The following is a 57323-nucleotide window of genomic DNA, read 5'->3' on the forward strand; positions in this document are numbered from 1 at the left end:
TCATGTCAAACATCCAGCAATTTGTACTCAACAATCAACGAACGTTAAAGAAAACCTTGAGTTACTATATTCTCCATATTAGTGTTGCCATGTTGGTCGCCTATGCCATTACAGGAAACTTGCTCATGTCTGCAACCTTGAGCTTACTTGAACCGACCGTACAGGCATTTGCTTTTTTCTTCCATGAAAAGATTTGGAATCGTTTTTAGTTGAATCTCACTCAATAACGACTTACCTTAAATTTTAGAATGCTCTTGGATAAATCAATATGAATCTCGCTGCTTTTGAAGCATTTGTCAAAGTCATGGAAACCAGTTCAATTTCTTTAGCAGCTGAACAACTTTTTATTACTCAACCTGCGGTTACCAAACGAATTCATACGCTTGAAGAATATTTTGGAGTAAAACTATTTGAATCCGCAGGACGCGGTATTCAACCGACCCATGCAGCACATTCTTTATTACCGAAAGTGAGAACATGGCTCAATGAACTGGGCGAAATTCACCATACTCTCAGCCATGAGCAGAATCAGGTACAGGGTCGTTTAAAAATTGGGACGAGCCATCATATTGGACTACATCATTTGGCAGAACCATTGAAGAACTTTGTGCAATGTTTTCCACAAGTCAGGTTAGATGTGCATTTCGTTGATTCAGAGCAAGCCCATGAACTAGTTTTAGCAGGTGAACTCGAATTGGCATTTTTAACTTTGCCGCCAGTTGGAGATGATCGCCTCAACTATTTGACAATATGGAATGACCCTTTGGTTTTTGTCGCATCACCCTTTCATCCATTGGCTCAACAAACACAACTCACATTAGAAGATTTAATCGCTTATCCAAGCCTCTTACCCGCCGCACATACCTATACCAGTCAGATCACATTGGCTGAATTTGAAAAGAAAGGCTTAAAACCTAAAATCAGCATGAGCAACAATCCTTTAGAATCAATCAGGATGTTAGTTTCTATTGGCTTAGGTTGGTCGGTATTACCTAAAACATTGGTGAATCAAGATTTAAAACAACTTGATCTGAATCTCGATATGCAACGCCAACTGGGTATGGTGTGGCATCCTGCACGGATTCAATCTAAAGCGGCGGAAGAATTAATTCATATGATGCAACTTGGCTAGGCTAGCTAAAGCTAAGTTAATCACCGCCTCCGCCACAACTGCTACAGCTACTGCCACAACTGGATGAAGATGATGATTGATCTTGCATATATTTTGCAAAATCTTTGGTCATTTGCGCCAGTTCAAACGATTGTCCATTTTCCCAACCCAACACCTGATCAACCGTAAATAGTCGTGGCAATTGCATTGTATTGCTTGGATTATATCCATGTAACATACAGCTATATTTCCAAGCTTCAAATAATTGCTTTGTTTGTTCTTCTGGTCTCGTTGTTCCGTCATAAGGGCTATGATTCAACGTTCGACCTATGGTTTGCTCACATAATTGCTGATATTGGATCGGATATTGCAACATCACATGCCATAAAGCATCGACTGCATGTGATGGCATGGCATAGGCTTGTTTTTGCATCACATGTAATGCTAAGTAATCTTTAAATCCAAGTTCAATCAGTCGACGTTGTTTTAAGCTCAGTCCGGGATACTGTTGTTTTAATTTATTCCAAAACATCGGATCAATTTTGAGTTGCTCAATCCTCTCTAATTTGTCTCGTCTCGTTCGAGCAATCAGCGCCTGATTCACAACAATCACGGTCCAAATGAATGGAATTAACACCCAAGCCGTAAAAAATTGCTGTTGCCAGCTATACATGACCAATAAGACTAAGATGGGTAACATGATCCAGCGTGTTTTGATCGTAGGTTGCTGGCGTTTTAATTTGAGTAATGCATCAAGCATATTGGAAGTCTGTTCTTCCTGATTTGTTTTTATTTTCATACTGTCATCTTAAGAACAAAAGATGACAGTTATATGACATTAAAACCTCCCAAGATGGGAGGCATCGATGATATAGATTATCCTATTTTTAACAAACGGCGAATTTGTTGCGTCACTTGATCCACATCTAATTGCTGATTTGGAAGTGTCATTGTCAATAGCTGATCTGAACGCAAGGTTCGATCCACTTCTAACATCACATGCGTTTGATGTGCTTCTGCAACAAATGACACTTCAACCTCATTAAAGCCACTAAAAAGATGTGAAGAAACAAACTCTAATTCTTGGTAGCAACCAATGGTTGATCGAAAATTACGTGCCGTGAGTTGTCCTTTTTCTACATCGACACTCGATAAGACAAAACCACATTGTTGCATTGCTTGTAAAAACACTTGCATGGTTGGTGTTGGTAACACGCTTAAATAATCACGATCAGTTGCATCTAGTCCCCAATCAACATCCATATGTGTATTGATCCAAACGCGAGTCCCATTACGGCGACAAGATACCTCTGTTATCGGCGTCTCCTCAGGTAACTGCATCGTAAATGGAATATGATGGGATTGATGTGCAGCTAATAAAAAATTTGAACTGATTAACCACTGATCCAAGATCAAAGGCTGATTAAATTCATGATCTCCTGACTCAACTTCGGCGATGGTCATCAATTGTAAATACAAACTATTGATTTCTTTATCAGATGAGCCGCCTTTAAAACTAATTTCCCCTTCTAATGTTCCACCCGCTTGTAAAGTTGGATTATGCAAACGTGTTTCCACAGTCACACCTTGCACACCCAAACCTGACATAATTTTATTAAACATCTTCTTAGAACCTATCCAGAATATTTTCTATGCAAAAGTAGCCTTAAAAAGGCTAAATTAATGAACTGAAGGCTCGTATTTAGGTGCTTTTCACAGTTTTTCCAAAGCCTTCTACATTTTTCTAACCAAGCAAATGATCTTTCCACAACCCAGCGTTGTGGTATGACTGCAAATTTATGTAATTCACTTCGTTTAGCAACTTCAACTCGCGCTCTGATTAAATCATTAACAGCCAAAGAAAAGGGTTCGCCTGTATAACCACCATCAACAAGTACAACCTCTACATTTTGTAAGGTGTCTCTATGTAAAGTTATGGCATCTAATGCACCTTGACGATCTGTTTTATCTGCTGTCGTAATAAATATTCCATGAGGCAGACCTTGAGTATCAACAATGATATGTCTTTTAATCCCTGAAACTCTTTTACCAGCGTCATAGCCTTTATTACGTGCGGTATCTGTGTTTTTTACACTTTGTGAATCAATGATGATAAAGCTCGTTTGTTCTTTCCGTCCATTGTTGATACGGGCCTCGCCAACCACATTTTTTTAAAGCCTGCTCAAGTATGCTAGGTTCAGTTTCTGATGGTTTTCTATTCCAAATCGAGAAGTAATAATGCACAGTGCTTTTAGGTGGAAAGTCTCGAGGAAGCATACTCCATTGACATCCACTTTTTAGAATATAGAGCAAGGCGCAAAACACTTCATAGACATCAACGACTCTTGGACGCGTTTGTTTTCTTCCGCTCAATAGTAACGGTTCAATTTCTTTAAAGGCTTCTCGACTAATGTCGCTGGGATATGGTTTTCTCATGGGGGAGAATTTAACAAATTATTTTTCCAATTGCCAAAAAAGAATGAAATTAATATTGGATAGGTTCTTAAACCTTTTAAATTATTTCGATAAATCTATAACTGGCTACTTATTTTTAAAGTGCTTCATCCCCAGCGATTTGAAGCTTGCCATCTGCTATCTCGTTCATAAATTGCTGATAATCATTCAAATTGCGCTCTGCATATTGTGTTGCATACTGTTGTAAGACTTCTACAATGGTGCTTCCCTCACCGAGATAACCCATCAAAACATCAGCATTTCCTGCTTTTGCATGCGCATGCGCTAAAGCTAAGCCACAACTTTCAGCATATTCATAAAAATAGTCATCATCCATATCCGCTAAATCAACTGAGATTTTCATATCACGGAGCTGACGCACATGGAAATGTTTTTCTAAGGTAGAAAAACCGAGGAAAATGTCGCTTGCCGCTTGCATCAACTGCTGACCATGTATGACACGCTCACCTTCATGTTTCACTTTTTCAAGGAATAAAGGACTCAAGATTGAAGGATTAGCTTCTTTCATTTGCAAGATCAAAGGCTCTCGATCTGCATCCTGAAATAAAGCAATCGCCGATCGTGTTCCAACACTCCCCACCCCAACCACTTTGAGTGCAACGTCTGTACGTTGATAACGATCAAGTAAAACTTGTCGATCAAATTTCAATGAATCTCGATAACATGAAAAGAATTGATCAAGATTGTGGGCAAAAGGTTCATTTGTCTGAGGGTGCCATAAAAGTGGTTTGTCATCAATAAAATGCCTAAAACCTGTATCCTCATTTTTTTCAGTTAACTTTGGCAAAACCGAATGTGCATTTCTCTTTTGTGCTGAATCAAGATGCTTCTCTCTTTTCTTTCTGAGCTTTCGGCATTCCGTATTCTCTAGTAATGTCGTGGCATCGACCTTGTCATACCAAACTTGTAGCGGTGATAATTCAGTATTTTGCAGTAGATGTTGGCGATAACTATTCAGCATGGTTTTAATGGCTTTTAAACCCACTTTATCAGCAAGATCAATATCACGTGCTGCAATCACAAAACTGGTCGCTAAACGTTTTAAATCCCACTCAAATGGCGCAACTAAAGTTTCGTCAAAATCATTAATTCCAAATAACAGATTACGTTCAGGGCTAGCAAAACCGCCAAAATTACTTAAATGACAATCCCCACAGATCTGTTGAAATAATCCTGAGTTATGCTGTTCCCAAGCTTGATCAAACAACATTAAAGAAGGCATACCACGATAGAACGTAAAGGGTGAAACACTCATACGCTTGGCACGAATCGGCTTAAGCTGCTCTAAACGCCCTTGATTGCTCCAATCATAAATCATTAAAGCCGTTGTATCTTTTGGTCGTTCTGACAATTGTGATAATTGCTCACGCGGAATTTTTTTGCGTTGTGTTTTGCCTAATTTAAAACCTTCACTTTTGGTGAGTAGCTTACCTTGATAGCTGTGTCTGGTAAGATCAATGCTCTCTTCTGTCCATAGTTGTTTTGGCAGTTTAAGTTGTTGTTTTTTCATAACACCCCCGACATAAATTCAGTAGTGTTATAACAATAAATTGAATGGATCAGATAAATAATTTTTATTTTTCACTCAATTCATAATTTTTATCATGCGCCTTTTGTTTTTGCACATACTTTTTTGCTGCATAATAAATCAGCATTGCAAAAGGTAAAATCAAAAATAATGCGCCAAAACCAAATACAACATAAGCAAAATAGACATTGGTGATGAGAAAAAAAGCGCCGAATAGGATAAGTTGTCCCACCAATTCACCAAAAAATGCTGTGCAAACCTGCCTACATGTTGGCTGTTTGCTAGGTTCGTTCTTCTGTGGATGATCATTCATTTTTATTTTTTCACAAATTTCCTAACAACATAATAAAGCAGCATCACAAAAGGTAAAACCAAAAATAATGCGCCAAATCCAAACGTTATGCAGGCAAAAATAATGCCACCTATTGCCCCCCCAAATAAAAGGATAATCAAGTAGAATAACAATTCACTAATCAAAGCATCAAAACCTTGGCTAAGGAACTGTTCACCCCAATCTGAGCGGCGATATCGTCTACGCTCTGAATTCTTATTATTCACGATATTTCCGATTCACATAATACCTATTCTTCTAACATCATAAGTACTATGTGAGCAAAGTAAAGATTATACGGATACGATCGACCAGTCTTGAATATCCCAACTCTGTTCTTGCGCTAATTTTTCTAAACGATCGTCTGGATTCACCGCAATCGCATGGGTTGCATACTCAAGCAAGAAACGATCATTAATCGAATCTGAATACGCCCAAGACTCATCAACTGCTCTTCCCTGTAACCATTGATCTAAACGAGCAAGCTTACCTTTCTGATAACAAGGTAAACCTGTCACCTTACCCGTATACTTCCCATCAAGAACTTCGGCATTGGTGGCAATAATTTCTGTAATCCCAAATTCACGAAAAATCGGTGCAGTAATAAAATCACTGGTTGCAGTAATCCCAACAATCGCATGACCTAAATCTTGATGCTTCTTGATTGCATCAAATCCTTTTGGGCGCATTTGGGGACGAATCACTTTTTGCATAAACAACTGATGTAGTTCAGTTAAATAAGTATTGTCATGCTTGGTCAAAAATTCAAAGACAAATTCGTTATAGGCAATCGGGTCAAGCTGCCCTGCCTTATAGTCCTCGTAGAATTTATCATTCATTTGACGATGATGAACTGGATCAACCAAACCTTCATTCACTAAAAACTCACCCCATGAGTGGTCAGAATCGGTATTTAACAGGGTGTGATCTAAATCAAACAAAGCCAATTTCATATAAATGCTCATTTAAATGCAAATTAAAGAAAAAAAACGTAAATCTATTTCCGTAAGTGACTAAAAATTCGTTAAGATCATAGCAATTTTAAACATTTTACTTTGACCTTTTTCGAGTTGGACGTGAAGAGTGACTGTCCCCGAGATCAAAGTCAACGATATAGAGAAAATTTAGGTAGCCAAATGATCGACTCAGAAGGTTTCCGACCCAACGTCGGGATCATTTTGGCAAACGATGACGGACAAGTTTTATGGGCAAAACGCATTGGTCACAATGCTTGGCAATTTCCACAAGGAGGGATCCAGTTTGGAGAAACCCCTGAACAGGCACTTTATCGTGAACTGAGAGAAGAAGTCGGTTTATTGCCCGAACACGTCCAAATAGTAGCGCAGACTAAAAGTTGGCTGCGTTATCGTTTGCCACATCGGTACATTCGGTCAGATTCTGATCCGGTATGTATTGGACAAAAGCAAAAGTGGTTTTTACTGAAATTAACGGCATCGCCGCATCATATTCAGTTAAATCTATCAGACCCACCCGAGTTCGATGAATGGCAATGGGTGAGTTACTGGTATCCATTAGGTCAAGTAGTGAACTTCAAAAGAGATGTTTACCGCAGAGCCATGATGGAGTTGTGTTTACAATTACCGTAGCGTTAATCGTCAACAAATCATCACTTTAAGCAATGATTTTTGATTATAGAGCTGTTATAACTAGACCGATAACGATTTATAAATTGGAGTAAACATCCATGTCAAACATGCAACTCGACACGCTTAGACGCATTGTGCAAGAAATTAATGCGTCCGTCAGTTTGCATGATTCTTTGGACATTATGGTCAATCATGTAGCTGAAGCGATGCATGTAGATGTATGCTCCATTTATTTATTGGATGAACGAAACAAACGCTATGTGCTCATGGCTTCAAAGGGTTTAAAACCTGAAGCTGTTGGACACGTTTCTTTGAGTGTTGGTGAAGGCCTCGTCGGTTTAGTCGGTAAACGTGAAGAAATTGTAAACCTAGATAACGCACCTAAGCATGAACGCTTTGCTTATTTGCCCGAAACAGGTGAAGAGCTATTTAACTCATTTCTTGGCGTACCCGTGATGTATCGCCGTAAAGTGATGGGCGTTTTAGTTGTTCAAAATAAAGAGTCTCAAGACTTTAGTGAGGCGGCTGAATCATTTTTGGTCACCTTATGTGCGCAACTCTCAGGGGTAATTGCCCATGCGCATGCGGTCGGAAATATTGATGTTTTCCGCAAACCGACCAGTGGTTCATCTTACAAAACATTCCAAGGGGTTTCAGGTGCTGGAGGGATTGCATTAGGTCGTGCCATCGTGCTCTATCCCCCAGCCGATCTTGCTGCAATTCCTGATCGTGAGGCTGAAGATATCAGTGATGAACTTGACCTATTAGATCAAGCGATTGCAGCAGTACGTTTAGATATCCAATCTCTAGATGAGAAAATGCAAGATTCATTGATGTCAGAAGAACGCGCATTATTTAGCGTATTTTTACGAATGTTAGATGAAAATGTATTGCCAAGTGAAATCAAAGATCATATTCGTGCAGGTAGTTGGGCACAAGGTGCGGTTCGTAAAGTCATTGATAAGCATGTAGCACTTTTTGCACAAATGGAAGATGATTACTTACGTGAACGCGTCTCTGATCTCAAAGACCTCGGTCGCCGTATTTTAGCCTGCTTACAAGAAAATGATTCGAGCCACCGTGAACTTAGCCCAGACAGTATTTTAATTGGTGAGGAAATTAGCACGGCGGCTTTAGTTGAACTTCCTGTTGATAAAATCGCTGCGATTGTGACTTCTGAAGGTGCAGCGAATTCACATATGGTGATCGTTGCACGTGCGTTAGGTATTCCAACTGTTGTCGGTGTGACTGAGTTACCCATCACCACGCTTGATGACATTGAAATGATTGTCGATGCTTATCAAGGGCGTATCTTTGTTAATCCACCACGTCGTTTGCGTCAACGTTATAAAGAAGTCCAGAAAGAAGAAGAACAAATCGCAAAAGATTTAAAGCAATACGAAACCAAGGATGCAATTACACCTGATGGTGTTTCTATTCCGTTGTTCGTCAATACAGGTTTGATGATTGATGTGGTTCGTGGGGTGCAACGTGGTGCAAAAGGTGTCGGTTTATATCGTAGTGAAATTCCATTTATGCTACGCGAACGCTTCCCAGGTGAAGAAGAACAACGTGCCATCTATCGTCAGCAGTTGAGCCATTTTGCCAATAAGCCCGTGATTATGCGAACTCTCGATATCGGTGCAGATAAAGATTTGCCTTATTTTAGTATTGAAGAGGAAAACTCGGCATTAGGTTGGCGTGGTCTTCGCTTTACTCTGGATCATCCTGAAATTTTCTCAGCGCAGATTCGTGCGATGCTAAAAGCCAGTATTGGTTTGAATAATTTGCATATTTTGTTACCGATGGTGACAAGTGTCAGTGAAGTTGAGGAAGTCTTGTATCTATTGGAACGAGACTGGTTAGCTGTACAAGAAGAAGAACAAGTCAAAATCACTAAGCCTAAAATTGGGATCATGGTTGAAGTACCGAGTGTACTTTTACAAATTGGTGAGTTTGCGGAGCTAGTCGACTTCTTTTCAGTTGGCTCAAATGACTTAACCCAATATTTATTGGCTGTTGATCGTAACAATCCTCATGTTGCTAACGTATATTCGCACTTTCATCCGTCTGTATTACGTGCTTTAAACCGTTTGGTAGAAGATTGCCATATTTATCAAAAACCAGTCAGTGTCTGTGGTGAAATGGCAGGAGATCCATTATCTGCCATTTTACTGATGGCGATGGGTTTCAATACACTTTCCATGAGTTCTAGCAATATATTAAGAGTTCGTAAAGCGATTTGTCATGTCCCAATGAGTGATGCAAAACAACTCTTAGATGATGTTTTACACATGAATAACCCTCTGGTCATCAAAAGTTGGCTTGAACACTACTTTAAAACTCATGGCCTTGCAGATATGGTCAAATCAAATCGTTTAGTCAGTTAACATGATTGTAGAAAATAAAAAAGCGATCATTACTCAGTTGATCGCTTTTTTATTTTCAGTATTTATTGATTCTGTCGTAAAAAGATCTGTTGTTTGGTTTTATTCAGGCTAACCGCTGGGAATTTACGATCATAATCAATTGCAATCAGATCTTTACCAGTTAAATTTTTAACATCAGGTTCCCATGTAATATAGTAATTCAATTCTGTATTATCTCGAACTGATGGCTGAATAGTTTGACGATGATTTGCAGGAATATTCAAATCAACTGTAAAAGGCACCTGAGATACTTGTATTTTCTTTTGTGTGATTAAGGTCGCTGGAACATCTGCCATACGGTTTTCAACCGCATATAAACGAACCGTACCTTGTTGTTGCACAACGTTATAAGTACCTTGTCCCACAAATTCAACACTGAGTGATTGAGCTGCATCCGCTTTAGTTTGATCTGACTGCGGCATAATAGATGTACATCCTGCTAAGACGGTTAAAGATAGCCCTAAACCGAGCACTAATTTCTTCATTTGTTTTAATCTCTGCAAAATTAAGCTCAAAATAACATAGCAAATTTTAATATCATGGGGTTTTACATATCTCCAACCGAGTTTATGTTTTTAGATACCAAAATTGAATATAAAAACAGGTATTAAATCCGCTCATTCACGTCAAAAAAGATTAAACAAACGCATTCTCAAATGACTATTTTTAGGTGATTTTACATAACTCCAACATGGCAAAGATGTCTCTGAATGAAAGAAATTAATCAAAGCTTGTTTCTGAATGTCAGCTTTTTTCCTACTTCTAGTTAAAACCTAGCAATCCAGTAAGTCTTTATTTTTCCATTATCTTTTATCTATTCTTAACAAATTTCATATCTACAAAAACTCAGTTGATCTTTAAGCTTTAAACAGCTTCAATCGGATAAAGCATTTATGACATCAACTTTAATCCATTGGAAAAAAAACTTTCATCAACCTAGAGTAAAAATACAAAGGATGTAAACCTCATCATTAAAAATCAATTTAGGCATCTTCATTTTTGATACCCATTTTGTAGCTGATACGGTTAAACATTCATATCTTTGAACGGTCAAACAGTTCGGATGACCCAACTCACAGGTCATCTTGATGGAGATAGAACATGAGCCAAGACGATAAAAAATGTCCTTATAGCCACTTAACCACTGATTTTGGCGCACCCGTGGTGGATAATCAGAATAGTATGACAGCAGGTGCTCGGGGTCCTTTATTAGCCCAAGATTTATGGCTAAATGAAAAACTTGCCAACTTTGTCCGTGAAGTGATTCCTGAGCGTCGTATGCACGCTAAAGGTTCTGGTGCCTTCGGTACATTTACAGTTACCCATGATATTACTCAATATACTCGCGCTAAAATCTTTAGCGAAATTGGCAAAAAAACAGAAATGTTTGCTCGTTTTACCACGGTTGCAGGTGAACGTGGCGCAGCAGATGCTGAACGAGATATCCGTGGTTTTGCCTTAAAATTTTATACTGAAGAAGGTAACTGGGATATGGTGGGTAATAATACCCCTGTATTTTTCTTACGTGATCCACGCAAATTCCCAGATCTCAACAAAGCAGTAAAACGCGACCCAAAAACCAACCTTCGTAGTGCCACCAATAACTGGGATTTCTGGACTTTATTGCCAGAAGCACTGCATCAAGTCACGATTGTAATGTCAGATCGCGGTATCCCTGCTAGCTACCGACATATGCATGGTTTTAGTAGTCATACCTATAGCTTCATTAATGCAGCCAATGAACGTTTCTGGGTGAAATTCCACTTTAGAACGCAACAAGGAATTAAAAACCTAACTGATGCAGAAGCTGGTGAATTGGTGGGTCAAGACCGTGAAAGCCATCAACGCGATTTATTCGATGCCATCGAACGTCAAGACTATCCAAAATGGACGCTTTTCGTACAAGTCATGCCAGAACAAGATGCTGAGAAAGTTCCATATCATCCATTCGATTTAACTAAAGTTTGGCCTCATGGCGACTATCCACTGATTGAAGTTGGTGAGTTTGAACTCAATCGCAACTCTGAAAACTTCTTCCTAGATGTTGAACAGTCGGCTTTTGCACCAAGTAACTTAGTGCCAGGTATTAGCGTTTCACCTGACCGTATGTTACAGGCACGTCTATTTAACTATGCGGATGCGCAACGTTACCGTTTAGGTGTGAACTATCAACAAATTCCAGTGAATGCTGCTCGCTGCCCTGTTCACAGTAATCACCGCGATGGTCAAGGTCGCATTGATGCCAACTATGGTGGTTTACCACATTATGAACCCAACAGCTTCGGCCAATGGCAAGAACAGCCGCAGTACAAAGAACCACCATTGAAAATCAATGGCGATGCAGACTTCTGGGATTATCGTGAAGATGATAATGACTACTTCAGTCAACCTCGTGCCTTGTTCGAGTTAATGACTCCTGAACAGCAAGATGCCTTATTTGGCAATACAGCACGCGCGATGGGCGACGCGTTGGACTTTATCAAGTATCGTCATATCCGCAATTGCTATGCTTGCCACCCTGCTTATGGCGAAGGTGTTGCAAAAGCACTCGGTATGACTGTTGCTGATGCGCAAACTGCCCGTGAGACTGACCCTGCTCGTCACTTACCAAGCTTTCTTTAAACCCTAAAAGATCCAAATAAAAAGCCATCTTCAGATGGCTTTTTTTATGAACTTGGGTAACAATTTAGTCAATTTCTTAAGAAAAATAATCATGTCAAAACAATTAGATCAACTGATTCAAAACCATAATATTATCTTGTTCGATGGCGTGTGTGTTCTTTGCTCAGCATGGGCAAATTTTATGATCAAGCATGATCCACGTTATCAATTCAAACTGGTTTCTGTGCAATCAGACTTGGGGCAACAAATCTTAAAAAAGTATCATTTCCCAACTGACCATTTTGAAACCATGCTCTTACTTGAGAAGGGACAATTATTCACTGAATCAACAGCTTTCTTACGTGTGATGGAATCCCTTGATTTTCCTTACAACACATTACGATATGGCAAGTTTGTTCCAAAATTTGTACGTGACTTTACTTATCGACGCATTGCCCTTAATCGTTATCAACTTTTTGGTAAGACTGAAGATTGTTATGTGATTCAAGCGAGTGATAAACAGCATTTCTTATTGGATGATGTTTTAAGATGAGAAATGCTGAACTTACAATTGCACAGATTTTAAAATTCTGTCAGCTGATTATTGCCTTTCTTTGGATTTATCAAGGTTTAATTCCTAAATTAATTTTTCAGGTAGAGGGTGAACAATACGTTTGGCAACAATTACATATTCCTGATGTGTATATACCATGGTTAGTCTCGCTTTCAGGGATTAGCGAGATCATTTTTGGTATTCTCTTTCTGTTTATAAGACATCAATATTTGCACTGGCTCAGTATTTTGAGTTTAGTTGGGTTATTTATTTTTATTCTATTCATTTACCCAAATCAAATTTACCAAGCATTTAATCCCGTCGTGATGAATATTGCATTAGGGAGTCTTTCGCTGATTTCAATCTGGTGTCTCAACGCAAAGACTCACACTAAGCCCGAATGAAATGTCCTTCACGAATACAATAAAATGGATTGACTAATTTAGATGAGGATTTCATTGCTTGTTGTAACTCATGTTCAGGAGCATTGCGGTCTTCATCAGTAAGTTGGAAAGTACGAAAATGAATGGCCAATGAACGATGCGCATGTAAATCTAAATGAGCGTGAAAAGCATCTTGTGGATTCATATGCACATATCGCATTAACTTTCGTGGCTCATAAGCACCTATGGGTAATAATGCAATACGTGCATCACCATAGCGTTCATGAATTTTTTTGAAATGCCCTGCGTAACCTGTATCACCCGCAAAGAAGCAATGTCCTGTCTTTGCTAGAAGCGAAAAACCACCCCACAAAGCTCTATTTTGATCCCGTGCTCCACGTCCAGAAGCATGTTGTGCTGGGGTATAGGCTATCTTGATTTCGTCATGAAAAGGAATTTCTTGCCACCAATCCATTTCAATCACATGTAAATGTTTTGCTAAGTAGTAACCATTACCTAAACCCGTATAAATCGGCATTTTAAATTTCTGATGCAGCCACTCCAACGTAGCCAAGTCCATGTGGTCATAATGATTATGGCTTAATAATACTGCATGAATCGTTGGAAGCTTTTCTAAAGCGATCCCTGCCGGGCAAACTCGTTGTGGGCCTTGACCTTGCTTTGGACTAACATAGTCACACCAAACAGGATCGGTTAAGAAGTTGTAAGGGCCTATTTGGATCAGAACCGTTGCATGTCCTACAAACCAAATCTGCCAATTATTTAAATCTGCGTGTGGTCTATTTTGTGGTAACTCAAGCATTTGATTACGCAAATTAGCTTCATGCGCACGATCAACATTCCAAGTATAAGATTTTCGTGTCGCTAGCCATTTAAATAAACCCTTACGATCAAAAGGCGTGAGCGGTTTTTCCAAGTTATAAAAGCGATCAATGCCACAATGGTCAGAAGACTCATGCGGAAATGGAGGTTTTCCCCAAGTATGGCTCAAGCAAGATTTGGTCGGCAATTGATAGGTTAATGTCGGCTTATCTTTCATGTACTTCTTCTTTGCTGGAATTAAATCGCACAAAATTCCGATAGAATTGGGATAATGAGCAGTCTTACTCTAACTTTTAAAATCAATCTAATTGTATGATTTTTTTAGAGGGTTTAACCACCTCTCAACAATCGAACTTGATCCTAACATAAGCTTGTTAGTTATGCTGATTTTATCTAGTCGAGTCAATACAATTTTAGGGTACATATCAAACTTTTCCACTATTTAGCTTATATAGTTTTTTTATTTTTCTAATACATTTTTTATATTTTAAGATAAAGTATATTGTTTACAAAAACAGCTATTATATAATGGACATCGAGAAGTACTTTCTAACACCCATACTTTACAATAATAGTAAGACATATTTGGATCAGTCTAATGGAATTACGTCATTTACGCTACTTCATTACGGTTGCAGAAGAGCTTAGTTTCAGCAAGGCTGCACTAAAGTTACATACAGCTCAACCCTCTTTAAGCCAACAAATCAAAGACTTAGAGGATGATATTGGTGTTCAATTATTTTATCGCACCAAACGTAAAGTTGAATTGACTGAGGAAGGTCTGGTTTTTTTAGAACAAGCACGCTTAACCTTAACTCAAGCGGACAAAGCCATTACTATGGCGCGACAAGTTGCGGCAGCAAAAGTACAATGCCTAAGAATCGGATTTGTACCTTCTGCTGAAATTAGAATTTTTCCCTACATTTTCCCTAGGTTACGTATAAAAACCCCTAAACTGCAAATCAACACATTAAACTTAAAAGAAAGTGATCAAATCGCAGAATTAAAAAAAGGTGATTTAGACATTATTTTTATTAATCAAGACTTTCAAAATGAATATTTTGCCAGTCAATTGGTTTTGAAAGAACCGTTAATTTTTATCTTGCCGAAACAGCATCCTTTAGTGGAGTTTAATGCATTAAATATTGAACAACTGAATGGATTGGAACTGACCATTCTATCACATAAAATTTCTCAACCATTGGCTCAAACGATTCTGAAATACAGCGATCAGCATCGAATTAAATTTAAATCGGTCAACGAAACCAACACGATCGCTGAATGTATTCAAGCAGTACATAGTGGTTTGAGTTGCGCGATTTTACCTTCTTATATGCAAGCACTTGCGACGGATCAAATCGTTGTTCGCTCATTAAACTACCCTCTGCCGAGTCTCGATGTATTTATGAGTTTCCATCGAACCTCACCAAGCCAAGCAGCAGAACAATTTTTGGAAGAAATTAGACAAGTTTTCGAACTAGAACAGTTAGCACTTTATGCAAGCTAAGAAAAAAGCCGATTTAAATCGGCTTTTAGTTTGTCTACTTAGGCTGGTTCACTAAAAAACGCTACAAATTTTTGATAACTTTCACGCTGTTTTACATTTTCTAAATATTGTTCTATTACGGGATGAGTCTGTATTTGACCAATTTTCAACTGCCAAAATAACATTGCTGCAACCATCACATCTGCTGTGGTAAATTGTTGCCCACATAAATATGGATCAGCCTCATTTAAGCCCTGAATAAAGGCATGATAAGCTTCTTCATAATCACCATAGCCCACAAACATTTTCTGATCAGATTTTATCTCTACACCCAACATTTTGTTGGTCGATGCTGCTTCCCAAGGTCCAGAAATAAACATAAGCCAACGATAGTACAACCCTCGCTTAGGATCATTGAGTGCTGGTGCTAAGCCCTTATCCGCGAACTTATCTGTCAAATATGCACACACTGCTCCAAGCTCATAAATCACTATATTTCCATCGACTAGAACAGGAACTTTTCCAAAAGGGTTTATTTTTAAATATTCTGGTGCCTTCATTTCTGTCTGGTAAGCCACTTCTATTCGCTCACAGGCAACCCCCAGCTCAATGAGCAACCAATCAACAACCATACCGCGAGACTGAGTATTTGTATAAAATTTAAGTGTCATTTTTCATATTTCCTTGTTTATTGGTGTTATTAAAATTTAATCGTTCACATTGTCAGTTTTTGTCAGTAGTCGAACGGCATACTTCCTGAGTCCACCATTGTTGAAAAAGTTGTTGTTTGAATTGTGGATAGAGCTCTTGGCTTAAATTTAAACTTTGCATACGATCAAGTCGAAAATTTCGAAAATCATTGCGTAATTCACACCAAGCAGCGAGCACAATCTTGTCATTAAAATACCCAAGTGCAAACGGCCAAACGGTTCTCGCACTGGTACGTTGCTGTTCATCAACATAATCAAAGAAAATTTTAACTTGAGATCGAATCGATACTCTGACTTGCTCAACCAATATTTGATTGACAGGTAGCCATACGTTAAAGGCTCTTAATGTGGTTTGCTGTAATAAACTTTGCCGATGTTCAGGTAATACCGCATTTAATTTTGCTAACACTGAAATTGATGCTTCATTCAAAGCTTGGTCAGGAATACTTTTGAGCCAATATAGGGCTAAAAACATGGCTTCAATTTCATTTTCATTCAAGGTCATTGGAGGAAGCAAAAAATCTTCTTTAAGCTGAAACCCCAATCCTGCCGCTGCATCAATTTGAACGCCTTGTTCACGCAAAGTGTCTATATCACGATAAACGCTACGCTGACTAATCTGCAAACGCTCAGCCAAAACTTGTGCGGTGACTGGATAACGATATTGTCGAAGGAGTTGTAATAAATTCAGTAATCGAATAGAACGACTCATGCTATCCCTATTGTTATTATTGATGATGAGAAAATCAGCTTTCTCACCATCTTATCTTTGCAAATAATGTGAATCGCTTAACTTTCAGTAATCACTGCGCGTTCCAATATACTTTGCAAATAAGCATGTAAATCCTGCACATTATGAGCAATCGTTAAAGGCTGGTATTGTTGCAAAGTTTCAATACTATGCACCCCATAGCTGACGCCAATACGTGGCATATTCAGATTTCGAGCCATCTCTAAATCGTAACTGGTATCCCCCACCATAATGGCGCATTCAACGGCTACATCCAACTCAGCAAGAATCTCCTGCAACATCAATGGATCAGGTTTAGATTTGGTCTCACTAGCTGCACGGGTAATATCAAAAATCTGATGACTATTGGTTTGACTTAATACACGATCTAAACCTTTACGACTTTTACCCGTCGCAACTGCAAGCTTGATCCCTTGTTGTTTTAAGTCAGCCAACAACTCTGCCACACCACTAAACCATGCATCGCCTTTTGAGTTTGCAACATAATGATCTGCATAGCATTGCAAAATATCTTGCTGCAAATCTGGAACCTGCGGAAATAAGATTTGCATCACTTCAGGTAAACCTAAGCCAATGATACTTTTTGCAGCTTCATTCGTTAAAGGCTGCTCAAACTGCTGCGCCGCATATTGCAAACTCGCCACGATTTGTCCAACCGAATCGAATAAAGTGCCATCCCAATCAAAAATCACCAATTCGATATTTTGACTCATTTCTGCTTTCTCAATTCATTGATCACTTGTTGCATATCTTCTGGCATTGGCGCTTCAATCACTGGATAGTTTGGTATTTCTAAGCGCATGGCATGTAGGCATAAACGACGTGCTTCAGGACCTTTATAGTCTGTATTGTGTCCATATTTATCATCACCAACTAAAGGATGACCAATACTTAAACCATGTACACGGATTTGATGGGTACGTCCCGAAAGCGGTGACGCATGCACCAAAGTCGCTGTCTTAAAACGTTCAACCACTTTCCAGTCAGTCTTACTCGGCTTACCGTCTTTGGTCACACGGACACGACGTTCACCATTGGCAAGCTCATAACGCAATAAGGGCGCATCAATCAATTGCTGATCCAAACTGACTTGTCCTTTGACAATCGCCGCATACGTTTTTTGAATTTTATGCTCGCGTAGTAAATCCTGAAGCAGTTTTAAGGTACTACGTTTCTTACTGATCATAACCAAGCCCGAAGTATCTCGGTCAATACGATGGATCAGTTCCAAATATTTTTTACCTGTCGCAGCACGCAAGGCTTCGATTAAACCATATGCCACACCACTGCCACCATGGACGGCAATACCAGACGGTTTATTCACGACCAATAAGCCTTCATCTTCGTAAACCACACGACTAAGCAGGCTTTGCGCCACGCCATCACTCACTGGTGCCGCGCTTTCATCCTTTTGTTCATAACGAATTGGTGCGACACGAATCTGATCGCCAATATTCAAACGTGTTTCCGCTTTTATTCTTTTTTTGTTTACACGTACTTGTCCTTCACGAATCAAACGGTAGATTCGACTCTTCGGTACACCTTTTAATCGGGTAAATAAAAAATTATCTATTCGCTGCCCGTCTTGATGCTCATCCACGTCAAACCAAGTGACACTTTGCCATTGTTGTGTAGAATTCATACGCTCGATTAATCCAAGATTTGCTAAATATGATTAAAAATTGATCATTTAGCTAAGTTATTTCACAAGAAACCTAAACTTAGCCCATAGGCAGATGCCGCAAGGTTTGATATATTCAGCGCACGGATACCACCGTAAGTGAGCATCAGATCAGAAATTTTATTTAGATAAAATTTTAAATCGACGAGATATTCACCAACAACTCGGATAGGTCCTAAAGAATTATGCCGACGCCGAAGGCTTATTATATCGGCAAAATGGCAAACTGTTGCGTTTAATTGTGCATCAGCACATACAGTTTGTTCAGAAAAAATATGTTGCCAACAAATTTGTTGGTTATTAAACGTAAACTGATCCACATCAGACAATTTGCTCCCTGATGTCGCATTCAGGCTAAAGCGTTGATGCATTGGAACTGCTAAGCAGAGATACGATGATCATTCCGTATCACGAGACTTCCAGATGGATCGACTTCAATGCTTAATGACAGTGAAAGTCACCATCCAATGCACCGCTCACCCGCCAGTGAAGCGTCTAGGAACTTTGATTATGCTGGGTCTAACGATATTTCACAGATGCAAAACATGGATGAAATATCATTAGACTGAAGATTAAGGCACTATTGCTGACATCGAAATAAACGTATCAAAGCACAAACTGAATATTTACAGTCAGTGGTTTCAGAGCATCATGTACAAAGCTGCTTCTGAATCTTGATCGCGCCAATTTGATGTTTGCTCAAAAGTATCGGGCTGGTTGTTTGTGTGCATCACTATTAGGTGTCACACCCATGAAACGTATGTTGATTAATGCAACCCACGCCGAAGAAGTTCGCGTTGCACTGATTACTGGTAATCGTCTTTACGATTTCGATTTAGAAAATCGTACTCGTGAACAAAAAAAATCAAATATTTATAAAGGTCATGTCACTCGCGTTGAACCTTCTTTAGAAGCAGTTTTCGTTGAGTACGGCGCACAGCGTCAAGGCTTTTTATCTATGCGAGAAATTGCAAACTCGTATTTCAAAGCAGATCCTCGTCAAACTTCAAATATTCGTGAACTCATCACTGAAGGCACAGAATTATTGGTTCAAGTTGAAAAAGAAGAACGCGGCAATAAAGGTGCTGCGCTTTCGACTTTTATTTCTCTTGCAGGCCGTTATTTAGTACTTATGCCAAACAACCCGAAAGGTGGCGGTATTAGCCGTCAGATTTCAGGCTCTGTGCGCGAAGAACTTAAAGAAATTCTATCTTCTTTAAATGTACCTCGTGGTATGAGCGTCATTGTTCGTACTGCGGGTATTGGTCGTACACAAGAAGAATTGCAACTTGATTTGCAACATTTACTTGACCTTTGGGCTCAAATCCAAGGTTCAGCAGGTTCTGGCCCATCACCAATGTTAGTTCACCAAGAAGCAGGTGTGGTGACACGTGCGATCCGTGATTATTTACGTGATGACGTGGCTGAAATCCTGATTGATAGTGAACAAGCCTACAACGAAGCGTATAACTTCGTAAAAGCAGTGATGCCACGTCAACTTGATAAGTTAAAAACTTATACCTTGAATGAGCCTTTATTTGCTCATTTCGGCATTGAAAGCCAAATCCAAACCGCTTATGAACGTGAAGTTAAACTTCCGTCTGGTGGTTCAATCGTGATTGACCAAACCGAAGCATTGGTTTCAATCGATATTAACTCGGCGAAATCAACACGTGGTCATGATGTCGAAGAAACGGCTCTAAATACCAATTTAGAAGCAGCAGAAGAAATCGCACGCCAACTTCGTTTACGTGATATCGGTGGTTTAGTGGTCATCGACTTCATTGACATGACCAAAGACCGCAACCAACGTATGGTTGAAGCGAAACTACGTGAAGCGACACAAAGTGATCGCGCGCGTATTCAGTTCGGTCAACTGTCACGTTTTGGACTCATGGAAATGAGTCGTCAACGTTTACGTCCTTCTTTGGAAGAAGCAACAGGTTATGTCTGCCCACGCTGTCATGGCACAGGTATGGTACGCGACTTACGTTCGCTGTCACTTTCAATCATGCGTAAAGTGGAAGAAATTGCTTTGCGCGAGCGTCAAGGTGAAGTTCAAGTTGAAGTTCCAGTTGAAATCGCAGCATTCTTATTAAATGAAAAGCGTCACAGTCTGGTATATCTTGAGCAAACATCAAATGTTCGTGTGACCATATTGCCTCACCCGCACTTAGAAACCCCACATTATCAAATCCAGTACAATCCTGATGGCTTTGCACCATCAAGCTATGAACGTACCGAAGCAACACGTTCAAGCGAAAAAGAACTCGGCTATGAGTCTTCTGACTGGCATTTAGAAGAAGCAGAGCACACGCATGCTGCACCTGCACAAAACAATGCCGCAGCGCAGCAAAAGAAAGCTGCACAACAGCAAGCAGCTCAACCTAAACAAACACAACAAGCAGTTGCACAAAAGTCAGCTAGTCCTTGTGCTTGGTTAGAAAATTTATTTGTTCAAAAGCAAGCGCAAACCACTGATCAATCACGTTCAGCACAAAATGCAGCAGCATCAATTGAACAAATGATTAATAACGGTGCGGTAAGCCGTGGTCAATTTGGTCAGGTCAAACCTGTTACAACGACTGAAGCAGTCGCACCCGTTGCAAATAATGCTTATATTTCACAATCACCAGTGAAACAAGAAGCACGTGAATCATTTGAGAAGGATGAGAAATCTCATCGCCCAAATCAATCGCAAAATCCGAAGAAACGTAAGCATAAAGAACAACGTGAACATCATTCACATGCACATGAGCAACAAAATCAAGTGCAGGAAGAAAATGTTCAAGCTTCTTCTCGTCAAGAGCAACCATCACGCCAAGAGCAACGTGAGTTAAAGCGTCAGCAAAAACGCCAACAACCACAAGAACATCAAAACCAACAGCAACATCATGATGCTGTACATGGTAATGATACAAACGCGTTACCACGTCGTGATCGCAATAACCAACAGCGTCCAAATCGACCAAACCGTCATCGTGACCAAAGTGTTTTAAATGAAACTGCTGCGGTTACACCTGAAACTGTAGCGAATCCTCAACAAATTAAAGTTGATGTGATTGATGCACCTCGCGCAGAACCAATGAACACAGCATTGATCGTAAATATTGATCAAGGTCAGAGTGAAATTGTTGCATTAAACCAACAACAGGCTAATCCAGTTACAAAAACTGAAACAGCACCTGTTGCTGTAGAGCAAGCTGAAGTCCTTGAACCTGTTCAAACAGAACAAGTGGCTACAGAAGTTGAAGAAGTGACATCAACTGAAGCTGCTCCAGCACCTGTAAAACGTGCTAGCAATGATCCACGTTCACGTCGTCGTCATCGTGATTCGCAATCATCGCCTAAAAACATTGTGCCTAAAGTTGTACCGTCACAAATTCCAACGTTAGCTCAGTACACGATGAGTAGCCTGATTCGTCATATATATGGTGAAGACTGTACTATTTTGACTGAGCAATTCGGCTTAGTGACAACATTTAATCGTGCATTACAGAAGTTTGCTGAGCAATATGCAAACACTTTAGTGGTTGAAGCTGTTACTGAAGAAAAACGTCCCGTAACCCGTGATGCTGAACTTCCAACTCAAAAGCAAACTGAAGAAGTTGAACCTGCACCTGTATTGGCACTAACTCCACCAGAAGCACCTGCTACTCGTGTTGCAAATGATCCTCGCGAACGTCGTCGCTTGGCTAAACTTGCAGCTGAACAAGCTAAGGAAGCTCATATCGCTGCAAATACGACTGCTGCACCTGTTGAAAGTACTGAATCGAAAGAAGAAGTGCCAGAAACAGTCGTTCATATTATTGCAGATGAAACAGTAGCGACCACACCAGCGCAACAACCACTAGAACTAGACAGCACTGATGTTACGCCAGCAGAAGCCGCACCAGTTGAAGTTTCTGAGCCAGTAACATCGACTGAAACAGCTGAAGTTGAAATTGTAGCTGAAACGGTTTCTGAAACGACTGAAACTGTTCAAGCGGTTGAAAAAGCTGAGCCAACTGAAGCAGAACTAGAGGATGAAGCAGCGAAGGCAGAAAAGGAAAAATCTAGCCGCCCTCGTCGCCCTCGTGGAAGACCACCTAAAAAGAGCACAACTGGCAATGAATAATTTGCTAAATTGCACTCAATAAGGCAAAGCCTAGTCATTTCGATGACTAGGCTTTTTTGTTATTTTGTCAGATTAGGTTGATTGCTCTAGGAACTTACCAGTAAAAATAGCATTAACAACAATGATGTTAATGGTTGTGTTCTAACAGATAGCCATTTTTGGACTAATCGAAAAATAAAACAGGATTGATATGAGCCAAACTACGCAGACCGATATTATTACCCTTAGTGATGTTGCTACTAGACTTCCAAACTTCATCACCAAAGTACCTCATATTCTCAATGGACTTAAACAAGCATATATACGAACGCCAACTTCACCTGCTGGTTTAGGCATTGCCTTTGAAAAAGCAGTCAAGCGTAACCCTCAAGGCATCGCTCTGTTATTTGAAGATCAAAGTTACAGCTACCAAGCACTGAATGAATGGGCAAACCAAATTGCGCATTACTATTTATCGCTTGGCGCTAAAAAAGGTGATGTAATTGCAGTGATGGTTGAAAACCGTCCTGAACTGATTGCTACGATTGTTGCTTTAGCTAAAATTGGTGTCACGATCGCACTCGTAAACACATCACAAGTCGGTAAGGTCCTTGCTCATAGCATTAATTTGGTTAATCCAATTGCAGTGATTGCAGGTGAAGAAGTCCGTGCTGCGATTGATGAAGCTCGCCCAGAATTAAAAGTGCCACAAGATCGTTTCCACTGGTTTGCTGATCTAGAAACACGAAAAAATGCAGGCATTGCACCTAAAAGTTATGTCAATCTGGCACAACAAATTGATCAATTTCCTAAATTCAATCCATCTACCACACGTACAGTAACGGGTAAAGATGGTTTATTTTATATTTATACCTCTGGTACAACGGGCCTACCAAAAGCTGTTATTTTCACACACAGCCGTTGGACTCTAGCTTACGGCACGTATGGACATATCCTTAACCTCGGTAAAGATGATGTTATGTACGTTACCTTACCGCTTTACCATGCAACGGGAGTTGTGGTGTGCTGGTGTGGTGTAATTGCAGGTAGCGCAACGCTTGCAGTACGTCGTAAATATTCAACTAGCGCATTCTGGAAAGATGTTCAGAAGTTTAATGCTTCAGCGATTGGTTATGTCGGCGAGCTTTGCCGTTACCTCATCGATGCGCCTGCAACTGAACAGGATCGTGCTCACCGTGTCACCAAAATGATTGGTAACGGGATGCGTCCAAATATTTGGGGTAAGTTCAAAGAACGATTTGGTGTAGAAGAAGTACTTGAACTTTATGCATCAAGTGAAGGTAATGTAGGTTTTAGTAATATCTTTAACTTTGACAATACAGTTGGCTTCTCTCCTACTCCATATGCAATTGTTGAATTCGATAAAGAAAAGAATGAGTTGGTTCGCGATAAGAAAGGCAACTGTAAAAAAGTCAAAACAGGTGAAGTCGGCTTACTCGTCGGTAAGATCACTAGCCGATCACCTTTCGATGGCTATACAGACCCAGAGAAGAACAAATCTGTTATTTTAAAAGATGTGTTTAACAAGGGCGACTCATACTTCAATACTGGAGACTTGGTTCGTGACATCGGCTTCCGTCATGCGCAGTTTGTAGACCGTTTAGGCGATACTTTCCGTTGGAAAGGTGAAAACGTTTCTACAACTGAAGTTGAAAACATGGTCTGCGAATATGACAAAATTGTAGAGGCAGTGGTGTATGGTGTTGAAATTCCAAATACCAATGGTCGTGCAGGTATGGCAGCAATCACGTTGGTCGATGGCGCAGAACTCAATGATGCTGATCTAAGCGCTATGGTGAATGTATTTAAAAAATGCTTACCATCTTATGCAATTCCAGTATTTTTACGCATTCAAGCAAAAGTTGAAACCACTGGTACATTTAAATACCAAAAGAATAAACTTAAAGAAGATAGCTTTAACCCAAGCAAAACATCTGAACGTTTATTGGTTTTATTACCAGGTACAAACAGCTATAGTGATGTAAATACTGAAATCTTTGATAACATTCAAAGCTATCAGTACCGTTTCTAGTTTATTTTTTAGCTAAACAAGAGGAAATCGTGCTTTTTATAAACAATCATGCAGATGTTTTTAAATTTCCTCTTGTGTTAGCTGAATAAGTTGCTAGAATACGCAACATCAAAACGAGATGGGTCGTTAGCTCAGTTGGTAGAGCAGCGGACTTTTAATCCGTTGGTCCCGCGTTCGAGTCGCGGACGACCCACCATCTAATGTTTTGAACCCTTATGGGTCGTTAGCTCAGTTGGTAGAGCAGCGGACTTTTAATCCGTTGGTCCCGCGTTCGAGTCGCGGACGACCCACCAGATTCTAAAAAACCTCATCATAAATGATGAGGTTTTTTATTTTGTGCGAACTATCTTTCTAAAAGATGACAACAACTAATAGATTACTTTAAGCATCCTTGCTCAAAGTAAGCTTGTACTTAAATTACAAAAAACTTTCCAACACCGAATTTAAAAAGATATGTCCCTGCTCTGTGCAAGCAATTCGATTTACATCAGCGACCAAAAGTTTTTTGTCACGTAATTGATTCAGCGTCTCACTGATATCTTGTAAATCAAGCCCTGTGCGTTGAGTATAAAATTTCGCATCTACCCCATCATTTAAACGCAAAACATTCATCATAAATTCAAATGGCAATTCATCTGCATCAATACGTTTCATTTGTACATGATCAGCAGGCACTTTGGCTAAATAATCTTTCGGCAAACGGGTTTTCTGAAAACGATAAATACCATCAGGGCGTGTTATCTTGCCGTGCGCACCTGCACCAATCGCTAAATAATCACCAAATTTCCAATAATTCAAATTATGTGCTGAGGGTTTTTCTTTACGCCATGCTGAGACTTCGTAATTAATATAACCATTCGCTTTTAAATAAGCCTCACCCAATTCTTGGATATGTTCTAAAACTTCATCTTGTGGCAATACGGGTTGGGTTCTAAAGAACACCGTATTTGGCTCAATGGTCAGTTGATACCAACTAATATGTGTTGCACCCTGTTCTACAGCTAATCTAAGGTCATTTAAAGCCTGTTCTTGCGTTTGCTGTGGTAAACCATGCATGAGATCAACATTAACGCGCTCAAAGCCTGCTTGACGTGCTTGTTGGATTGCATCTAAAGCATTATTCGCTGTATGAATACGACCCAGTCGCTGTAAATGCTCAGGATCAAAACTTTGTACACCTAATGATAAACGGTTGATGCCAACGGCAAGATAATCCGCAAATGGATCATGTTCAACCGTTCCAGGATTAGCTTCCAATGTGATTTCACAATCTACTTCAAAGTCTAATCGCGCCTTTAATTGACTAAACAACCACTGATAGCCTTGTGCTGAAATTAAAGACGGCGTTCCACCACCAATAAATACGCTATGAATTGACCGACCTTGCGCCATTTCAATTTGAGTCTCAAAATCAGCCACCAGTGCCTCAAGATATTGTTGCTCTAAATCCACAGACAATTCCCCATCAGGAACAGCATGTGAATTGAAGTCACAATAAGGGCACTTACGCACACACCAAGGCATATGAATATAAAGTGAAAGTGGAATATTTGCTGGATTTAAATGACTCAAAATGGAAGCTCAACAACAGAACCCTTTTATTTTAACATGACTCTATCAATCCGCTTATTATCATCACCTCGCTATTCGGTTAGACTGAGACAATGAAGAACAATTAGATTGATAAAATGATCAAAATTACCAGCCAATTGCTATTTATTCTTCCTCTTGCATTAGGTGTTGGTATTGCAATGGCATTTCAAACTGCAATTAATTCACAACTTAGAGAACATTTGCACTCACCTCTTCAAGCTGCCTTACTCTCTTTTTTGGTAGGTACAATTGTGCTTGCATGTATGGTTTATTTTCAAAGCGCAGCAAAACCAAGCTTAGGGGAACTGGCTCAAATTCCGTGGTTTCTGTGGATTGGTGGCTGTCTTGGGGTTTATGCAATTAGTATGAGCATTTATACTGCACCCAAACTAGGATTTTTGACTTTTTCAGGCTTAGTTATTTTCGGCCAATTGACCATTTCAATGTTACTTGACCATTTCGGCTGGTTAGGTACAGAAAAAACACCTGTCAATTGGCAACGTCTTGTCGGCAGTATTGTCATTTTTATTGGTGTTATATTCACTCTACAACGCTAATTCTCCCTCAATTCAATAAGAGTATTTTTTGTGTCTCACGCGACAACCAAGCGGTTTGAACTTAAGCAATTATTTCATTTAATGTTTCCGATCTTGATCACCCAATTTGCTCAAGCTGGGCTTGGTCTTATTGATACCATCATGGCAGGTCATCTTTCTGCTGCTGATTTGGCAGCAATTGCTGTCGGTGTTGGTTTATGGATTCCAATTATGTTGTTATTTGCAGGAATCATGATCGCAACAACACCTTTAGTCGCTGAAGCACGCGGTGCAAGAACACCAGAGAAAATTCCGACTATTGCACGTCAATCCTTATGGGTTGCGGTCATCCTCGGTATCGTATCGATGTTGATTCTACAATTTATGCCGATTTTTTTACCCTTATTTGGCGTTCCTGAAAGCCTATTACCGAAAGCAAGCCTGTTCTTACATGCGATTGGCTTTGGTATGCCTGCGGTGATGATGTATGCAGCATTACGCAGTTATTCAGAAGCCTTAGGGCATCCACGACCTGTGACTGTGATTAGCTTAATTGCCTTATTGGTCCTGATTCCACTGAACTTTATTTTTATGTATGGCTTTGGACCTATTCCTGCTTTAGGGAGTGCGGGTTGTGGCTTTGCAACCGCAATCCTACAATGGCTGATGTTTATTACACTCGCGGTTTATATTTCAAAAGCAAAAGCTTATCAACAAGCACCTATTTTCACACAATGGGAAAAAATTGACCCTGTATGGGTAAAACGCATCTTAAAGCTGGGTCTACCGATTGGTCTAGCTGTATTTTTTGAGGTGAGTATTTTCAGTACAGGCGCGATTGTGCTGAGTCCACTCGGTGAAAATGCGATTGCGGCGCATCAGATTGCAATTTCTGTGACTTCACAATTATTTATGATCCCATTATCTCTTGCGATTGCACTCACAATTCGTGTGGGTACTTATTATGGAGAGAAAAATTGGTATGCGATGCGCCAAGTTCAAAAAGTGGGGTTGATTAGTGCAACCGTTTTTGCTGCTTTGACCATGACACTGATTGCTGTAGCGCGCCCCTATATCGTGGCAATCTATACCAATGATATTCACGTTATTCCAGTCGCCATGTACTTGCTCTGGTTTGCGATGGCATATCAATTGATGGATGCATGGCAAGTCAGTGCCGCAGGCTGTCTACGTGGCATGCAAGACACCCAAGCACCGATGTGGATTACCTTAATGGCATATTGGGTGATTGCTTTCCCAATTGGTTTATATCTTGCACGTTACACAGTTTGGGGTGTTGCAGGCGTTTGGCTCGGATTGATTATCGGTTTAAGCATCGCCTGTATATTCTTGATTGGTCGTTTATATTTAAACAATAAACGATTAGCACAAATGATCAGTGCTAAGTTATAAGAGAATCAAGAAAATTTACGAGGGGGAACATCGTTCACCCTTACCACCCTAATGAATAGACTAACAAAACGACATTCTTTACATGATTGATCGCATTTAAAATTGATCTTTGAGTAATAACCAATCAGCCCAGTCAACGCCACTTACTCGGATATGATTACCCATGCTTTTACTTAAAACGGCACTGGGATCATCATTAATATTGCCATAGATACTCCAACCACTCCCTAAGCGTTGACCAAGTGCAATTATTTCCAACACAAGTTCCGACCAAGAATAGTTTTCGTCATGTGCAAGTTCCAACGTTGCCATGTAACCGCCTTTATTATATTTTTCAATCTTTAAGCTTATTGGTACTCTTTCAAATACATCTATACATTTCTGTATGATCTTTTGAGCAGAACGTTCTGATGTCGCATTTAAATGTAATTTCCATATGGATTTTGGCATTTTATCTCATAGACCTAGAGCTAAATATTTTAACTATATCCGATTATATTCTTACATCACTTAACATTATTTGTTATAGGCAATTTAAGTTTTGTCACCTATGATCAGGGTATCACTTTGAAACTGAATCGAATGAGGTCAAGCGAATATGGCAAAACATGCAAGCTCTCCCAGTAGACGTTTTTTAAAACTGGCTGGTATGACCGCAAGTATTGCCAGTAAAAGCGTTGCCAACTCCATTCGTAATCTCACCGCAGATGAAGAACAAAAAAACGCAGCACGCAGCCAATTGTTCCAAGACATCGGTCTACAAATTGCCGATACATTGGGTGAAATGAAAGGTGCTGTGATGAAAGTCGGGCAAATTGCCTCACAGTATAAAGACATCTTTCCACCTGAAGTCGCCAAAGCAATTGCCAAACTACAACGCCAAGCTCCTGCCATGCCTTTTGCTGCGATCCAAAAACAAGTAGAAAAAGAGTTAGGCAAACCCTTAAACCAAATTTTTAGCTCTTTTGAAACTGAACCATTTGCAGCAGCTTCGATTGGTCAAGTACATCGTGCGGTACTTCCAAATGGGCAAGCAGTTGTGGTGAAAGTACAATATCCAGGGGTTGACCAAGCCTGTGAAAGTGACTTAAAGCAAGTCCGCCTCGCATTGCGCTTAATGGGCGTACTTAAGATTGATAAGAAGCTACAAGATCAACTATTTCAAGAAATTCAGGACAGCCTTTCTGCTGAATTGAACTACGAAATCGAAGCACAGAACCTTGAAGTCTTTAAAATTTTTCATGAGAAGTTGGATGATCAAATCATCATACCAATCGTCTATAAAGATTATTCGTCTCGCCGCGTACTGACGCTCAGTCTTGAACAAGGCGATTCGATTGAAACCGCAAGTACATGGTCAGTTGAAACCCGTAATCAAATCGGTCGTCGTTTGATTCGCGCTTTAGGACAAGAAATGTTTTTCTTGAAGCGTTTTCATTGTGATCCTCATCCGGGCAACTTCGCTTTCCGTGAAGATGGCAGTGTGATTATTTATGATTACGGTAGCGTCAAAACGCTATCCCCTGAAATCATTCAACACTTTAAAGCATTGGTCAATGCAGCTCGCCAAGAGGATATTGCTCAGGTTGAAGATTTATTGGTTGCACTGCATTCAATTGCTGAAAAGCAAAAATTTCCAACAGAACTGTATACGCAATGGATTGAAATTCTATTGCGCCCATTAAGCACGCATTATGACTTTGCTGAAAATTCATCGCATCACGATGGAATGCGACTTGTTAAAAAATCGCTGAAATATTGGGATGTATTTAAACCTTCTCCAGATACGCTCATGGTCAACCGTACGATTTCAGGACATTATTGGAACTTGATTCACCTTAAAGTTCACGACAACTTAAATGATTTATTTGAAGAGCTTGTTCCAAATTACTAAAAACCACCCCCTTTATTTTGAATAAAGGGGGTGAAATATTTTACCTACAATTTATAGATCACTCACTTGAAAGCAGTAGAATTGACTCCATATATTGTTATGTTATAACATACCCTAAAAATAGGAGTCATTTAAAATGCGTAAAGATATCCATCCTGCTTATCAACAAGTCTTGTTTCATGATACCAATGCTGATGCCTACTTTTTAATTGGTAGCACACTACAGACCAAACAAAGCAAAGAATATCAAGGAAAAGTCTATCCATACGTTACCCTAGATATTTCAAGTGCATCGCATCCGTTTTATACAGGTGAAGTACGCCAAGCAAGTAATGAAGGTCGTGTTGCCAGCTTTAACAAACGCTTTGCACGTTTTAATCGCAAAGGTTAATCTTGTTTTAAGTTTCATTCATTAAGCTATTAATATTGGAAGTCTAAGGTTATCCTCCGCTTAGACTTCTTTTTTTATGTCTAGATTCTATAGATCCTAGCGATCAGTTGATTTACCCACCATGCCAAATTCAATCGGTGTTTTCACATAAAATAAAGAAATCTCTTTACTATTCAGATAACTCAATAATTCGATTGCCTGTTCAGAGCTTACTGCAAATTGAATTTGTATAGGTCGATCCGCTAATTCAAAGAAACGAGCAGAATGAACTAAACCCTGATAATCAACACCTTCCAAACCCGCTAATACTGTCGCCCCACGCAAATTCATTTGACTTGCGACTGCCAACAGCCATTCGCTAATCGGTTTTCCCTAAACATTATGGTTTTGTGTCGTATAAAAAGTAATTAAAAATCCATTCATTTCATCACTCCTTGGCTATCTATGTAGCACTAAGCCATTGATGCAGGCTCATACCTAAGATGGTAAACAGCAATGATCCAAGCACATGAATCAAAATCGCAGCACAGGCATAACCCAATTTACCACTTTGTAATAAGGTAATAATCTCAGCCGAAAATGTTGAGAACGTGGTCAATGCACCACAAAAGCCCGTGATCACGAACAGTTTGTAATTGGGACTCAATGAGCTTTGAGAAAAATAGGAAATTGCAAAACCAATAATAAAGCCACCAACAAAGTTGACGGTGACCGTTCCTAAAGGAATATTGGGAAAAATAGGATTCAGCTTTAAACCCAAAAACCAACGTAACCATGCACCGAGTACCGAACCTAAAGCAATCGAAAGTAATGGATAATACATAACTTACTCCAAACCTGAGGTTGGAGGTAAACAGACATTAAACATAGATTGATAAATATTTTTCTGAAAATTTGTCATCTGCGAACTCCAAAAATGAGAACAGAGCACGCACAAACCTACGCCCCCTGTTCAGGGTAACGTAGGCATCATTAGCCAAAACGGCGGTTTGTAATAGGAGGAATGCCATCTCTTTTGCTCTAAAATAACATAATTTTTAGACAACTCAACTGCTGTGTATAAACACAAAGTTATCCACAATTTATTGAGATTCTGGCAATACTTTTTCTCCCACCACATAAAAATCCAGTTTAGGAACCACAAAAGTGAAAGCTGCGGCATCATCATCTAAACCAAATTGTTGCAACAATTGAGGAGCCTGTAATTTATCAATCTCAGCAGCCTGAATTTGTTGAAATTGCACAGGCATGTTGATATCCCCTTGCGACATCCGAGTCGGTTGGTCAATCCATTCAGCCCACGCATGATCTTGATCCACCAAAAATTGAACAGCCTCCTCCCATGAGGAAAATAAGCTTTGCCAAGCCTCAGGTAAACGTTTCTGCATAGTGATGTGTATATCACTGCTAAAAGAATAATCTTCATCCATACGAATACAAGTATGAATCACGTTTTCATCTCGTTGATGCTGAAAATGTGATGCATATTGCGCAGGCATCACATCACTGGCGAGGCGACCACCGATCGCATACAAAGCTTGATCAACGATCACTTGTTCAAAGATTACGGTCTTGGGCTTTGATTCATTTAAATAAAAGCGCCAATTACTTTGCCGAGGTGAAGGCATTAGTTGGCGTAGTATTCCAAGAAAAGTAAAGCCAAAATGCTGGTGCTGATAAGTTAAAATAGTAAAGATGGTTTTGCCCTGCTTTTCCCACAACACAACAGGATCTGGATAACGCTGGCGAACTTGCTCAACATCCACCAACCAAGACAAATAAACCACATTGCTCACCTGACTTTGTAAATGCATAAAAGGAAGTGTGCGCATCATCATACGACGGAGTTGCAAGATAAAACGACAACTTAATATCGGCGCGAAAAATCGCAATACAGACCTTGATGAGGACCACTTTAAACGGTGTCTATTCATTATTATTTAAAAGATTCATGCTCGCTTTGAGCATAAACTGCCAAGATTACAACGTCCAGTTCAAATGCGATGCTGTATTTTAAATGTTATGATGCCAGCATTACTTCATCAAACATGGAATTTTGAAATGGCTCAAAGCTTATTGGCACAACTTAAAGATGGTTCAGCAAAGTTTGCAGACGTATTGGCATTTATTGAAGCGCGTTATCAACATACGCCAACAGCCTTTCAAAATGGCGCACAATCAAATGCTGAAACCGAAAACCAAGGCAGCGCAAAAGTACTCAGCTTTGCTCAAATCGAAGGCTTAAATCAATCGGATACGCTCAGTTTATTTGCGGAACATTATGCATCTGTATTGGCGACACCTGAAGCAACAGATCATCAAAATATTCGTCAGTTTATGCAAAATGGTTGGGATGGCGTGAAGTTTGAAGGTAAAGCACTGACTGCAAAATAAGATAAAGGAGGTCTTTAACCTCCTTTTTTATCATCATTTTCTATTGTAATGTTGGGTCTAACTAATTTAGATAAATCTGTCGTTAAACTATAAAAATCGCCACCCATTTTCCCAACACTATCGAGTTGCTGTTGATCAATCATCTGTCCATCCCATAACCGATCATCAACATAAATCGATTTGACATCCAGCAATACGACTGTACCTCCAGATGCTAAGCTACTGAGTTGAATAGACCTCTTGCGAAAGTATAAAATCGTTTATACTATTTTCTATGAGATATGAAAATTTAACACGATTTAATGATGAAGAATTTAAACGTTTAGTTGGGGTTCCTCGTCCTTTATTTTCTAAAATGATGACGATTTTAGAAAATTCTGAGCGCGCAAAGAAAAAATCTGGGCGTCCGCATTCTTTAACTTTAGAAGATCAATTATTATTATCTTTGAATTACTTACGATCATATAGAACACAGCTAGAATTATCAGTTGATTATGGTATAGCTGAAAGTAATGTTAATCGCACGATTCAAAAAGTTGAAAATGCCCTGATTCAATCTCGATATTTTGCTTTACCTAAACGAAATCAATATGTAGCAAATGATGATTTTGTAATCATAGATGTTACAGAATCACAAATTGAACGTCCCAAAAAAACAAAGAAAATTCTATAGTGGGAAAAAGAAGAAGCATACATTAAAAACACAGGTTATTTTTAATCCAAAATTAAATCAAATTGTGAGTATTCAAGTTGAAATAGGGACAATGCATGATCTTAAAATAGCTCGAAAATATACTAAAGAATTTGCCAATTTTACATGTGTTTTGGGAGATTTGGCCTATAAAGGGCTCAAAGAAATAAAGAGTAAGTTATTAATTCCAATTAAAAAACCAAGGAAAATGAGCTTACCGAAAGAAGCTAAGCAAATCAACAAGGAAATAAGTTGTCGTCGAATTCCGATTGAACATATAAATTCAAGACTTAAAGTCTTTCGTATTCTGAGTGAACGATATAGAAATAGACGAAAAAGATTCGGATTAAGAGTAAATTTAATTTCTGGGCTTATCAATTGGATGATCAAAAAATAACTTTCGCAAGAGGTCTAATGACTTCTCTTAATTCGCATTCATATCGCACTGGTGCATATTTTACTGCCAAGGCTGCGACTGCATGGCTCGGTTCAAACTCAATCTCAGCAAAATCAAACTCACTTTGCTCTGGTGGCAATAAAGCACAAGATAAATTCATCTGTTCAAGTAGTTGTGAATTTACAATATGAATCGCACATTGTTGAGTCTCGATTAAATTTCTCAAAGTATCTTTATCTTGCCCATTTCTTGGATTGACTTGTGAATACCAAAGGATGGGAGGATTACAACTCGCAACGTTAAAGAATGAATAAGGGGCTATATTGGCCACGCCACTAGCAGAGATTGTACTGATCCATGCGATGGGTCTAGGCGTAATTCCCCCAACCAACAAACGATAGATCTGATTGGCATCTAACTCAGAGGTTTCAAAAATCATGATGCTTGCACTACCTACTTATGGACGTTCAGTATATTGTGGTAAATCATCTGTAATGCAGTCCCATTCTGCTTTTGACGCCGCGAAAATATGCATGCTTGGTTTTTGCTGTAAAGGTGTATCTAATGTACCAATTCTTAAACGATACAATTCTGGCTGCGCATCACGTGAGCTAATGAGTGGTGAACCACATTCCCCACAAAACCAGCGATAAACACCTGCAACAGCAAATTTTTTAACGAGGTGCTCACCTTGTACAATTTTAAAATCTCTACTACTAATCGGTGCATTGGTGGCATAAGCCGTCCCGTTAGCTTTACGGCAACGCTGACAATGGCATTGGACTATCTCACCAATTTCACCCTGAATTTCGTAGCGGATGCCCTGACATAAACAACTCCCTTGATATACTGGCGATTGTTCAGACATACCATCATGCATCCTATATTGATTAACTACTCAAAACTAACACTATTCACATATCAAACAAAGTACAAAACAGCGTATTTATATGCTTAAAAAATGTTGTACGCCTTGCCCTGCTGCTCGCCCTGTGGCAAAACAAGCCGTCAGCAAATATCCGCCTGTTGGTGCATCCCAGTCCAGCATTTCGCCACAGCAAAACACATAAGGATTAGATTTCAATTGCAATTGTGGAGATAAAACATCTTGCTTGACCCCGCCCGCACAGCTAATTGCCTCTTCGATTGGACGGAAGCCATCTAAAGAAATACTGAGATGTTTGATCTGCTGCACCATTTGCTTGGCATCTGACCATAAGCTTTTATCAACGATTTCCCGAAGCAGATTAATTTTGACCTGATCCAACCCTGCTTTACGCCAAAGGTTAGTAAGTGACTGCTTCTTATTGGCTTGTAACTTCTTTTCTAATTGTTCAATACTGATATCTGGAAGTAAGTCTAGGTGAAGTTTTAGGTTTTTCTTTTGGCTCAGCTGTGTTCTTAAATCACGCCCCAGCTTATAAATCACACCACTCTCAAAACCATAATGCGTAATGATGATATCGCCATGTGTCTTTCGCTCAGATGTAACCCACGCATCAACTCGTTTGAGTGGCTGACCAAAACAATCTTGCATAAACGACGACCATTGTTTCAGAACCCCAGCATTGCTAGCCTGAAATGGTTCAATCTCATCGGAAGGAAGCCATTGCTGCCAAGCGCCATCACTGCCTAATTGTGACCATGACACTGCTCCACAGGCCAACACAATCGCATCATAAGTTGCACTAAATTGCTCAGTCTGATTCTCTATCGTGAGTTGATTGTTGGATAAATCCACACAACGATGACGATAATGAAATTTTACGCCATCATTCATCAATCGCTTTAACCAAGCACGAAGTAACGGTGCTGCCTTCATTTCTACAGGGAAGACGCGTCCTGAACTACCAACATAGGAATCGATCCCAAGACCTTGCATCCAATTTTGAATCCACTGAGCATCCCATTGTTTCACCCAAGGGCTCAACCAATCCGTACGATCATAGCGTTGTATAAATACGTCTACAGGCTCAGCATGTGAGATATTTAAACCTGTTTTGCCCGCCATTAAAAACTTGCGCGCTGCAGAAGGTTTTTGTTCAAACACATCAATTTGATAGTTGTATTGACTCAACTCTTCAGCAGCCATCAAGCCCGCTGGACCTGCACCAATAATCGCAATGCGTTTAGACATCAAGCTTCTCTTGAATATTCTGCCCTTGTAAAGGTGCAAAATCATCAAAACGGGTTGTATAGCCTTCTGGTTTTCGAATGATCAGTTGTTGGCACAACTCGCCACGTTCTAAGTACTTAATTTCAAAATGAGTACGTGCAGAATCTGCTGCAATTTTTTGTTTTTCATACGGTAATTTCCACAGCTCAAGCAACTGCTGTTCTGCTTCATCAATATATGAAGGGATATTACTTGCGAGCGTAAGCGTACCATTGGGCTGAAGGCGAGATACTAAGAACTCAAAGAATGGCATATTCAGCCAACGCTGTGCAGGATTATGCGGCTCTGGATTTGGGTAAAGAATAAAAAATTGTTCCACTTGAGCTGGATATAAGGCATGCACAATCCAAGGTAAAGCATCGGCATGAATCGGATTGAGATATTCACGCGGTTCTAGTTGATGCTGTTTTTGCATCGCCATAAATTTTTCTTTGGTTCGTTCAATCGCATACAACGTGGTTTGCGGATTTTGCCCCGTAAACAACAAGGCATGTTTGCCTTTTCCAGCACCAATTTCGACACAAATCGGTGTACTAGGAATGGCAATAAAATCACGAGGGGCTTGCATACGTTGTGCTTGAAATTGACGAATCGACATAATCTCATCAAACTATCTAGAAATCGGCATAAGTCTAACAACTCACTTTACTTTTGCCTAATCTATTTGTTTTATGTTTTAGGAATTTTCTATGCCACGTACATTTCCCTGTCCTCGTTGTGGTGAAGCCAGCACTTGGGAAGCTAATGAATTTCGTCCTTTTTGCTCAGAGCGTTGTAAATTGATCGACCTAGGTGCTTGGGCAAGTGATGAATATAAATTACCGACTCAAGATACTCCTCAAGCAGGCTTACAACGCCAAGAAGATGATTATGAGGACTAACCTGCTTTGCTTGCAACAAATGGGTTAAATTGCTTTTCATAACCAATGGTACTAATGGGTCCGTGACCTGAAATAAATTGAGTTTCATCAGGCAAAGTAAAGCATTCACGTTGAATTGAATCCAGTAATTGCTGATGATTACCTTTTGGAAAATCAGTACGCCCAATCGAACCTTTGAACAATACATCACCGGTCCATAGCAAACCATGTTTGGCATTATAGAACATCACATGACCTGGGGTATGACCTGGCGCAAAACGGACTTCAAACTCATCTTCACCCAGTTTCAACGTTTCGCCCCCCTCTAACCACTGATCAACTTTGACAGGTTGTGGGATCGGGAAACCATAGCGTGCTGAGACTTCTTGGATCATATCAAGCCAAAACTGATCTTCTTTATGCGGCCCAATCACTGGAATATTCCATGTCTTAGCAAGTTCACCTACCGCACCTGCATGATCAAGATGCCCATGTGTTAACCAAAGTGCTTTAACATTTAAACCAAGTGCTTCTACTTGTTGTTTAAGTACAGCGGCATCACCACCTGCGTCAATCAAAACAGCATCTTTACTTTCACTATCCCAAAGAATAGAACAATTTTGGGCAAATGCAGTAACGGGTACAATTTTGACTTGCAACATAAAAAACCTCTGGCGAAATAAAACGTCAATTTAACGATGGGCTAAGGTATGAGTGAGAGCGTCAAGATTAGCCTGAACCAGACTAGCAAGCAAATCAATATGCGCTTGATCGCTGTTCAAAGCCGGAATATAAGCATATTCCCCACCACCCGCATGTTGAAACAGTTCTTTATTCTGGATGGCCAACTCTTCCAATGTTTCTAAACAATCTGCCGAAAATGCAGGGCTCAACACTTGCACTGATTTAACTTTTTGCTCACCCCACTGCTGTAAGAGCACATCCGTATATGGTTTGACCCATTCTTGCTTACCAAATCGAGATTGGAAACTAATTGCCCATTCATGCTCATTTAAGTGCAATGCCTCAGCGACGAGTTTCGCTGTCATACGGCAACGATCAGCGTAGGGATCACCTTTATCCGCATACGGCTGCGGGATACCATGAAAAGACATCAATAATTTTTCAGGTTTACCATATTTGGCTTGATAAGCGACAACACTATCCGCCAATGCCTGAATAAACATGGGATGTTGATAATAATCTTTGATTAACGTAAGACCGGGTAAATGGCGTTGTTTAGGAATCCATTTTGCAAAAGCATCATACAGGGGGGCTGTTGATGTTGCGGAATACTGCGGAAATAAAGGTAAAAGGATGACGTGCTCTTGTGGGTTTTTTTCAAGCTGCTCAAAAACACCATATATGCTGGGTTGCCCATAGGTCATAGCAGGAACAACCGTCAAATCAAAATGCTGATTTTCCGATTGTAAACGTCGCTTCACCAATTCAGTTTGCTCAAGCACAATTTCTCGCATTGGTGAATCTTTTGACCATACGGAAGCATAAGCTTCAGCCACTCTTTTAGGACGGAATGTCAATACAAATAAATGTAAAATAATCCACCAAATCGGTTTCGGGATTTCAATTACACGTGTATCGGATAAAAATTGTTTTAAAAATCGACGTACTGCTGGCACAGTGGCTTCGTCTGGCGTACCTAAATTTGCTAAAACCACAGTCACTTTTGGTTTTGGTGTAGCTGACATAGATCGCTTCCGCTATAGCTGAATTTCTTCAATTACTTTAGCAGCTTTATGATTATTTTTTAAATTGAATTAATGCATAGTCTTAAATTGAAAAACCCGATTACTATCCAAAATATTACTTTCTAATAACTTCTGCCCTTTTGAGGTCAATTGCCATAACATCCGTTGACGATCATCACGGCCAGTTGGAATGATCCATTCATTTTGACGCATTTGTGTTTTAATTTCATGGAGTGCACGAATATTGATTTGCGCGCGAGAAACAGCATGCGCTCTTGGCATTTCTACACGTGCATCATCGAGACCTGTTTCATTTAAATATTCATTCATACGTTTAGAAAAATATTCTTCAGGTGTAGGAATTACAAATGAGGCACCTAAGACATTCAGTAATTGTGCCCATGTCATTTTACGGAATGGTTTAACTTCTTTGAAATTACCATCTTGATAAGCATGCATACGATATTCAAATGAATAAATCTCATGCATTGATACCTTTGGAACAGTTGCAATCGGATCGACTTCTCGACTTCCAACTTCAGTTTCAAGTTGTTTTACTTTTGCACGCAAACTGTCAATTTCATCTTGTAAAACTTGGGTATTTTGCGGACGCACCCAACCGACCACAGGATAACGTTCTAACATTTGCGGCATATTCGAACGTACCGCAAGTTCTAAATCACGCAAAGTCCGATAAGTAAAAACTTGATCAACTTCATGTTGAAGCTGTTTTCTAAACTCTTTGAATTTTTCTCTTAATTCTAATTTATGATCATGTAATACAGCATCACGTGATTCAGGATCTTCATGCATGAATACAATCACGGGTTTCTGCTTCGTCATGGCGTAAATATATTCCAAATGCATGTAACCCACACCTGAAACGGATTGTTCGCCATACTGGCTACCTAATAAGATTACGACGTAATCACAGTCATCTATTTGACGACGAGCAATAGAGGTACTTAATGGTGTGCGCTGTTCTAAGCCCCACGAAAAGAACCCCATCCCAACCAAAGTTTGAGTCAAGACTGCTCGCTCTGGTTGCATTTCATTGCCAGACGTAGAAATAAACACTTGATAACGGGTATCTTGCATAGGCTAAGCCTCAACTCACTGATCAATAATTTTAAGCTATTTTGCTTAAATTTTATTAATAGATAACCTAGATAAAACCACAAATATGATTAGATTTTACGCACTTAAGCAGTAATTTCATCCAAATTGCGAATCGTCCATGTTATTTGTTCTGGTACTAGATGTTTGAGCACTAATGATAACTCAATCGCATTATTACCACTGACATAACATTCAATACGTGTAATATTATGACTTATTTTGTCACATAATAACCTATTTTTTATCAAAATGTATGCTGTTTGTCGTGCAACCGCTTGCCCAGAGTCAATTAACTTTAACTTTTCACCAAAAACCTGACGAATCGCATCTTTAAGGAAGGGATAATGGGTACAACCCAACACTAAAAAGTCCGCACCTTGAGCAACAACAGGCTGTAAAATCTCTTGCAATACATTCAAACAACCTTGACTCATTTGCTGGCCTGACTCTACAAAAGGTACAAGTTTTAAACTGGTTACAGCGAGAACTTTCACCCCAGCAGGTTCAGCAAATTTGAGCATGACATCTTTAATCAATTGACCACGAAAAGTTGCTGGTGTTGCTAACACCGCTACAACTTTAGATTGGGTTTGAATCACAGCAGGCTTCAACGCAGGAACTAAACCTACGATTGGAAAACGCTCACCATAATAATCTCGCAAATAATCCAAACTAAAAGCTGAAGCAGTGTTACAAGCGACAACTGCAATTTTGCAACCTTGTCGATACAACCACTCAATTGCTTGAGCAGTAAGCTTGCGAATCTCTTGGTCTGAACGCGCACCATAGGGAACATGCGCTGTATCTGCATAATAAAGAATGCGTTCATTCGGTAAATGTTGTGCAATTTCTTGTGCAATCGATAATCCACCAATACCCGAATCAAAAACCCCAATTGGCGCATCAGCAGATGCGTGTGGCATAGGATCCAATAAGAGAGGCATAGGTTGAACAGCTGTCATACACACGTGAGCACTAATTTATCTAATCTTTTAAGCTTAAACCTCAGGTGCTCAAATGCAAGATCAAATCACCACTTTTTAACGTTAAAACAGCCTCACCTTGAGCATTTTCAGACAAAGAACCATAGTTCACAAGATGATAAAAACTTTGTCTTTGGATTAAAGCATTGATACCAAAACGTATATGTACATATGGGCGTAATTCACCTGCATATTCACGCATAAAAATAGGGTGTGTTTCATCCACAATCACGACGTCCTGATTGCTTGTAGAGACTTGCAAATAAGATTTTCCATCGCTTTCAATTTGATCCACATGATTGATTAATAAAGGCTCATCTTCCACCTCAATTTCAATCTGCTCTACAGGTGTTTTAAGATAAAATTTACCCTCTTCTTTCCAAAGCACTTTAGTAAACAAATCCAATAGCGCCTGCCGCTTGATCAATTGACCTTCGTGCCACCATTCGCCATTGGCTTTTACTTTCAAATCCATTTTGCCACAATGCTTTGGATGCCATTGGTCTAAAGGTGGAATTGACCTTTTGTGACTTTGCTGTACATCTTTTAAGTATTGTGAAATGTTCATTAAGTTTCTATCATCAGGAAACACGATTTTTCCCTGATTTTCTAAAGGGTTTTGTGAAGAATCATTTTCATTTATCATAGTTTATGCCTTGCTGACGAGAAAATATGACCGCTCAGCCAATTGGCGAGCCCAAGGTTTAAAACTATACTATCCCAAACGTTTGCAAGCACAATAGTAGCATTTGTGTTTGGCAATTCAGAACACTCATGGCAGCACCGAATCGCAATATTACGGTTGCCACCCTTAAAAATATGAGGAGTCCTACATGGAACACATCGAACGTGAAGCGATGGAGTTTGACGTAGTGATCGTAGGCGCAGGGCCTGCGGGTTTATCTGCTGCGATTAAAATTCGTCAATTAGCGATTGAAAACAACCTACCTGATCTTTCAGTGTGTGTTGTTGAAAAAGGCTCTGAAGTAGGTGCGCATATCCTTTCTGGTGCTGTACTTGAACCACGTGCCATGAATGAATTGTTCCCGAACTGGAAAGAAGAAGGTGCGCCACTCAATGTACCTGTAACGGGCGACGAAACCTATTTCTTACTTTCTGATACGAAAGCACAAAAAATGCCGTATTGGATGGTACCAAAATCAATGCACAACGAAGGGAACTATGTCATTTCCCTCGGTAACGTTGTGCGTTGGTTAGGTCAAAAAGCTGAAGAATTAGAAGTTTCGATCTTCCCAGGTTTTGCTGCTTCTGAAGTGCTTTACCATGAAGATGGTACTGTGAAAGGGATTCAAACAGGTGATATGGGGATTGGCAAAAATGGTGAGCCAACACATAACTTCACGCCTGGTTATGAACTCCATGCAAAATATACGCTATTTGCTGAAGGCTGCCGTGGTCACCTCGGTAAGCGCCTAATTGCTAAATATAACCTAGATAAAGATGCTGATCCGCAACATTACGGTATTGGTATTAAAGAACTTTGGGAAATCGACCCATCGAAACACAAACCAGGTCTAGTCATGCATGGTGCGGGTTGGCCATTATCTGAAACTGGTTCTGCGGGTGGTTGGTGGTTATACCACGCTGAAAACAACCAAGTGACTTTGGGTATGATTGTGGATTTATCTTATGAAAATCCAAATATGTATCCATTCATGGAAATGCAACGTTGGAAAACTCACCCAACCATTAAGCAATTCCTTGAAGGTGGTAAACGCATTTCTTACGGCGCACGTGCAGTTGTAAAAGGTGGCTTTAACTCTTTACCTAAACTGACTTTCCCAGGCGGTTGCTTAATTGGTGATGATGCTGGTTTCTTGAACTTTTCAAAAATCAAAGGTTCTCACACTGCAATGAAATCAGGTATGTTGTGTGGTGAGGCTGTTTTTGAAGCAATCGCTGCTGGCGTAGAAAAAGGTGGTGATCTTGCAATTGCTCGTGTCCTTGAAGGTGACGATCATTTTGCTAAAGAGTTAACTGCTTATACAGATAAGTACAATAACTCTTGGTTAAAAGAAGAGTTATATCAAGCACGTAACTTTGGTCCAGCGATGCACAAGTTTGGTACTTGGATTGGTGGCGCATTTAACTTTATCGATCAAAATATCCTTAAAGTCCCATTTACGTTACACGATTTAAAACAAGACTTTGCTGCGCTTAAAACTGTAGATGCATCAACATTCAAACCAAACTATCCAAAACCAGATGGTAAGTTGACCTTTGACCGTTTATCTTCAGTATTCGTGTCAAATACAGTGCATGAAGAGAACCAACCTGCTCACTTAAAGCTAACCGATCCATCAATTCCAGTGAATGTAAACTTACCGAAATGGGATGAGCCTGCTCAACGCTACTGCCCTGCTGGTGTTTATGAAATCATGGAAAATGATGATGGTTCTAAGCGCTTCCAGATTAACGCAGCAAACTGCGTACACTGTAAGACTTGTGATATTAAAGACCCTTCACAAAACATTACTTGGGTAACCCCTGAGGGTGGTGGTGGACCGAACTACCCGAATATGTAATTCAAAATAAAAAATCCGAGTTTAGACTCGGATTTTTTATGCTTTCGTTTTATTTGGCTGAAATAACACTTAACCTTTCTGCACTAAATATCGATATTCAGTATTACTGTTTTCATCCAGACTTTCTTCTTTTAATACCAACTCATGCCCAAGATGCATACAGAACTTTGGAATATCCCATGATGTTGATGGATCTGTAGCTAAGACTTCAACAATATCGCCCGACTTGGCTTTGCGAATGGCTTGATGCAACATCATTACAGGCTCAGGACAACGTAAACCTCTAGTATTAAGTTGAACAGTGGGAAGTTGAGGTCGTACGGACATCATCATACTCATATATTTTAATATTCACATTTTAACATAAAGTAAGTCGATAAAAATTATCAACAGCTTTTTGAAAAACTGTACATTTTTCGCATCGTTTTATTGATGCATATCCGCTTTTTCTTCGGTATGATGAAAATCATCTAATTGATATAGAGAGTCTTTAGGAAAGATCATGGTCGAGGAATCCAGTCCGTCGTGGGGTATGCGTGGCTTAAGAAAATGGTTAGGTACTGCACCTGAAACCCGCGATGAATTACTCAAGTTAGTTCAAGACTCACGCCGCTTTTTAGAGCCAGATACCGTTGCTATGCTTGAGGGTGTACTTGATCTCCCAGCAACAAAGATTCGAGAAGTGATGACGCCACGCACAGCGATTATCAGCTTACAAGAAGATGATCAACTGTTAGATATTTTGGATGTACTGATTGATTCTGCACATTCACGCTTCCCTGTATTTTCAGCAGATCAAAGCGATAATGTGGTCGGTATTTTATTAGCAAAAGATCTTTTACCTTTTTTGACTGAGCGCAATGTCAAAGTCGATATTCGCTCTCTGATGCGCCAACCTGTGTTTGTTCCTGAAAGTGCACGTTCAGACCAAGTGTTACGTATGCTAAAAAACACCCAAACACATATTGCAATTGTCATCGATGAATATGGTTCAACTTCTGGTTTAGTCACCCTTGAAGACATTCTCGAAGAGATCGTCGGTGAAATTGAAGATGAACACGATATTGCCGATGAAGAAGCGCTATATATCGTACCTGACAATGATCCAACTACAGCCAATACATGGGTTGTGCAGGCACTTACACCAATTGAACATTTCAACACAATTTTAGATGCAGATTTTTCTGATGATGAAGTTGAAACTATGGGCGGTTTACTGCTGCAAGAGATTGGTTTAGTGAGCGATTTACAAGGTCAAACCATTGAGCTTGGAGATTGGCAATTTACCATTATTGAAGCAGATGCACGCACTATTCATCTGATTCGAGCTGTACGTCAATGAGAGCCTATTTTGAAAAGCTGTTAAAAACTTCTCAACCGCAAAAACAGTTACCCTTTATTTTTCCCCTTTTGATTGCACTCATTTCAGGTGCAATCTTTAGTTTAGCTTTAGCACCTTATTATTTTTGGTGGCTGGCGATTCTATCACCAGCTCTGTTATATGCTGTATTACGTCAACGTAGCCCACGCCAAGCTTTTGCGCTAGGTTGGGCCTATGGTTTTGGTTTATGGTTTGTCGGTGCGTTCTGGCTCTACACCTCTATCCATACTTATGGTGATACCAATGCATTTTTAAGCATTTTGATGATTGCATTTATGGCGGCAGCCATGGGTTTATTTACAGCTTTTCAAACATGGCTGTATCGTCGCTTTTTCCCAGAAACACCGTTAACCTTCGCCCCACTCTGGGTGTTATTTGAGTGGGCGAAAACTTGGGTATTCACAGGTTTTCCATGGTTATTTACAGGCTATGCTTTCACTGAACGCTTACTCGATGGCTATGCCCCTTTATTCGGTGTCTATGCAGTTTCTTTCGTCGTCATAGTATTGGCTTGTGCATTAGTCGAAATTTTAAATCGTCGCTGGTTTTGGGCTATTCCTTCTGCACTACTGATAGTGGGTGCATGGGGTGCTGGGTTGATTCAATTTGTGCATCCTAAAGCAGCTAAACCACTGAGTGTTTCACTGATTCAAGGGAATATTCCACAAGACCTGAAATGGTTGACTGAGTATCAAATTAAAACTTTAGAAATCTATGCCACTTTAACCCGTGCAGAATGGGGGCGTGATCTGATCGTTTGGCCTGAATCATCTATTCCCTTATTTCAAACGGATATTCCAGACTTTTTAAAAGCAATGGATATTCAAGCAAAAAAGGCAGATAGCGCTTGGGTGACTGGAATCCCTTACTGGGATATGCCAAAGTCTCAACAAGTGGATGAACCCTTGTATTACAACAGTATTATGGCATCAGGCAGTGATTCGCATGGCTTGTATAAAAAACAACGTCTTGTTCCATTTGGCGAATATATTCCTCTTTCAGGAATGCTCAAATGGGTTTTACCTGCGATGCAAAATGATATTAGTATGAGTGGTTTTTCACGTGGGGAATCCAATCAAAAGCCTCTAACCATCAAAGGACATGCGCTTGCAGCAGCCATTTGTTATGAAGTCGCTTATCCTAATCTGACCCGTCGTAATGCGATGAATAGTGACTTTTTAATTACTGTTTCAAATGATGCTTGGTTTACAGGCACAGCAGGTCCTTGGCAACATTTACAAATGGTACAAATGCGTGCCAAAGAAAATGGTCGTTGGTTTATTCGCGCGACTAATACGGGTGTAACTGCATTTATTGATCACAATGGGCACATTGTGAAACAAGCTCCCTTAGATCAGGAATTTGTATTACGTGGTGATTTGCCTGCTATGCAAGGGCAAACGTTATATAATCGTTTGAGTGATTATCCAATCTTGATTTTCTCACTATTATTGTTAGTAATGGGATGGATTTATCGCCCACGTAAAGTTGATATTTCGTTTAAATCACGGCGGTAATTGTTTAATAAATTAAGATAAGCATTTGGATGAATAATAGATTTAAGTGCTTGTTTTATTAATATTTTTACAGAATAAATCTAAAGAAAAGACTTTTTCTAAGTACAGGTCTCCTTAAATGGTTCAGCCACGATTTGAAACTGATCTTCATATACAACATACCCTGGTCGTTCTGTACTCAAGATTTCTACATTAATCCCATGCGCTCGAAGAAGATAAGTAACTTCATACATTTTTGATATATGTTCATCAGCTGTGTCTTTAAACCAACTAAGAGCAACATTCTTCGCATGGGGTTTAGATGATCGAGCAAAGCTATCTGGTTTCTTTAGATTTTTTCTAAACCAATCATATATTTCATCATAATAAGTTTGTTCATAATCATACAATTCACCAGACTCTTCTAAATCTGACATTGCTTGAAACAAGCCCTGCCTCTTATTTGAACCCTCATCCTTTACATGAATAATAAAACGGATAAACATCATATACCCTAACTAAAATTATTTACATCAAAGTACCATAGATACTTGCACCGATAAATAAGCCACGAGACTCGATAAAAACAGCATCGGAATATAGCGATAGGCTTTAAATACAAGCTGCTCATATTTAGAAATCAGCTCATGGTTATCCCAGACACTGGTTTTTAAGGCACTTAAAAAACACAATACAAACCATGCGCTCAACATACTCAGTGCAAAGAAGCCGATCATGATTTGGCTACTACCCTCAGTCGTTTGCCATAAGGACAAAGCACCTTCACTCATCGGTAATAGGCTTAAAATAAACAACACAGATTTCAGCATTGCCCAATGAAACTGATTGAGTTCATCCAACATAAAGAATGCTTTCATCTGATTTCTCCACATCTTATTTTTCAAAGGCTTGAATTTATTATGCAAAGCTTTGATCTAAAGAAATAGTCTATTTTTCTGCATAATTTCTTTTTGTTGTAACTATCAAATATGGGAATAATTCTTATTATAACTCTCACATATTCAATATTTTATTCATTTTATATTTTTCAAATAGTTATGCTATTTTATTTAATTAAGAAATATTATCACTTCACTTTCTATTTATTTAATTCAAAAGTGAAGTGATATTTTATTCTATATTATGGCTGATAATAAATATCCGCATCATTTCCTTCGCCACCTTCTTTACCATCCGCGCCAAACGAATATAAATCAAATGAACGACCTTCACGACCTGGAATCACATATTGAACATCATTTTCCCAACTGTCTTTTGGATAACCACCTTTAACATAACCACCTGGCAACCAGTTTTTAGCGGCCGCAGGTTTGTTGACCAAAGCATCTAAACCACCATCTTGCATGGATGGGTAACGACCATTATCCAATTTATACTGATCCAAAGCGCCAGCAACGCCTTTGAGTGTAATACTCGTCGTATCAACTTTGGCTTTTTCACTTCTGCCCATTACGCTAGGAACAACTAAAGCGGCCAAAACACCTAAAATTACAATAACAACCATCACTTCAATGAGTGTAAATCCTGAGACCCGATTAAACCGAGCAACGCTCGGTCGGGTCGCAAGACGAGAAGCTATGCTTCGAGTGGCAGGATTAAGATTATACTCGGACTCTGAGTTGCAAGATTCCGCAAGGGTAGAAGCATTCAAGCTACGTCCAGCATTTTGTTTATCTATTGAATTATTCATATCCATCTCTTTCATGTCACTCATCAGATCATATTGTTCATATTAATAATTGGCAACATGACCGCAATCACAATCACCAATACAATTGCTGCCATAAAAATCAGCATCAAAGGCTCGAGTAAAGCCAATAAAGTTGAGATAAACGTTGTTACCTCACGATCTTGCATGGTTGAAGCTCGATCTAACATTCGATCTAATTCACCAGAAGCTTCACCACTTCGAATCATTTGTACCATCATTGGGGGAAAATAACCGCAACGCTCCAATTGTGTTGCCAAATTACCACCTTCTGTTACACGCTCCATCGCCACTTCAATCGCATCACGAATCACCCAGTTATTACTGACTTCAGCGCCAATGCGTAAGGCTTCAACCAAAGGCACCCCTGAACGGGTCAGAATCGACAAGGTACTGGCAAAACGTGCCGCATTTATACCACGCGAAAGTTTACCAAATAGTGGCAATCTGAGTGTTAATCGGTCAAAGGCATAATGCCCTGCGGTTGTTCTTAGAAAGCGGGTAAATAGAATGATCGCAATAAAAGCGAGAATCAGCATAGCAATCCAAGTATGCCGAATAAAAGCACTGGCTTTCATGAGCGCTACGGTAATCCAAGGCAAGGCTTCTTTACTTTGCTCAAAAGTCTTGACAATTTCAGGCACGACATAGGTCATTAGACCCATGACAATTCCGAAAGACATCAACATCAGTACAATCGGATAAATCATCGCGCCCTGAATTTTCTTTTGCATCGCAAAACGGTTTTCGGTGTAATCCGAAAGCTGATCTAGAATCAGATCAAGATGACCTGAACGCTCACCCGCAGCAACCGTTGCAATATACAGCTCAGGAAATCGCCCCGACTGCTGCATACTTTTCGCCAGTGAGTGTCCTTCCAAAACCTTGGATCGTACGGCGATTAATAAATTTTGGACATGTGATTTTTCACTTTGTTTACTCACTGCACGCAGTGCTTCTTCAAGTGGAATTCCTGCAGCGACCAAGACTGAAAGCTGACGGGTCATCAGGGCAAGATCATAGGCGCTAAAGCTTTTTTTAAACCATGAGCGTTGTTGCTGTTTGTCTTTTTGCTCAACGGCATCAACCGCAATGGGTGTCCATGCTTTATCGCGTAACTGTTGACGAATTTGGCGTGCGGAATCCCCTTCCAGCACACCTTTATGTTGCTTTCCAGAGGCATCAAGCGCGGTAAATTGATAAGCAGGCATGGTTCTGTTCTAATTGTCCCAAAATAGTTGTTGTTACAGTTGCATCCGTGTTTGAAATGAAACCTGATACTTTCACAAGAAATTCATCGACATAACACTTTGCACTTTAGCATAATTCCATGACATGCAGTCATGCCATTTTACTCATGAATGAAGCCTATATGCCTAGCCAAAATTCTAACGCTATTTTGTACCGTATTCGAGTTGCAATACCCGTTTATGTGTATGACACGTTTGACTATACGGTCAGTGCTGAGCAATACGATCAAGCACAGGTTGGCGCACGTGTTGCGATTTCATTTGGACGGCAAAATCTGATTGGAATCATTACTGAGAAAGTTGATCCCAATGACCTATTCACAGGGCAATTCAAACTTAAGGCCATCACAGAATTACTCGATCAGGAATCAATTCTAGATCAACAAGTTTTAACTTTGTTGACATGGTCAGCCCAATATTACCAATTCCCGATTGGTGAAGTGATGCAAAGTGCCCTGCCCAGCTTATTAAGACAAGGGCGCGCCTTAGACATTCTGTTTCATTTATGGAAAATCATCCCATACGATGACCCAAATGCCTTATTAAAACGCTCTCAAAAACAATATGATGCCTATCAGGTTTTAAAGCTTCATCCACATGGTTCTACGGAGAATGTGCTCAATCTCAGTGGTGTAGAAACCTCAACTTTAAAGGCATTAGAAAAAAAGGGCTTGGTTGAATGTTGTCTAGAACCGCATGATTTCACCCCAACGCCTGTGCAGCTGGCTCAAGTGCCTTTGACACCAAACAAAGATCAAAAGAAAGCCATTCAACAGATCCTCAAAGCACAGCATCACTATCAAGCATTTTTACTCGATGGTTTGACTGGCAGTGGCAAAACTGAAGTCTATTTGCAAGTCATGCATGAGGTGCTAAAACAAGGCAAACAAATATTGGTACTGGTACCTGAAATTGGCCTAACCCCACAAACGGTCGCCCGTTTTAAATCACGGTTTCATTGCGATGTGGCTTTACTGCACTCAGGCTTAAATGACTCAAAACGTTTACAAGCATGGCAACATGCACAAACGGGCAAAGCTTCCATTATTATTGGCACACGTTCAGCAATCTATACCCCACTGCCGCATTTGGGCTTAATCATTCTAGATGAGGAACATGATCTTTCGTATAAGCAGCAAGAAGGTTTCCGTTACCATACCCGTGATGTGGCGTTGTATCGTGGTCACTTGCAAGGCTGTCCCGTCATTCTCGGTTCAGCCACCCCAAGTATCGACAGTTATCATTTGGTAGAATCGGGCAAGTTACATCTAGTTGAGTTGAATCAGCGTGCGGGCATCGCTGTACTGCCGAAAATGTATGTGGTGGATTTAAAAATCGCAAAAAAGAAGCACGGACTCAGCCAAACACTCATCGAACAAATCAAGCATACGTTAGAACGTAAAGAACAAGTACTGATCTTTTTAAATCGACGCGGTTATGCGCCGATCCTGATGTGTGAAAGCTGTGGTTGGCAAGCCAACTGTCCACATTGTGATGCGCATTTTACTTTGCATTCACAGCCCTACCATTATTTGCATTGTCATCATTGCGGCACAATCAATCGTCTGCCTGATCATTGTCCTGCATGTCAGAAACAAAGCTTAAAAACTATTGGGGCAGGAACAGCAAAACTTGAAGAACATTTACAAGAGCTGTTTCCACATCATGAAGTGATTCGGGTCGATCGTGACAGCACCAGTCGAGTCGGTAGCTGGCAAAAAATCTATGATCGCATTCAGCAAAATAAACCGAGCATTTTGTTGGGCACACAAATGCTAGCAAAAGGTCATCATTTTCCGCATGTTACCCTTGTTGCGATTTTAGATATTGATGCAGGACTGCTCAGTGTTGATCCACGTGCACCTGAGCGAACCGCACAGCTGATTGTGCAGGTCGCTGGCCGTGCTGGTCGTGGTGAGCATAAAGGCAGTGTTTATTTGCAAAGTTTGCGTCCAGATCATCCGATGCTGACCACATTGATTGAACATGACTACCGCACTGTCGCCAAACAGATGCTGGCTGATCGCAAAATTGCCCTGCTACCGCCTTATCGTTATGCAGTACTGGTTCGGGTTGAATCTAAAGATCGCGACTATAGCCAACAATTTTTAGCTGATATTGCCCAACAATTGAGAGTGATAGCAGGCGATATCGTGGATATTTGGGGGCCCATTCCCGCACCGATGGAACGTAAAGCTGGTCGTTATCGCGCGCATATGGTGATTTTATCAACTGATCGCGCCAAGCTGCACTTTTATTTACGTCAATGGTGGCAACAAGTGGTACATTTACCACGTCAGCATTTGCTCAGACTCTCGATAGATGTTGATCCACAAGAGTTTAGTTAAAGCTAAACGTCCGTTGATTCAAATGACCAAGGGCGTTTCCGAATATCATCTTTGCAGATCATATTTTTACAGGCGCTTCATTTGAGTTAGTCTAAATAAAATAGAAAAATTGAGGCATTCGATGTCTTTACTGCTCCCGATTATTTTTTTACTGGCTGCGGCTTTAATTTTTGTTCCTTTGACAAAACGCTATGCCTCCACCACTGTTTTAGGTTATCTGATTGCAGGGATTTTGCTTAGTTCAAGCGTTTCTGGTTTGATTGAAGATCCTAAACTGATTAATCAACTGCTGCATTTCGGTATGATTGCCGTGATGTTCTTTATTGGCTTTGCTTTTCGCCCGCTACAACTGTGGGGAGAACGCAGAGGCATCTTAAAAAATAGTGGCCTACAATACTTCATCATCACGATCCTTCTAGTTGGAGCATGTTTCTTACTGGTTAATCAAGTGTTGCACAGTCTGATTCTCGGATGTGCTTTAGCGCTCTCCGCGTTGATTCTTCCACAACAACTACTCCAACAAAAACAACAGAGCAACCATAAATTAGAACAAGCTACTTTAGCCACCTTACAATTTCAGGCTTTTATTACCGTCATTCTGATTGCACTCTTTCCTTTACTAGAAGACACAGCCTCTACTCGACATGGAATCGCCTATTTTGCAGCGCTCATCGCTACGATTTCAGGCCTATTTTTAGCCAATCGTTATTTAGTTCGTCCTATATTTCGTTTCTTAGTACATAAAAAAAGTCTCCATCTCATTCCTGTGCTCAGCTTATTGATCCTGCTTTCAGTCATCCTGATTATGGATATTTTAAATCTTCATATTTTGATTGCTGCATTTTTAGCTGGACTTTTACTTGCTGAGAGTGAATTTAAAGTTGAGGTGGAACGTATTGTCGAACCCTTTAAAGATGCGGCGACAGGCTTGTTTTTTCTGGCGATTGGCTTAGATCTTTCATTGACACCTTTAAGCCAATCTCCACTCTTGATTCTAGGTTTAATCTTTGCACTGGTCTTAATTAAAGCAGTTGTGATAGGTGTGATCAGCTATTATCAACAACGCAATGCAAAGCTCAGTACGCTGTTTGCAATCAACTTGGCACAAAGTGGTGAATTTAGTTTTATTCTGCTCAAGCTAGCTGAAAGCGAAAATTTACTAAGTACAGAATTATTAGCACCGACATTTCTCATTATCTTGGGTTCGATGCTATTCACACCTTTACTTTTCGCACTTTTTCATCGGAAAATTTTACCGATGCTGCAAAAAAATAAAGTCGCTGTGGCTGATGCTGATATCCCACAACATCCAATCCTCATTATTGGATTCGGCCGTTTTGGGCAAGTCATTGCTCGTGCTTTACATGCGCAAGGGAAACACTTTAACGTGATTGATAGCAACCAACCTGATGCTGACTTTATTGAACAATATGGACATCATTTTATTGATGCCGATGTTACACAAATCGAAAACCTACGGGCTACAGGTATTGAATACTGCAAGTTACTGATTATTGCGATTGATGATGTCGAGGACAGCATGAATCTAGCACGACATCTGCGTTTAAATTATCCAGAGTTAACCATTTTGGTTCGTGCTCGAGATCGTCATCATGCACGATTACTTCATGATTTAGGGATTTCACAGATTTGGCGTGAAACCTACGCATCTGCGTTAAGTATGGCGCAGCAAGCCTTAGTTGAAACAGGTCTTTGCGAAAATGAAGCACAAAATTTGATGATGCATTTTAAACAAGAAGATGAACGGCTTATCCAGCAACATTGGAATTCTAATCAACAAGAGATCATTAAAAATCATCCAATTGCTATTGCCGAGCTTGAGTATTTATTTGCAAATACAAAAACTTTGATTTTAGATCGTGCGAGCAATGATCAAAACACACAAAGTGATGCAAAATCACTCAATGAAACATCTTGAGTTTTGGCAAACTGACACCATTATTGACTGCATAACCATGCACCTCTTTATAAAGTCTGAAGTGCGTTACAAAGCAAAGCGTTGCTTTGCGCTCCCTCGAAGGAGCACTGGAGAAAAATATGTCTGATTTACGCCAACGCTTTTTTATCGAAGACTGCCCTGTTCGTGGTGAAGTGGTTCATTTGGAAGAAGCACTACAAACCATTTTGGCGCAACGTGAATATATGCCTGCGGTACAAAGTCTCTTAGGTGAAATGCTGAGTGCAACCGCCTTACTTGCAAGTACACTCAAGATTCGTGGTCGTATTAGCTTACAAATTCAAGCAAGTGGAACATTTAAATGGGCTATGGCTGAATGCAATCACTTAGGTGAAGTTCGTGCGCTCGCAGATTACGAAGAAGATCCGCGCTTCGCAGAAGGTAAAGATAGTCGTACCGTGCTTGCTGCCCTGACCAACCCTGTGCTGTTCATCAATATTGAACCTGAACACGGCGAACGCTACCAAGGTATCGTACCATTTGATCAACCGACATTAGCAGGTTGCTTAACGCAATATTATGATTTGTCTGCACAGATTCCAACACATATTGTATTGGCAACTAATGGTCAACGTTCAGGTGGTTTATTAATCCAACTACTCCCTCGTAATAACGAAGAAGAACAAAAATTGGTTGATGAAGACTTGTGGCCTCGTTTGACCATGTTGACTGAAACCCTTAAACCCGAGGAATTGACGGATCTTTCAGCCAATGAAATTCTCTATCGTTTGTATAACGAAGAAGAAGTTCGTTTACCTGAAGTTGAGCAATTAAAGTTCGGTTGTACCTGTTCAAAGGAACGCTGTGCCCACGCTTTGATTCAAATCGGTGTGGATGCAGTTCATGAAACACTAGAAGCACAAAATCCAATCCAGATGGATTGCCAATTCTGTAATGCACGTTATGAGTTTAGTGCAGAAGAAGCTTTAGGCTTATTTGGTGAACATTTAAGTTAATTGAAAAGTAAAATAAAAAAAGACGGGCTTCCGTCTTTTTTTATTTTGTATTAAGGTCTATCAGATAGAGCAATTTTCAAATCTCCCAATAACATAGACCTTAATTTTGACTTATGAATTACTTTGAATATTTCTTATTTATTATTAGCGTTATTGTCTTGATTGCTACCCCAGGCCCCGTAATGATCTTAGTGGCGAGCGCTGGTCTGAAAGGGGGTTATAAAAAAGCATTAGAAACTATTTTTGGTACCAATTTCGCTTCTTTAATCCTGATTTTTATTTCTGTACTCATTCTCAAAGGCTTTCTCACCATTGATGAGAACTATCTAAAAGCCATTCGTATATTAGGTTGCCTTTATATTGCCTATCTAGGCTATAGCATTATTAAAGAAGTGCTTCAGGCACCACATCCAACTGCCATTCAAACCTTATCCACACAAAGCGGAGGCTTTAAAAAAGGCTTTCTAGTGGGAATTTCCAATCCAAAAGATATTATTTTCTTTTCGGCTTTTTTCCCACAGTTTATTAACATCTCTCCGAACATCAATTTCAGTTTAAGCTTACTTACGGTCACATGGATCATTTTGGACTTCTTAACCTTGTCTTTAGTGTATCTGTTCTTCAGTCGTCTCTCTCAAAGCAGAATCTATCCAAAGATTCTAGGTCTGTGTGGTGCTCTGCTCGTGTTGATTGCACTCTATGGGCTGATTGAAACCTTTATCTAAAGTGATCTTAGAAAACCGAAAGTACCGATACGTACTCTAAGCTTTTAGCTAAACAAAACAACTCTTATACAATCGAATCCATTGAAATCTCTTGGATTCGTTTCATAATGAAAGAAACAGCTCATTATTATATTTAAGATTATGGCAAAAAATTATTATGAAGAGCTAGGTGTTTCAAGAGATGCCTCAGCAGATGAAATTAAAAAAGCTTATCGAAAACTAGCACGTAAATATCATCCTGATGTGAGCAAAGAAACCGATGCGGAAGCTAAAATGCAGGCGATTAATGTCGCCTATGACACCTTGAGTGACGCTACAAAAAAAACTGAATACGATCAGATGTTAGATCATCCACAAGGTTTCTCTAATTTTGGACAAGGCAATCCAAATGGGTTTGACGGTTCACAGTTCTATCGTCAAAGCTCAGGTGAAGGCGCTGACTTTAGTGGCTTTGAGGATTTATTTGGTCGATTTGGCTCAGGTTTTGGTGGCGGACAACAACGTTCGCAACGTCAACAACGCAGCTATCGGGGTGAGGATCAACATGCCAGTATTCAAGTCGATTTAGATATTGCCTATCACGGTTCAACAGAGCAAATTACGCTTCAAATTCCAACCTACAATGTTTATGGTGAACCTGAAGTACAGCGAAAAACTTTGCAGGTTAAGATTCCAAAAGGAATGAAAGAAGGTCAGCAAATTCGCTTAAATGGTCAAGGACAAAGTGGTATCAATGGCGGTGAAAATGGTGATCTTTATATTGAAATCCAATATAAAGATACCGACCGCATTCGTATTGAAGGGACTGATGTCTATCAAACTATTGATGTGAGTCCGTGGGAAGCTGCTCTAGGACAAAGCATTGAAGTCAATACTCCCGCAGGACAACTCAAGGTCAATTTACCTAAAAATGCTAAGAATGGACAACAACTACGTCTCAAAGATAAAGGGATACCAAACAAAATCGCAGGGCATTTATATCTAATTATTAATATTGTTTTACCACCAGCACACAGTGAGCAAGAGCAACAGGCTTATCAACAGTTTGCAGATGCCTTTGCTTCATTCAGACCTCGTGCATCATAAGGAGTAAGATCATGACAACTATTCAATACAAAGAAATTCAATATGATGGTCACTGCCAAGTTGAAATTATTGATGAACAATTGGCACTTGATCTCGAACACTTTGCAGAAGCATGTGGCCAAAGTACAGATTGGGTTTTAAAACTGATTGATTATGAAATTTTACAAATCCAAGTCGATCCACAAAGTTATCAGTTTATCGGTGAAGATGTAGCCCGAGCACGTCGAGCTTATCGTTTACAACGTGACTTCGATGCTAGCTTATCAGCAGTTGCGGTGATGTTGGATTTGATTGATGAAGTACAGCAACTGCGTAAACAGCTCAAACATTTTCACTAAGGTAACATCCATATATATGACTAAACGCTTTATTTAAGTTTAGTCATTTTTTCTACTTCTTTGAGTGTTTGCTTAATTGGTTCATAGTCTAAGAACCAAAGTAAATTTACATTTCGTTGTTTATGCTGTTGTGCCAATAAATCAATTACGCTCCGTTCACCACGCCCTACTAGATGTTGCTGGTAAAAATAGTACAACAGTGCCACCGTGCTCATTAACATGACTGCAAGCATAATCCAAAAACCAACAGGTGACTTTAACCCTGGGATAAATTCAAAATTCATCCCATAAATCCCTGTTAATAAGGTCAACGGGGCAAATATTGCCGTAATAATTGCTAAAATACGCATATTTTCATTGGTTTGATTCGCAATAGCTGAAAAATGTAAATCAATGGCCGATTGAATCGCATTTCTTAAACGCAAGGTATGTTTTTGAACACGCTCTATATGGCTCATTAAATCATTGAGACGAACCAAGAGAATGTCTTGATTCTTATGCTTATGCTCCCCCATCACATGATGATAATTATCAACTAACTCATCTCGAAACTCCTGTAAGGTCTCTATTTGTTCCTCACATAAATTTTCGATTTGTTGGAATGCCATATCTTCATGAAAGAGTTGATGCCACTGTTTAAAACGGCGGTTGCCCTGCAAAAGTTGCTGTTGCCAATATTCAACACGACGTGTCAGT

General features: G+C 39.8%; 59 protein-coding genes, 2 tRNA genes, 2 pseudogenes and 1 riboswitch (1 of these 64 running past the window's edge). Of the genes and pseudogenes, 28 read left to right on the top strand and 35 right to left on the bottom strand.

Annotation, left to right across the window (positions count from 1 at the left end; translation table 11 throughout):
• The first annotated feature begins 2 nt into the window (after positions 1-2).
• Together O1450_RS13985 and O1450_RS13990 are read left to right on the top strand one after the other, a co-directional pair.
• Entirely contained in the window at positions 3-209 is a 207-nt protein-coding gene (locus O1450_RS13985; protein ID WP_018677362.1) for a DUF2061 domain-containing protein, read from the top strand.
• Between the two features lie 59 nt (positions 210-268).
• A complete protein-coding gene (locus O1450_RS13990) occupies positions 269-1132 on the top strand; it encodes a LysR family transcriptional regulator (RefSeq protein WP_269228913.1) in 864 nt (287 codons plus the stop codon).
• Between the two features lie 16 nt (positions 1133-1148).
• Here the strand turns inward: O1450_RS13990 and O1450_RS13995 are convergent, their stop codons facing one another.
• From O1450_RS13995 to O1450_RS14025, 7 genes are all read right to left on the bottom strand, one after another.
• A complete protein-coding gene (locus O1450_RS13995) occupies positions 1149-1910 on the bottom strand; it encodes a hypothetical protein (RefSeq protein WP_269228914.1) in 762 nt (253 codons plus the stop codon).
• A 77-nt stretch (positions 1911-1987) separates the two neighbouring features.
• Positions 1988-2734: a sporulation protein gene (locus O1450_RS14000; RefSeq protein ID WP_018677365.1), complete on the bottom strand. Its 747-nt coding sequence runs from the start codon at positions 2732-2734 to the stop codon at positions 1988-1990.
• Positions 2735-2745: 11 nt separating this feature from the next.
• Positions 2746-3547, bottom strand: a protein-coding gene (locus tag O1450_RS14005) for an IS5 family transposase (protein ID WP_269228195.1) whose coding sequence is annotated in 2 segments (ribosomal slippage) — positions 2746-3282 and positions 3284-3547 — 801 coding nt in all. Because the reading frame shifts where the segments join, the coding sequence is not laid out codon by codon here.
• A 115-nt stretch (positions 3548-3662) separates the two neighbouring features.
• The gene (locus O1450_RS14010; protein WP_269228915.1) at positions 3663-5096 is read right to left on the bottom strand and encodes a DUF2252 domain-containing protein; all 1434 of its coding nucleotides are present in this window, start codon (positions 5094-5096) and stop codon (positions 3663-3665) included.
• Positions 5097-5160: 64 nt separating this feature from the next.
• Positions 5161-5427 (bottom strand): hypothetical protein, encoded by a 267-nt coding sequence (locus tag O1450_RS14015; protein WP_269228916.1) that lies wholly within the window; start codon positions 5425-5427, stop codon positions 5161-5163.
• A 2-nt stretch (positions 5428-5429) separates the two neighbouring features.
• Complete coding sequence (locus tag O1450_RS14020; protein WP_004916632.1) at positions 5430-5672, bottom strand: hypothetical protein; 243 nt, start codon at positions 5670-5672, stop codon at positions 5430-5432.
• A gap of 66 nt (positions 5673-5738) precedes the next feature.
• Positions 5739-6398 (bottom strand): HAD family hydrolase, encoded by a 660-nt coding sequence (locus tag O1450_RS14025; protein ID WP_269228917.1) that lies wholly within the window; start codon positions 6396-6398, stop codon positions 5739-5741.
• A 183-nt stretch (positions 6399-6581) separates the two neighbouring features.
• Between O1450_RS14025 and O1450_RS14030 the strand changes: the two genes are divergently transcribed.
• Positions 6582-7052 carry an RNA pyrophosphohydrolase gene (locus O1450_RS14030; RefSeq protein WP_269228918.1) on the top strand — a complete coding sequence of 157 codons (471 nt, stop codon included), beginning with the start codon at positions 6582-6584 and terminating at the stop codon, positions 7050-7052.
• A gap of 98 nt (positions 7053-7150) precedes the next feature.
• Positions 7151-9442, top strand: coding sequence for a phosphoenolpyruvate--protein phosphotransferase (ptsP, locus tag O1450_RS14035; RefSeq protein WP_269228919.1), 2292 nt, complete (start codon positions 7151-7153; stop codon positions 9440-9442).
• A 62-nt stretch (positions 9443-9504) separates the two neighbouring features.
• Here the strand turns inward: ptsP and O1450_RS14040 are convergent, their stop codons facing one another.
• Positions 9505-9966 carry a hypothetical protein gene (locus tag O1450_RS14040; RefSeq protein ID WP_269228920.1) on the bottom strand — a complete coding sequence of 154 codons (462 nt, stop codon included), beginning with the start codon at positions 9964-9966 and terminating at the stop codon, positions 9505-9507.
• A gap of 616 nt (positions 9967-10582) precedes the next feature.
• Here O1450_RS14040 and O1450_RS14045 point away from each other — a divergent pair.
• The 3 genes from O1450_RS14045 to O1450_RS14055 all read left to right on the top strand — a co-directional run bounded on the left by O1450_RS14045 (position 10583) and on the right by O1450_RS14055 (position 13039).
• Positions 10583-12103, top strand: coding sequence for a catalase (locus O1450_RS14045; protein WP_269228921.1), 1521 nt, complete (start codon positions 10583-10585; stop codon positions 12101-12103).
• A 91-nt stretch (positions 12104-12194) separates the two neighbouring features.
• On the top strand, positions 12195-12635 hold the full coding sequence (locus tag O1450_RS14050; RefSeq protein ID WP_269228922.1) for a thiol-disulfide oxidoreductase DCC family protein: 441 nt from the start codon (positions 12195-12197) through the stop codon (positions 12633-12635).
• Entirely contained in the window at positions 12632-13039 is a 408-nt protein-coding gene (locus O1450_RS14055) for a DoxX-like family protein (protein WP_269228923.1), read from the top strand. Before O1450_RS14050 ends, O1450_RS14055 begins: the two co-directional genes overlap by 4 nt.
• Here O1450_RS14055 and O1450_RS14060 read toward each other — a convergent pair.
• On the bottom strand, positions 13026-14078 hold the full coding sequence (locus tag O1450_RS14060; RefSeq protein ID WP_269228924.1) for an MBL fold metallo-hydrolase: 1053 nt from the start codon (positions 14076-14078) through the stop codon (positions 13026-13028). The two genes, O1450_RS14055 and O1450_RS14060, sit on opposite strands and share 14 nt — an antisense overlap.
• A 381-nt stretch (positions 14079-14459) precedes the next feature.
• On the opposite strand from O1450_RS14060, the gene O1450_RS14065 reads away from it, so the two are divergent.
• Positions 14460-15368, top strand: coding sequence for a LysR substrate-binding domain-containing protein (locus O1450_RS14065; RefSeq protein ID WP_269228925.1), 909 nt, complete (start codon positions 14460-14462; stop codon positions 15366-15368).
• 38 nt (positions 15369-15406) lie between these two features.
• Here the strand turns inward: O1450_RS14065 and O1450_RS14070 are convergent, their stop codons facing one another.
• The 5 genes from O1450_RS14070 to O1450_RS14090 all read right to left on the bottom strand — a co-directional run bounded on the left by O1450_RS14070 (position 15407) and on the right by O1450_RS14090 (position 18860).
• On the bottom strand, positions 15407-16018 hold the full coding sequence (locus tag O1450_RS14070) for a glutathione S-transferase family protein (RefSeq protein WP_269228926.1): 612 nt from the start codon (positions 16016-16018) through the stop codon (positions 15407-15409).
• Between the two features lie 52 nt (positions 16019-16070).
• Positions 16071-16769 (bottom strand): helix-turn-helix transcriptional regulator, encoded by a 699-nt coding sequence (locus tag O1450_RS14075; protein WP_269228927.1) that lies wholly within the window; start codon positions 16767-16769, stop codon positions 16071-16073.
• Positions 16770-16846: 77 nt separating this feature from the next.
• Positions 16847-17521 (bottom strand): HAD-IA family hydrolase, encoded by a 675-nt coding sequence (locus O1450_RS14080; RefSeq protein WP_269228928.1) that lies wholly within the window; start codon positions 17519-17521, stop codon positions 16847-16849.
• The gene (locus O1450_RS14085) at positions 17518-18450 is read right to left on the bottom strand and encodes an RluA family pseudouridine synthase (protein WP_269228929.1); all 933 of its coding nucleotides are present in this window, start codon (positions 18448-18450) and stop codon (positions 17518-17520) included. Before O1450_RS14085 ends, O1450_RS14080 begins: the two co-directional genes overlap by 4 nt.
• 62 nt (positions 18451-18512) lie before the next feature.
• Positions 18513-18860: a hypothetical protein gene (locus O1450_RS14090; protein ID WP_050042107.1), complete on the bottom strand. Its 348-nt coding sequence runs from the start codon at positions 18858-18860 to the stop codon at positions 18513-18515.
• 380 nt (positions 18861-19240) lie between these two features.
• Here O1450_RS14090 and O1450_RS14095 point away from each other — a divergent pair, with 380 nt between their 5' ends.
• From O1450_RS14095 to O1450_RS14110, 4 genes are all read left to right on the top strand, one after another.
• Positions 19241-22606, top strand: coding sequence for an Rne/Rng family ribonuclease (locus O1450_RS14095; RefSeq protein ID WP_269228930.1), 3366 nt, complete (start codon positions 19241-19243; stop codon positions 22604-22606).
• Positions 22607-22796: 190 nt separating this feature from the next.
• A complete protein-coding gene (locus O1450_RS14100) occupies positions 22797-24638 on the top strand; it encodes a long-chain-acyl-CoA synthetase (protein WP_269228931.1) in 1842 nt (613 codons plus the stop codon).
• A gap of 120 nt (positions 24639-24758) precedes the next feature.
• Positions 24759-24834 (top strand) — tRNA-Lys (locus O1450_RS14105).
• Positions 24835-24855: 21 nt separating this feature from the next.
• Positions 24856-24931: transfer RNA gene (locus O1450_RS14110), tRNA-Lys, on the top strand.
• 124 nt (positions 24932-25055) lie between these two features.
• Here the strand turns inward: O1450_RS14110 and hemW are convergent.
• Positions 25056-26210, bottom strand: a complete 1155-nt coding sequence (gene hemW, locus O1450_RS14115) for a radical SAM family heme chaperone HemW (protein WP_269228932.1) — start codon at positions 26208-26210, stop codon at positions 25056-25058.
• 116 nt (positions 26211-26326) lie between these two features.
• Between hemW and O1450_RS14120 the strand changes: the two genes are divergently transcribed.
• Entirely contained in the window at positions 26327-26788 is a 462-nt protein-coding gene (locus tag O1450_RS14120) for a DMT family transporter (protein ID WP_269228933.1), read from the top strand.
• 30 nt (positions 26789-26818) lie between these two features.
• Positions 26819-28180, top strand: coding sequence for an MATE family efflux transporter (locus O1450_RS14125; protein ID WP_269228934.1), 1362 nt, complete (start codon positions 26819-26821; stop codon positions 28178-28180).
• Positions 28181-28276: 96 nt separating this feature from the next.
• Here the strand turns inward: O1450_RS14125 and O1450_RS14130 are convergent, their stop codons facing one another.
• A complete protein-coding gene (locus O1450_RS14130) occupies positions 28277-28630 on the bottom strand; it encodes a hypothetical protein (protein WP_269228935.1) in 354 nt (117 codons plus the stop codon).
• 148 nt (positions 28631-28778) lie between these two features.
• Here O1450_RS14130 and O1450_RS14135 point away from each other — a divergent pair, with 148 nt between their 5' ends.
• Positions 28779-30074 carry an ABC1 kinase family protein gene (locus O1450_RS14135; RefSeq protein WP_269228936.1) on the top strand — a complete coding sequence of 432 codons (1296 nt, stop codon included), beginning with the start codon at positions 28779-28781 and terminating at the stop codon, positions 30072-30074.
• 136 nt (positions 30075-30210) lie between these two features.
• On the top strand, positions 30211-30465 hold the full coding sequence (locus tag O1450_RS14140) for a type B 50S ribosomal protein L31 (RefSeq protein ID WP_005218504.1): 255 nt from the start codon (positions 30211-30213) through the stop codon (positions 30463-30465).
• A gap of 96 nt (positions 30466-30561) precedes the next feature.
• Here the strand turns inward: O1450_RS14140 and O1450_RS14145 are convergent, their stop codons facing one another.
• The 3 genes from O1450_RS14145 to O1450_RS14155 all read right to left on the bottom strand — a co-directional run bounded on the left by O1450_RS14145 (position 30562) and on the right by O1450_RS14155 (position 32399).
• Positions 30562-30828 (bottom strand): DUF190 domain-containing protein, encoded by a 267-nt coding sequence (locus O1450_RS14145; protein WP_269230476.1) that lies wholly within the window; start codon positions 30826-30828, stop codon positions 30562-30564.
• Between the two features lie 79 nt (positions 30829-30907).
• Positions 30908-31288, bottom strand: a complete 381-nt coding sequence (crcB, locus tag O1450_RS14150) for a fluoride efflux transporter CrcB (protein WP_004659163.1) — start codon at positions 31286-31288, stop codon at positions 30908-30910.
• 133 nt (positions 31289-31421) lie between these two features.
• A riboswitch (Fluoride riboswitch) is annotated at positions 31422-31488 on the bottom strand.
• Between the two features lie 59 nt (positions 31489-31547).
• On the bottom strand, positions 31548-32399 hold the full coding sequence (locus tag O1450_RS14155) for a DUF2071 domain-containing protein (RefSeq protein WP_269228937.1): 852 nt from the start codon (positions 32397-32399) through the stop codon (positions 31548-31550).
• 127 nt (positions 32400-32526) lie between these two features.
• On the opposite strand from O1450_RS14155, the gene O1450_RS14160 reads away from it, so the two are divergent.
• A complete protein-coding gene (locus O1450_RS14160; protein ID WP_269228938.1) occupies positions 32527-32859 on the top strand; it encodes a HopJ type III effector protein in 333 nt (110 codons plus the stop codon).
• A gap of 14 nt (positions 32860-32873) precedes the next feature.
• Here the strand turns inward: O1450_RS14160 and O1450_RS14165 are convergent.
• Positions 32874-33092: pseudogene (locus O1450_RS14165) on the bottom strand (flavin reductase family protein); the annotation flags it as partial.
• Between the two features lie 41 nt (positions 33093-33133).
• On the opposite strand from O1450_RS14165, the gene O1450_RS14170 reads away from it, so the two are divergent.
• A protein-coding gene (locus O1450_RS14170; protein WP_269228939.1) for an IS5 family transposase occupies positions 33134-33947 on the top strand; the annotation gives its coding sequence in 2 pieces (ribosomal slippage) (positions 33134-33516 and positions 33515-33947; 816 coding nt in all).
• 13 nt (positions 33948-33960) lie between these two features.
• Here the strand turns inward: O1450_RS14170 and O1450_RS14175 are convergent.
• From O1450_RS14175 to O1450_RS14190, 4 genes and pseudogenes are all read right to left on the bottom strand, one after another.
• Positions 33961-34386 (bottom strand): annotated as a pseudogene (locus tag O1450_RS14175) (flavin reductase family protein); the annotation flags it as partial.
• Between the two features lie 18 nt (positions 34387-34404).
• Positions 34405-34815 carry a GFA family protein gene (locus O1450_RS14180; protein WP_005218516.1) on the bottom strand — a complete coding sequence of 137 codons (411 nt, stop codon included), beginning with the start codon at positions 34813-34815 and terminating at the stop codon, positions 34405-34407.
• Between the two features lie 78 nt (positions 34816-34893).
• The gene (locus O1450_RS14185) at positions 34894-36084 is read right to left on the bottom strand and encodes a TIGR03862 family flavoprotein (RefSeq protein ID WP_269228940.1); all 1191 of its coding nucleotides are present in this window, start codon (positions 36082-36084) and stop codon (positions 34894-34896) included.
• Complete coding sequence (locus tag O1450_RS14190; RefSeq protein WP_269228941.1) at positions 36077-36721, bottom strand: SAM-dependent methyltransferase; 645 nt, start codon at positions 36719-36721, stop codon at positions 36077-36079. The genes O1450_RS14185 and O1450_RS14190 overlap by 8 nt, the downstream gene beginning before the upstream one ends.
• A 91-nt stretch (positions 36722-36812) precedes the next feature.
• Between O1450_RS14190 and O1450_RS14195 the strand changes: the two genes are divergently transcribed.
• Positions 36813-37004, top strand: coding sequence for a DNA gyrase inhibitor YacG (locus O1450_RS14195; RefSeq protein WP_269228942.1), 192 nt, complete (start codon positions 36813-36815; stop codon positions 37002-37004).
• Here O1450_RS14195 and O1450_RS14200 read toward each other — a convergent pair.
• The 5 genes from O1450_RS14200 to O1450_RS14220 form a co-directional block, all read right to left on the bottom strand.
• Positions 37001-37645, bottom strand: a complete 645-nt coding sequence (locus O1450_RS14200; RefSeq protein ID WP_269228943.1) for an MBL fold metallo-hydrolase — start codon at positions 37643-37645, stop codon at positions 37001-37003. The genes O1450_RS14195 and O1450_RS14200 overlap by 4 nt on opposite strands.
• A gap of 30 nt (positions 37646-37675) precedes the next feature.
• A complete protein-coding gene (gene hemH, locus O1450_RS14205; protein ID WP_269228944.1) occupies positions 37676-38692 on the bottom strand; it encodes a ferrochelatase in 1017 nt (338 codons plus the stop codon).
• 69 nt (positions 38693-38761) lie between these two features.
• Complete coding sequence (locus O1450_RS14210) at positions 38762-39790, bottom strand: DUF4062 domain-containing protein (RefSeq protein WP_269228945.1); 1029 nt, start codon at positions 39788-39790, stop codon at positions 38762-38764.
• Between the two features lie 104 nt (positions 39791-39894).
• On the bottom strand, positions 39895-40773 hold the full coding sequence (murI, locus tag O1450_RS14215) for a glutamate racemase (RefSeq protein WP_269228946.1): 879 nt from the start codon (positions 40771-40773) through the stop codon (positions 39895-39897).
• A gap of 43 nt (positions 40774-40816) precedes the next feature.
• A complete protein-coding gene (locus tag O1450_RS14220; protein WP_269228947.1) occupies positions 40817-41440 on the bottom strand; it encodes a DUF1285 domain-containing protein in 624 nt (207 codons plus the stop codon).
• Between the two features lie 187 nt (positions 41441-41627).
• On the opposite strand from O1450_RS14220, the gene O1450_RS14225 reads away from it, so the two are divergent.
• Positions 41628-43340 carry an electron transfer flavoprotein-ubiquinone oxidoreductase gene (locus O1450_RS14225; RefSeq protein WP_269228948.1) on the top strand — a complete coding sequence of 571 codons (1713 nt, stop codon included), beginning with the start codon at positions 41628-41630 and terminating at the stop codon, positions 43338-43340.
• Positions 43341-43409: 69 nt separating this feature from the next.
• Here the strand turns inward: O1450_RS14225 and tusA are convergent, their stop codons facing one another.
• Positions 43410-43667, bottom strand: a complete 258-nt coding sequence (tusA, locus tag O1450_RS14230) for a sulfurtransferase TusA (protein ID WP_269228949.1) — start codon at positions 43665-43667, stop codon at positions 43410-43412.
• A gap of 175 nt (positions 43668-43842) precedes the next feature.
• On the opposite strand from tusA, the gene O1450_RS14235 reads away from it, so the two are divergent.
• Both O1450_RS14235 and lnt read left to right on the top strand, forming a co-directional pair.
• Positions 43843-44682 carry an HlyC/CorC family transporter gene (locus tag O1450_RS14235; RefSeq protein ID WP_269228950.1) on the top strand — a complete coding sequence of 280 codons (840 nt, stop codon included), beginning with the start codon at positions 43843-43845 and terminating at the stop codon, positions 44680-44682.
• Complete coding sequence (gene lnt / locus O1450_RS14240) at positions 44679-46238, top strand: apolipoprotein N-acyltransferase (RefSeq protein ID WP_269228951.1); 1560 nt, start codon at positions 44679-44681, stop codon at positions 46236-46238. Before O1450_RS14235 ends, lnt begins: the two co-directional genes overlap by 4 nt.
• Positions 46239-46336: 98 nt before the next feature.
• Here lnt and O1450_RS14245 read toward each other — a convergent pair whose 3' ends face one another.
• The 4 genes from O1450_RS14245 to gspF all read right to left on the bottom strand — a co-directional run bounded on the left by O1450_RS14245 (position 46337) and on the right by gspF (position 49157).
• The gene (locus O1450_RS14245; protein ID WP_269228952.1) at positions 46337-46723 is read right to left on the bottom strand and encodes a hypothetical protein; all 387 of its coding nucleotides are present in this window, start codon (positions 46721-46723) and stop codon (positions 46337-46339) included.
• A 27-nt stretch (positions 46724-46750) separates the two neighbouring features.
• Positions 46751-47095 carry a hypothetical protein gene (locus tag O1450_RS14250; protein ID WP_269228953.1) on the bottom strand — a complete coding sequence of 115 codons (345 nt, stop codon included), beginning with the start codon at positions 47093-47095 and terminating at the stop codon, positions 46751-46753.
• Between the two features lie 263 nt (positions 47096-47358).
• Positions 47359-47943 (bottom strand): type II secretion system major pseudopilin GspG, encoded by a 585-nt coding sequence (gspG, locus tag O1450_RS14255; protein ID WP_269228954.1) that lies wholly within the window; start codon positions 47941-47943, stop codon positions 47359-47361.
• Between the two features lie 8 nt (positions 47944-47951).
• Positions 47952-49157: a type II secretion system inner membrane protein GspF gene (gene gspF / locus O1450_RS14260; protein ID WP_269228955.1), complete on the bottom strand. Its 1206-nt coding sequence runs from the start codon at positions 49155-49157 to the stop codon at positions 47952-47954.
• Between the two features lie 146 nt (positions 49158-49303).
• On the opposite strand from gspF, the gene O1450_RS14265 reads away from it, so the two are divergent.
• The 6 genes from O1450_RS14265 to O1450_RS14290 all read left to right on the top strand — a co-directional run bounded on the left by O1450_RS14265 (position 49304) and on the right by O1450_RS14290 (position 56627).
• Entirely contained in the window at positions 49304-51544 is a 2241-nt protein-coding gene (locus tag O1450_RS14265) for a primosomal protein N' (RefSeq protein ID WP_269230477.1), read from the top strand.
• Positions 51545-51665: 121 nt separating this feature from the next.
• Positions 51666-53483, top strand: a complete 1818-nt coding sequence (locus O1450_RS14270) for a cation:proton antiporter domain-containing protein (RefSeq protein ID WP_269228956.1) — start codon at positions 51666-51668, stop codon at positions 53481-53483.
• Between the two features lie 119 nt (positions 53484-53602).
• Positions 53603-54478: an Hsp33 family molecular chaperone HslO gene (gene hslO / locus O1450_RS14275; protein WP_269228957.1), complete on the top strand. Its 876-nt coding sequence runs from the start codon at positions 53603-53605 to the stop codon at positions 54476-54478.
• Positions 54479-54591: 113 nt separating this feature from the next.
• A complete protein-coding gene (locus O1450_RS14280; protein WP_269228958.1) occupies positions 54592-55203 on the top strand; it encodes a LysE family translocator in 612 nt (203 codons plus the stop codon).
• Between the two features lie 141 nt (positions 55204-55344).
• Entirely contained in the window at positions 55345-56289 is a 945-nt protein-coding gene (locus tag O1450_RS14285) for a DnaJ C-terminal domain-containing protein (protein WP_269228959.1), read from the top strand.
• 11 nt (positions 56290-56300) lie between these two features.
• Entirely contained in the window at positions 56301-56627 is a 327-nt protein-coding gene (locus O1450_RS14290) for a chaperone modulator CbpM (RefSeq protein ID WP_004659218.1), read from the top strand.
• 29 nt (positions 56628-56656) lie between these two features.
• On the opposite strand, the gene O1450_RS14295 is transcribed toward O1450_RS14290, so the two are convergent.
• Positions 56657-57323: the 3' portion of a magnesium transporter CorA family protein gene (locus tag O1450_RS14295; RefSeq protein ID WP_269228960.1), read on the bottom strand. It continues 557 nt past the right edge of the window; 667 of the gene's 1224 nt are visible here — the last part of the coding sequence; its start codon lies beyond the right edge, outside the window — the gene reads right to left on this strand; it ends in the stop codon at positions 56657-56659.

This window comes from Acinetobacter sp. TR11 (assembly GCF_027105035.1).
Classification (GTDB): Bacteria; Pseudomonadota; Gammaproteobacteria; order Pseudomonadales; family Moraxellaceae; genus Acinetobacter.

What these genes read in the sequence shown, in the direction of transcription:
- tusA (WP_269228949.1), bottom strand. Translation starts at nt 43,667, where the DNA reads ATGTCCGTACGACCTCAACTTCCCACTGTTCAACTTAATACTAGAGGT.
- O1450_RS13985 (WP_018677362.1), top strand. Translation starts at nt 3, where the DNA reads ATGTCAAACATCCAGCAATTTGTACTCAACAATCAACGAACGTTAAAG.
- murI (WP_269228946.1), bottom strand. Translation starts at nt 40,773, where the DNA reads ATGACAGCTGTTCAACCTATGCCTCTCTTATTGGATCCTATGCCACAC.
- O1450_RS14080 (WP_269228928.1), bottom strand. Translation starts at nt 17,521, where the DNA reads ATGAGTCAAAATATCGAATTGGTGATTTTTGATTGGGATGGCACTTTA.
- O1450_RS14285 (WP_269228959.1), top strand. Translation starts at nt 55,345, where the DNA reads ATGGCAAAAAATTATTATGAAGAGCTAGGTGTTTCAAGAGATGCCTCA.
- O1450_RS14185 (WP_269228940.1), bottom strand. Translation starts at nt 36,084, where the DNA reads ATGTCTAAACGCATTGCGATTATTGGTGCAGGTCCAGCGGGCTTGATG.
- O1450_RS14090 (WP_050042107.1), bottom strand. Translation starts at nt 18,860, where the DNA reads ATGCATCAACGCTTTAGCCTGAATGCGACATCAGGGAGCAAATTGTCT.
- O1450_RS13995 (WP_269228914.1), bottom strand. Translation starts at nt 1,910, where the DNA reads ATGAAAATAAAAACAAATCAGGAAGAACAGACTTCCAATATGCTTGAT.
- hemH (WP_269228944.1), bottom strand. Translation starts at nt 38,692, where the DNA reads ATGTCAGCTACACCAAAACCAAAAGTGACTGTGGTTTTAGCAAATTTA.
- O1450_RS14050 (WP_269228922.1), top strand. Translation starts at nt 12,195, where the DNA reads ATGTCAAAACAATTAGATCAACTGATTCAAAACCATAATATTATCTTG.
- O1450_RS14015 (WP_269228916.1), bottom strand. Translation starts at nt 5,427, where the DNA reads ATGAATGATCATCCACAGAAGAACGAACCTAGCAAACAGCCAACATGT.
- O1450_RS14040 (WP_269228920.1), bottom strand. Translation starts at nt 9,966, where the DNA reads ATGAAGAAATTAGTGCTCGGTTTAGGGCTATCTTTAACCGTCTTAGCA.
- O1450_RS14100 (WP_269228931.1), top strand. Translation starts at nt 22,797, where the DNA reads ATGAGCCAAACTACGCAGACCGATATTATTACCCTTAGTGATGTTGCT.
- O1450_RS14025 (WP_269228917.1), bottom strand. Translation starts at nt 6,398, where the DNA reads ATGAAATTGGCTTTGTTTGATTTAGATCACACCCTGTTAAATACCGAT.
- O1450_RS14120 (WP_269228933.1), top strand. Translation starts at nt 26,327, where the DNA reads ATGATCAAAATTACCAGCCAATTGCTATTTATTCTTCCTCTTGCATTA.
- O1450_RS14210 (WP_269228945.1), bottom strand. Translation starts at nt 39,790, where the DNA reads ATGCAAGATACCCGTTATCAAGTGTTTATTTCTACGTCTGGCAATGAA.
- O1450_RS14130 (WP_269228935.1), bottom strand. Translation starts at nt 28,630, where the DNA reads ATGCCAAAATCCATATGGAAATTACATTTAAATGCGACATCAGAACGT.
- gspG (WP_269228954.1), bottom strand. Translation starts at nt 47,943, where the DNA reads ATGAAAGAGATGGATATGAATAATTCAATAGATAAACAAAATGCTGGA.
- O1450_RS14065 (WP_269228925.1), top strand. Translation starts at nt 14,460, where the DNA reads ATGGAATTACGTCATTTACGCTACTTCATTACGGTTGCAGAAGAGCTT.
- O1450_RS14030 (WP_269228918.1), top strand. Translation starts at nt 6,582, where the DNA reads ATGATCGACTCAGAAGGTTTCCGACCCAACGTCGGGATCATTTTGGCA.
- O1450_RS14220 (WP_269228947.1), bottom strand. Translation starts at nt 41,440, where the DNA reads ATGATAAATGAAAATGATTCTTCACAAAACCCTTTAGAAAATCAGGGA.
- crcB (WP_004659163.1), bottom strand. Translation starts at nt 31,288, where the DNA reads ATGTATTATCCATTACTTTCGATTGCTTTAGGTTCGGTACTCGGTGCA.
- O1450_RS14290 (WP_004659218.1), top strand. Translation starts at nt 56,301, where the DNA reads ATGACAACTATTCAATACAAAGAAATTCAATATGATGGTCACTGCCAA.
- O1450_RS14195 (WP_269228942.1), top strand. Translation starts at nt 36,813, where the DNA reads ATGCCACGTACATTTCCCTGTCCTCGTTGTGGTGAAGCCAGCACTTGG.
- O1450_RS14060 (WP_269228924.1), bottom strand. Translation starts at nt 14,078, where the DNA reads ATGAAAGATAAGCCGACATTAACCTATCAATTGCCGACCAAATCTTGC.
- O1450_RS14000 (WP_018677365.1), bottom strand. Translation starts at nt 2,734, where the DNA reads ATGTTTAATAAAATTATGTCAGGTTTGGGTGTGCAAGGTGTGACTGTG.
- gspF (WP_269228955.1), bottom strand. Translation starts at nt 49,157, where the DNA reads ATGCCTGCTTATCAATTTACCGCGCTTGATGCCTCTGGAAAGCAACAT.
- O1450_RS14200 (WP_269228943.1), bottom strand. Translation starts at nt 37,645, where the DNA reads ATGTTGCAAGTCAAAATTGTACCCGTTACTGCATTTGCCCAAAATTGT.
- hslO (WP_269228957.1), top strand. Translation starts at nt 53,603, where the DNA reads ATGTCTGATTTACGCCAACGCTTTTTTATCGAAGACTGCCCTGTTCGT.
- O1450_RS14280 (WP_269228958.1), top strand. Translation starts at nt 54,592, where the DNA reads ATGAATTACTTTGAATATTTCTTATTTATTATTAGCGTTATTGTCTTG.
- O1450_RS14045 (WP_269228921.1), top strand. Translation starts at nt 10,583, where the DNA reads ATGAGCCAAGACGATAAAAAATGTCCTTATAGCCACTTAACCACTGAT.
- O1450_RS14245 (WP_269228952.1), bottom strand. Translation starts at nt 46,723, where the DNA reads ATGTTTATCCGTTTTATTATTCATGTAAAGGATGAGGGTTCAAATAAG.
- O1450_RS14140 (WP_005218504.1), top strand. Translation starts at nt 30,211, where the DNA reads ATGCGTAAAGATATCCATCCTGCTTATCAACAAGTCTTGTTTCATGAT.
- O1450_RS14085 (WP_269228929.1), bottom strand. Translation starts at nt 18,450, where the DNA reads ATGAATTCTACACAACAATGGCAAAGTGTCACTTGGTTTGACGTGGAT.
- O1450_RS14180 (WP_005218516.1), bottom strand. Translation starts at nt 34,815, where the DNA reads ATGTCTGAACAATCGCCAGTATATCAAGGGAGTTGTTTATGTCAGGGC.
- O1450_RS14235 (WP_269228950.1), top strand. Translation starts at nt 43,843, where the DNA reads ATGGTCGAGGAATCCAGTCCGTCGTGGGGTATGCGTGGCTTAAGAAAA.
- O1450_RS14095 (WP_269228930.1), top strand. Translation starts at nt 19,241, where the DNA reads ATGAAACGTATGTTGATTAATGCAACCCACGCCGAAGAAGTTCGCGTT.
- lnt (WP_269228951.1), top strand. Translation starts at nt 44,679, where the DNA reads ATGAGAGCCTATTTTGAAAAGCTGTTAAAAACTTCTCAACCGCAAAAA.
- O1450_RS13990 (WP_269228913.1), top strand. Translation starts at nt 269, where the DNA reads ATGAATCTCGCTGCTTTTGAAGCATTTGTCAAAGTCATGGAAACCAGT.
- O1450_RS14155 (WP_269228937.1), bottom strand. Translation starts at nt 32,399, where the DNA reads ATGAATAGACACCGTTTAAAGTGGTCCTCATCAAGGTCTGTATTGCGA.
- O1450_RS14225 (WP_269228948.1), top strand. Translation starts at nt 41,628, where the DNA reads ATGGAACACATCGAACGTGAAGCGATGGAGTTTGACGTAGTGATCGTA.
- O1450_RS14265 (WP_269230477.1), top strand. Translation starts at nt 49,304, where the DNA reads ATGAATGAAGCCTATATGCCTAGCCAAAATTCTAACGCTATTTTGTAC.
- O1450_RS14010 (WP_269228915.1), bottom strand. Translation starts at nt 5,096, where the DNA reads ATGAAAAAACAACAACTTAAACTGCCAAAACAACTATGGACAGAAGAG.
- ptsP (WP_269228919.1), top strand. Translation starts at nt 7,151, where the DNA reads ATGTCAAACATGCAACTCGACACGCTTAGACGCATTGTGCAAGAAATT.
- O1450_RS14270 (WP_269228956.1), top strand. Translation starts at nt 51,666, where the DNA reads ATGTCTTTACTGCTCCCGATTATTTTTTTACTGGCTGCGGCTTTAATT.
- O1450_RS14135 (WP_269228936.1), top strand. Translation starts at nt 28,779, where the DNA reads ATGGCAAAACATGCAAGCTCTCCCAGTAGACGTTTTTTAAAACTGGCT.
- O1450_RS14055 (WP_269228923.1), top strand. Translation starts at nt 12,632, where the DNA reads ATGAGAAATGCTGAACTTACAATTGCACAGATTTTAAAATTCTGTCAG.
- O1450_RS14160 (WP_269228938.1), top strand. Translation starts at nt 32,527, where the DNA reads ATGGCTCAAAGCTTATTGGCACAACTTAAAGATGGTTCAGCAAAGTTT.
- O1450_RS14190 (WP_269228941.1), bottom strand. Translation starts at nt 36,721, where the DNA reads ATGTCGATTCGTCAATTTCAAGCACAACGTATGCAAGCCCCTCGTGAT.
- O1450_RS14070 (WP_269228926.1), bottom strand. Translation starts at nt 16,018, where the DNA reads ATGACACTTAAATTTTATACAAATACTCAGTCTCGCGGTATGGTTGTT.
- O1450_RS14250 (WP_269228953.1), bottom strand. Translation starts at nt 47,095, where the DNA reads ATGAAAGCATTCTTTATGTTGGATGAACTCAATCAGTTTCATTGGGCA.
- O1450_RS14075 (WP_269228927.1), bottom strand. Translation starts at nt 16,769, where the DNA reads ATGAGTCGTTCTATTCGATTACTGAATTTATTACAACTCCTTCGACAA.